At 42.6% G+C, this 57,671-nt stretch carries 40 protein-coding genes; 15 read left to right on the top strand and 25 right to left on the bottom strand.

Annotated features, from left to right (window positions below; genetic code table 11):
* Window positions 1-135 precede the first annotated feature (135 nt).
* The 4 genes from HGG78_RS08235 to HGG78_RS08220 all read right to left on the bottom strand — a co-directional run bounded on the left by HGG78_RS08235 (window position 136) and on the right by HGG78_RS08220 (window position 2,562).
* On the bottom strand, window positions 136-1,005 hold the full coding sequence (locus HGG78_RS08235) for an NAD(P)-dependent oxidoreductase (protein ID WP_172532592.1): 870 nt from the start codon (window positions 1,003-1,005) through the stop codon (window positions 136-138).
* Window positions 1,006-1,188: 183 nt separating this feature from the next.
* Window positions 1,189-1,905, bottom strand: a complete 717-nt coding sequence (locus HGG78_RS08230) for a YebC/PmpR family DNA-binding transcriptional regulator (protein ID WP_053308940.1) — start codon at window positions 1,903-1,905, stop codon at window positions 1,189-1,191.
* Between the two features lie 89 nt (window positions 1,906-1,994).
* The gene (locus HGG78_RS08225) at window positions 1,995-2,204 is read right to left on the bottom strand and encodes a DUF3283 family protein (protein ID WP_053308939.1); all 210 of its coding nucleotides are present in this window, start codon (window positions 2,202-2,204) and stop codon (window positions 1,995-1,997) included.
* A gap of 160 nt (window positions 2,205-2,364) precedes the next feature.
* Window positions 2,365-2,562: a PA3496 family putative envelope integrity protein gene (locus HGG78_RS08220; protein WP_053308938.1), complete on the bottom strand. Its 198-nt coding sequence runs from the start codon at window positions 2,560-2,562 to the stop codon at window positions 2,365-2,367.
* Between the two features lie 438 nt (window positions 2,563-3,000).
* Between HGG78_RS08220 and HGG78_RS08215 the strand changes: the two genes are divergently transcribed.
* The gene (locus HGG78_RS08215; RefSeq protein WP_254068170.1) at window positions 3,001-3,462 is read left to right on the top strand and encodes a transcriptional regulator; all 462 of its coding nucleotides are present in this window, start codon (window positions 3,001-3,003) and stop codon (window positions 3,460-3,462) included.
* A gap of 64 nt (window positions 3,463-3,526) precedes the next feature.
* Here the strand turns inward: HGG78_RS08215 and HGG78_RS08210 are convergent, their stop codons facing one another.
* Together HGG78_RS08210 and HGG78_RS08205 are read right to left on the bottom strand one after the other, a co-directional pair.
* A complete protein-coding gene (locus HGG78_RS08210; protein WP_172532591.1) occupies window positions 3,527-5,095 on the bottom strand; it encodes an alpha/beta hydrolase in 1,569 nt (522 codons plus the stop codon).
* Between the two features lie 373 nt (window positions 5,096-5,468).
* On the bottom strand, window positions 5,469-7,445 hold the full coding sequence (locus HGG78_RS08205; RefSeq protein WP_172532590.1) for a replication initiator protein RctB domain-containing protein: 1,977 nt from the start codon (window positions 7,443-7,445) through the stop codon (window positions 5,469-5,471).
* Between the two features lie 1,309 nt (window positions 7,446-8,754).
* Between HGG78_RS08205 and HGG78_RS08200 the strand changes: the two genes are divergently transcribed.
* Window positions 8,755-9,972, top strand: a complete 1,218-nt coding sequence (locus tag HGG78_RS08200; protein ID WP_053308935.1) for a ParA family protein — start codon at window positions 8,755-8,757, stop codon at window positions 9,970-9,972.
* 7 nt (window positions 9,973-9,979) lie between these two features.
* A complete protein-coding gene (locus HGG78_RS08195; RefSeq protein WP_172532589.1) occupies window positions 9,980-10,951 on the top strand; it encodes a ParB/RepB/Spo0J family partition protein in 972 nt (323 codons plus the stop codon).
* A 52-nt stretch (window positions 10,952-11,003) separates the two neighbouring features.
* On the opposite strand, the gene HGG78_RS08190 is transcribed toward HGG78_RS08195, so the two are convergent.
* Complete coding sequence (locus HGG78_RS08190) at window positions 11,004-12,038, bottom strand: polyamine ABC transporter substrate-binding protein (RefSeq protein WP_172532588.1); 1,035 nt, start codon at window positions 12,036-12,038, stop codon at window positions 11,004-11,006.
* A 176-nt stretch (window positions 12,039-12,214) separates the two neighbouring features.
* On the opposite strand from HGG78_RS08190, the gene HGG78_RS08185 reads away from it, so the two are divergent.
* On the top strand, window positions 12,215-14,281 hold the full coding sequence (locus HGG78_RS08185) for a GNAT family N-acetyltransferase (protein WP_172532587.1): 2,067 nt from the start codon (window positions 12,215-12,217) through the stop codon (window positions 14,279-14,281).
* A gap of 119 nt (window positions 14,282-14,400) precedes the next feature.
* Here HGG78_RS08185 and arfB read toward each other — a convergent pair whose 3' ends face one another.
* Window positions 14,401-14,814, bottom strand: a complete 414-nt coding sequence (arfB, locus tag HGG78_RS08180; RefSeq protein WP_053309053.1) for an alternative ribosome rescue aminoacyl-tRNA hydrolase ArfB — start codon at window positions 14,812-14,814, stop codon at window positions 14,401-14,403.
* A 250-nt stretch (window positions 14,815-15,064) separates the two neighbouring features.
* On the opposite strand from arfB, the gene hpf reads away from it, so the two are divergent.
* The 4 genes from hpf to HGG78_RS08160 all read left to right on the top strand — a co-directional run bounded on the left by hpf (window position 15,065) and on the right by HGG78_RS08160 (window position 17,380).
* Window positions 15,065-15,412, top strand: coding sequence for a ribosome hibernation-promoting factor, HPF/YfiA family (hpf, locus tag HGG78_RS08175; protein WP_172532586.1), 348 nt, complete (start codon window positions 15,065-15,067; stop codon window positions 15,410-15,412).
* Window positions 15,413-15,654: 242 nt separating this feature from the next.
* Entirely contained in the window at window positions 15,655-15,891 is a 237-nt protein-coding gene (locus HGG78_RS08170) for a hypothetical protein (protein WP_053308930.1), read from the top strand.
* A gap of 26 nt (window positions 15,892-15,917) precedes the next feature.
* Window positions 15,918-16,208: a hypothetical protein gene (locus HGG78_RS08165; RefSeq protein WP_171375445.1), complete on the top strand. Its 291-nt coding sequence runs from the start codon at window positions 15,918-15,920 to the stop codon at window positions 16,206-16,208.
* A 173-nt stretch (window positions 16,209-16,381) separates the two neighbouring features.
* Complete coding sequence (locus HGG78_RS08160; protein ID WP_053308928.1) at window positions 16,382-17,380, top strand: 2-hydroxyacid dehydrogenase; 999 nt, start codon at window positions 16,382-16,384, stop codon at window positions 17,378-17,380.
* A gap of 6 nt (window positions 17,381-17,386) precedes the next feature.
* On the opposite strand, the gene HGG78_RS08155 is transcribed toward HGG78_RS08160, so the two are convergent.
* Window positions 17,387-17,830 carry an Lrp/AsnC family transcriptional regulator gene (locus HGG78_RS08155; RefSeq protein ID WP_053308927.1) on the bottom strand — a complete coding sequence of 148 codons (444 nt, stop codon included), beginning with the start codon at window positions 17,828-17,830 and terminating at the stop codon, window positions 17,387-17,389.
* Between the two features lie 106 nt (window positions 17,831-17,936).
* On the opposite strand from HGG78_RS08155, the gene HGG78_RS08150 reads away from it, so the two are divergent.
* Window positions 17,937-18,521, top strand: coding sequence for a LysE family translocator (locus HGG78_RS08150; protein ID WP_171979849.1), 585 nt, complete (start codon window positions 17,937-17,939; stop codon window positions 18,519-18,521).
* Window positions 18,522-18,550: 29 nt separating this feature from the next.
* Here HGG78_RS08150 and HGG78_RS08145 read toward each other — a convergent pair whose 3' ends face one another.
* From HGG78_RS08145 to HGG78_RS08130, 4 genes are all read right to left on the bottom strand, one after another.
* Complete coding sequence (locus HGG78_RS08145; protein ID WP_053308925.1) at window positions 18,551-19,552, bottom strand: substrate-binding domain-containing protein; 1,002 nt, start codon at window positions 19,550-19,552, stop codon at window positions 18,551-18,553.
* A gap of 164 nt (window positions 19,553-19,716) precedes the next feature.
* The gene (locus HGG78_RS08140) at window positions 19,717-22,800 is read right to left on the bottom strand and encodes a beta-galactosidase (RefSeq protein WP_172532585.1); all 3,084 of its coding nucleotides are present in this window, start codon (window positions 22,798-22,800) and stop codon (window positions 19,717-19,719) included.
* 90 nt (window positions 22,801-22,890) lie between these two features.
* A complete protein-coding gene (locus HGG78_RS08135; RefSeq protein ID WP_172532584.1) occupies window positions 22,891-23,766 on the bottom strand; it encodes a MalM family protein in 876 nt (291 codons plus the stop codon).
* Between the two features lie 69 nt (window positions 23,767-23,835).
* Window positions 23,836-25,077 carry a carbohydrate porin gene (locus HGG78_RS08130; RefSeq protein ID WP_172532583.1) on the bottom strand — a complete coding sequence of 414 codons (1,242 nt, stop codon included), beginning with the start codon at window positions 25,075-25,077 and terminating at the stop codon, window positions 23,836-23,838.
* A gap of 835 nt (window positions 25,078-25,912) precedes the next feature.
* On the opposite strand from HGG78_RS08130, the gene HGG78_RS08125 reads away from it, so the two are divergent.
* Entirely contained in the window at window positions 25,913-28,033 is a 2,121-nt protein-coding gene (locus tag HGG78_RS08125; protein ID WP_172532582.1) for an alpha-galactosidase, read from the top strand.
* A 372-nt stretch (window positions 28,034-28,405) separates the two neighbouring features.
* Window positions 28,406-29,782, top strand: a complete 1,377-nt coding sequence (melB, locus tag HGG78_RS08120; RefSeq protein ID WP_053308919.1) for a melibiose:sodium transporter MelB — start codon at window positions 28,406-28,408, stop codon at window positions 29,780-29,782.
* Window positions 29,783-29,888: 106 nt separating this feature from the next.
* Here melB and HGG78_RS08115 read toward each other — a convergent pair whose 3' ends face one another.
* Window positions 29,889-31,550: a methyl-accepting chemotaxis protein gene (locus HGG78_RS08115; protein ID WP_172532581.1), complete on the bottom strand. Its 1,662-nt coding sequence runs from the start codon at window positions 31,548-31,550 to the stop codon at window positions 29,889-29,891.
* Window positions 31,551-31,778: 228 nt separating this feature from the next.
* On the opposite strand from HGG78_RS08115, the gene HGG78_RS08110 reads away from it, so the two are divergent.
* Window positions 31,779-32,135: a YibL family ribosome-associated protein gene (locus tag HGG78_RS08110; protein WP_053308917.1), complete on the top strand. Its 357-nt coding sequence runs from the start codon at window positions 31,779-31,781 to the stop codon at window positions 32,133-32,135.
* A gap of 73 nt (window positions 32,136-32,208) precedes the next feature.
* Here HGG78_RS08110 and malT read toward each other — a convergent pair whose 3' ends face one another.
* Window positions 32,209-34,917: an HTH-type transcriptional regulator MalT gene (malT, locus tag HGG78_RS08105; RefSeq protein ID WP_053308916.1), complete on the bottom strand. Its 2,709-nt coding sequence runs from the start codon at window positions 34,915-34,917 to the stop codon at window positions 32,209-32,211.
* 565 nt (window positions 34,918-35,482) lie between these two features.
* On the opposite strand from malT, the gene HGG78_RS08100 reads away from it, so the two are divergent.
* The 3 genes from HGG78_RS08100 to glgB all read left to right on the top strand — a co-directional run bounded on the left by HGG78_RS08100 (window position 35,483) and on the right by glgB (window position 42,607).
* The gene (locus HGG78_RS08100) at window positions 35,483-37,936 is read left to right on the top strand and encodes a glycogen/starch/alpha-glucan phosphorylase (protein ID WP_053308915.1); all 2,454 of its coding nucleotides are present in this window, start codon (window positions 35,483-35,485) and stop codon (window positions 37,934-37,936) included.
* 130 nt (window positions 37,937-38,066) lie between these two features.
* The gene (malQ, locus tag HGG78_RS08095) at window positions 38,067-40,244 is read left to right on the top strand and encodes a 4-alpha-glucanotransferase (protein ID WP_172532580.1); all 2,178 of its coding nucleotides are present in this window, start codon (window positions 38,067-38,069) and stop codon (window positions 40,242-40,244) included.
* Window positions 40,245-40,423: 179 nt separating this feature from the next.
* Entirely contained in the window at window positions 40,424-42,607 is a 2,184-nt protein-coding gene (glgB, locus tag HGG78_RS08090; RefSeq protein WP_172532579.1) for a 1,4-alpha-glucan branching protein GlgB, read from the top strand.
* Between the two features lie 205 nt (window positions 42,608-42,812).
* Here glgB and HGG78_RS08085 read toward each other — a convergent pair whose 3' ends face one another.
* The 10 genes from HGG78_RS08085 to HGG78_RS08040 all read right to left on the bottom strand — a co-directional run bounded on the left by HGG78_RS08085 (window position 42,813) and on the right by HGG78_RS08040 (window position 57,272).
* Window positions 42,813-44,819, bottom strand: a complete 2,007-nt coding sequence (locus HGG78_RS08085; RefSeq protein WP_172532578.1) for a heparinase II/III domain-containing protein — start codon at window positions 44,817-44,819, stop codon at window positions 42,813-42,815.
* Between the two features lie 17 nt (window positions 44,820-44,836).
* On the bottom strand, window positions 44,837-46,246 hold the full coding sequence (uxaC, locus tag HGG78_RS08080) for a glucuronate isomerase (RefSeq protein ID WP_172532577.1): 1,410 nt from the start codon (window positions 46,244-46,246) through the stop codon (window positions 44,837-44,839).
* 92 nt (window positions 46,247-46,338) lie between these two features.
* Window positions 46,339-47,505: an oligogalacturonate lyase family protein gene (locus HGG78_RS08075; protein ID WP_172532620.1), complete on the bottom strand. Its 1,167-nt coding sequence runs from the start codon at window positions 47,503-47,505 to the stop codon at window positions 46,339-46,341.
* 64 nt (window positions 47,506-47,569) lie between these two features.
* The gene (locus tag HGG78_RS08070) at window positions 47,570-49,339 is read right to left on the bottom strand and encodes a sodium:solute symporter family transporter (protein ID WP_172532576.1); all 1,770 of its coding nucleotides are present in this window, start codon (window positions 49,337-49,339) and stop codon (window positions 47,570-47,572) included.
* A gap of 372 nt (window positions 49,340-49,711) precedes the next feature.
* On the bottom strand, window positions 49,712-51,151 hold the full coding sequence (locus HGG78_RS08065) for an EmmdR/YeeO family multidrug/toxin efflux MATE transporter (RefSeq protein ID WP_338326131.1): 1,440 nt from the start codon (window positions 51,149-51,151) through the stop codon (window positions 49,712-49,714).
* Between the two features lie 43 nt (window positions 51,152-51,194).
* Window positions 51,195-52,829 (bottom strand): pectate lyase, encoded by a 1,635-nt coding sequence (locus HGG78_RS08060; RefSeq protein ID WP_172532574.1) that lies wholly within the window; start codon window positions 52,827-52,829, stop codon window positions 51,195-51,197.
* A gap of 182 nt (window positions 52,830-53,011) precedes the next feature.
* Window positions 53,012-54,295, bottom strand: coding sequence for an ABC transporter substrate-binding protein (locus tag HGG78_RS08055; protein WP_172532573.1), 1,284 nt, complete (start codon window positions 54,293-54,295; stop codon window positions 53,012-53,014).
* Window positions 54,296-54,316: 21 nt separating this feature from the next.
* The gene (locus HGG78_RS08050) at window positions 54,317-55,459 is read right to left on the bottom strand and encodes an ABC transporter ATP-binding protein (protein ID WP_172532572.1); all 1,143 of its coding nucleotides are present in this window, start codon (window positions 55,457-55,459) and stop codon (window positions 54,317-54,319) included.
* 17 nt (window positions 55,460-55,476) lie between these two features.
* The gene (locus HGG78_RS08045) at window positions 55,477-56,385 is read right to left on the bottom strand and encodes a carbohydrate ABC transporter permease (RefSeq protein WP_053308905.1); all 909 of its coding nucleotides are present in this window, start codon (window positions 56,383-56,385) and stop codon (window positions 55,477-55,479) included.
* Window positions 56,386-56,387: 2 nt separating this feature from the next.
* On the bottom strand, window positions 56,388-57,272 hold the full coding sequence (locus HGG78_RS08040) for a carbohydrate ABC transporter permease (protein WP_053308904.1): 885 nt from the start codon (window positions 57,270-57,272) through the stop codon (window positions 56,388-56,390).
* Between the last annotated feature and the right edge of the window lie 399 nt (window positions 57,273-57,671).

Below are 57,671 nucleotides of genomic sequence, written 5' to 3'. Positions count from 1 at the left end.
AGCATAGATAAACTATGTGATTGGAGTAAACGAACGTAGCAACACCGCTGCAACTTCAAGCAGGAAGGGTATATCAATGTGTTGTAAAAAAGCCCCTAAAGACCAATCAAAGGCTTTTTATTTGTGCTGAAAGTTTTAAGCGTGCTGTTTTATCGCTTTAATGAGCACTGAAGTATCCATTCTTCCATCACCTTGAGCGGATAGAGATTGATAAGCTTGGATCGTATTCTCTGTCATTGGTAGTTTCACTCCTTGGCGCTGTGCTTCATCAAGGCAAAAACCTAAGTCTTTAATCATCCAATCAATGGCGAATCCATAATCAAATTTGCCCATTGACATATTCACCGCACGATTTTCCATCTGCCATGAGCCTGCCGCACCATTTTTTAAGCAATCCACTAAAGTAGCAATATCTAACCCAGACTTTTCCGCCAAAATAAGTCCTTCAGACAAACCATTTAATACCCCTGCAATGCATATCTGATTGACCATTTTTGCGCGCTGACCTTGCCCTACTCTCCCCATCAGTACCGATGATTTACCATAAGCGGCAAAAATAGGTTGCAGCGTATCGAAGAGAGCCTGGTCTCCACCGCACATAATTGTCAATACACCATTTTCAGCGCCAGCTTGTCCACCAGATACCGGAGCATCCATAAAACGAATGCCAGCGGCTACTGATGCCTTTTCTAGCTCTTCAGCAAGCAAGGCCGATGTGGTGGTGTGATCAACCAAAATCGAGCCAGGCTTCATTGCTGCAATCGCACCTGATGGGCTGGTCGTCATACTGCGAACGTCGTCGTCATTACCCACGCAAGTCAGCACAATATCGGCATCTTTAACACAATCGCTTACATTATCAGCAAGCTTGCCTTGGTATTTTTCAACCCACTGCTGCGCTTTGGAATGTGTGCGGTTATAAACCGTGACATCAAACCCCGTAGCTTGCAGATGCCCCGCCATAGGAAAACCCATGACCCCTAGACCAATAAAACTCACTTTCATTGTTTTCTCCTTATATTAGCAACGCGTCTGCCCTAGTTTCGGGATTGCATGCATTATGTCTATGACAATAACCTTCTCGTTATACCTGTTTTTAGTAGGGATAAGGACGAGAAACACACATGCTTTACACGGCAAAGATAAAAAAACCGAGCTAGTAGCTCGGTTTATATGGTTTTGATGAAATTACAACTCAGCGTTATGGTAAACCTGCTGAACGTCATCACAATCATCTAGCATATCTAAGAACTTCTGGAACTTCTCAGCATCATCACCGGTAACTGGAGTATGGGTTTGAGGTACAAAAGTAATCTCTTCCACATCCAAAGTGATATCAGGAAATTGCGTGTTCAAAGATGTTTTTACTTTGAAGAATTCAGTGTGTGGCGCGAATACCGTGATAACACCATCTTCAAGTTCTACATCCGTTACGTCAACATCATCCATCATCAGTGCTTCAAGGATAGAATCTTCATCATCACCTTTAAACTGAAATACCGCTTGATGATCGAACATGTGCGCAACAGTACCTGGAGTACCGATTTTTGCACCAGTCTTAACAAAGCATTGGCGAACATCTTGGAAAGTACGGTTACCGTTGTCAGTCAAGCAATCAACAATAACGCTTGAACCACCAGGGCCAAAACCTTCGTAACGAGCTGGTTGGTAATCTTCACCGCCACCGCCAGCAGCTTTGTCTAGCGCTTTATCGATAACGTGAGCTGGTACTTGGTCTTTTTTCGCCTTGGTGATCAGGTGACGCAAAGACAAATTCATGTCTGGGTCTGAACCACCATTTTTCGCACACATGTAAATTTCTTTACCGTATTTGGAATAAACTTTAATTTTTGCGCCTTGAGTTTTCGCCATTGAGGCTTTGCGCACTTCAAAACTTCTTCCCATCGGGATGATCTCTCTAATTCAATTTTATGCGAGGGATTTTAGCAAAAAGTGGGATCATTTCAATTCACCACTTAGCAAAGACATGAACGCTACGCAACGCCCATCACTCTTTTGTATTTGTTCACCGACTGCAAAAACCACTCTTTCTCTGTCTCACTGGCAATCTTTGATTGCTGTTTCGTGATTTCCTCTGGCCCAGCTTTACCCTGCTTAAGTTTCCAAATTAAAAATGAGGCTTGCTTATCAAGTTCCACTTTATTTTTTTCATCAGCAGGCAGTAAAGAAAGGTTGAAGGACATGAGTTAGCCTAGATCAGTAAATACGTGGCACGAAATATAGCATAGGAAATGGGAAAATTAAGAATAGAAATGTGCGTTTTGTCGGTATGAAATCAAGAAAAACGAAAATACAAAGGGTGGTACCAAGACCACCCTTGTGAATTTAATCGTGGGGCACACGTTAGTGAAGTATACCTAGCTCCTTTGCTTCCTCAATGGTTAAACCACTTTCGCGAATCTCTCTCAATGCTTCAATGCGGCGACGAGCTTCGGCTGATTTAAGGTTTTTAACCGGTTTTTGAGTTTCTACTTCTTCCGTGAAGTCCCACTTACTTGCAATATCTGTCATTTCGTCATGGTTAATAGAATTAATGGACATTGTTACCTCCGAACAAACCATGTAAGGGACACGTAATCTTTAGCAAAGGGACCGATTGTTGTTAAGAACATTTAGTTCATAATGTGATTGGCGCTAGGGTTTCTGGAATCTAATTAATAAATCCCTCACTTATCCTTTGCTCAACTATCAGTGTAGAAGTACATTTAAGAAATTACCCTAAAAAATGTGTTCTGATCCAGCTCTCATTTTGGCTCTCCAGCCCCTATTCAACCTAACTCTCAAGCCATTTCCCCATATAGATAAATACTCAAAACTAAACCAAACTATACCTAAGCAACTTGAAGTTACCGGTAGGCGGCAAGTGATTGGGGTGAGCAACCGTAACCAACACCGCTGCAACTTCAAATAGGAAAGAGATATACAAAGAAGTTTTGTTTACAGATGGATAGTCAATCTAAGCGATTGGAAGGAGTGATTATGTCAAGGTTATTGATTTGGTTACATGCAATGGAAACGCTTCATCAGCAACGAAACGATACTCAATGGCAAGCGCTTAAACAGTTACTTATCGATGTACCAAGGAGTGTATTTGGGCCAGATCTCAATGACAATCAAAGTAAAGCAATTGCTTACTTTTTGGATGGTTGTCTACGTTTATTTCAACACCAGCAAACCAATCAACCAGATGCTGCCTTTCAATATTTACAGTTTGCTTACGCCAAACTACAGCAGACAAGTGCCGATCCGTTAACCGACTTAATTATCAAAGATTGGTGCATGAAACGGCTGCAACATATTATCGTTCTTTCTCTCGAATTTTGCCAGCAGCAGGATCAAACTCAATGGCACGCCATCGCTTCAGGCTTAATTGATGCGCATGTAAGCTTTATGGCGTCCCTTTCATGGAATGAGGATCAATTTATCTACATTAAAAACTAATAGTAAACAATGCCCCCTTACAACCGCTTTATTGGCTATAAGGGCGCGAACTTGTTACCTTATATTAGTTCATATCAGCAACATACTTAAAATCTTGAGTATTTAAGCATGTAGTATCTAAACTAAGCATATCTTCAGGCTCATTGATCGAGCTAAGAACCAAACTTTTCAGACAAGGAGCCCAATCTTGAGCATCTGTCAAAATACCATGAGAGCCTTGGTCGTAAGTTAAACTGAGCATGTTCGTGAACTTGTTAGCAGACACATCAGCGAGTGCTGGTGGTGTAATACCATCGTTGGCACCATTCAGAATGAGTACCGGATAATTTACAGATTCCATAGACGCATAGAAGCTACTATCAACAGGCTCGATGTTAATTGCCTGACATGCTTCTAGAGTCAAGCCAAAATGAGTACTGCCATCTACTGCTTTTTGCACTGCAGAGCCCCACTTTTCTCGACTCTCGTGATGACTCGTGTAGTACTTTGGTTTAACAGGTTCTTCAGCACAAATATTTGCTAACCCCATTGCAGCAAACTGACTAGGATATGAAGGATCATAGGAATTAGCTCGAAGAGTAATTAGAGTATCTAGGAGAAACTCAATATTTGCCTTAGGCTGTTTAATAAATTCAACTGGGTTTAATTGCCCCTCAAAAGGTTTATTATCATCACGCAGCATACTTATCGTAGTCAGATAATTTAGAAAAATATCATAGTATTTGTCGTCTATTTCAGTAAGCTTAGTATTTAGTGCTGATTTAAATGTCGCTTCATCACAATATCCAACACTACGACGGCACACTTCAAGAATCCTGTCTAGTGCTTCATAGTTTGACCACGGCATATCCTGAACACCGTTCATTTCAATAGGAAAGACGCCATCTAATACCATCATTTGAATTGCACTGGAGCTCTGATAGCCAGCTTTGATCTGCTTTTGCTCTTCACGAGCCATAGTCATGGCAAGACGCGTACCATATGAAACACCATAAAGTTTCCATCCATCTTCAATTTCCTCAATTTCTTCCAGTTTTTTTTCTAGCAGCAGTAAATCGAGGGCATTGTTTACATTTGTATACTGGTTTAAGTCCACACCGTCATTGACATATTTGTTCTTACAACCTCTAATTTGCTGCGCAGTACCTGAGTCTTCAAAGTCGCAGCTTAAAGAAGGAGTAGAGTACCCCGTCCCACGCTGATCAACAAAGTAGATATCATGATTCTCGGACAATACAGATAATTCACTATTGCTGTATTCAGCCCAATCAATTGACATCCCTCCAGGCCCGCCATTGAGATGTATAAAAGATCCTTTTTTGATACCTTGAGAGGCCGTTTTAGCAACCGCAACTGTAATTTTTTTACCATCTGGTTGTGAGTAGTCTTCTGGAACTTGCAAAAACCAGCATTTCTCAACGGTATTTGGCTGAACATAACTATTGCCAACTAGTTGCATCTGGTTACATTGCACTGGTTGTAGAGACACTGAGTGTGTCGATAGCGTAGATAAATTCGGGAAAGCATTGCTGCTCAACGCATTACTGCTCACCGCTGAGTTGCTTTTTCCATCCTCTCCTCCACACCCTGCAATCACTGCGCTAATAGTTAGTAATAATAATTTGCTTTTCATTGATGAAATGACCCTAAAAAAAATAGAGCCAGATTGTATTACTGCTTATTTCGGTAATATACGAAAAGAACCTCCCTAATTATGCGCGTTTTAACTAGGAGTCAGAAAAAGATCACGAGAAACCAATCAAAGGAGGATACTCAAAGACAGTATGTTATTAAGATAATTTACCTTGATCATGTTTCCACATATGGAATTTTTGGCAAAAAAAAGCGAGTTCAAAAGAACTCGCGAATCTATTCAGAATGTAGCAATATGAGCCAATCTATCAATCAGATAGGAAAAAGGTTGTCTATTCGTTTTCAAGCATAGTTAATGCCACCAATAGTAATGTCAATTACCTGTCAGAATTGTGTTGTTAATCTGTTTGTTACTAAATGCCAATCGCGACTTCATCAAGTGCACGAAACACCGATTCATCTAGGTGACCATCATAAACTTGTTTGCAGACTTTACGGCGTACAGCTAGGCCTGAAATTAAACGTTCTATCGATAAGTGCTTATTCTCGTTTTGAGTATTGTATAGCTCGATCAATTTGCTCAATGTTTCATATGGGATTATTTCACCGCTTACTCGTAACCAATCAAGCTTATCTATAAGCTCTATACACTCTTCTTTAATCGATGAAGGTGAGTGACCAGTCATTGCTGATAGCGCTGTTATACTGCGTTCTAGAGCCTCTGGAGAGGTATATTTAGATAGGGTTATCGTGATTTCGTCAGCATTGATCTCAACAAGGTGTTTTCTCTGCTTCACACGACGTCCCAATTTGCCTTTCGGTGACGGTGCTTTGCGTTGAATTGGCTCAAACTCTCCATCAATAATCTCAGCCAGTTCTTCAAGTTTCTGCTTGGATACAATTTCATTGCGCAAAGGATTAGGCAGTGTCGGAGCCATATTACGTTTACCAGCGTTAGTTGTACGTGCGCGTGAATAACGTAAAACTTCTTCAACATCGCACTTAATATCAACTTGGTAGTCCGTGATCTTATTTTTTTCCGTTATTGCCGTTACCGTTAAATGATAACCCCACAGATTAACGATAAAGATCTCATCGTTACCTTTCCCTTCTGATAGCCGTTTCAATTCACGGATCAGATCCATTGAGAAACGACGCCATTCAATGTTACGGCCCAATTTTTGGTTGAGCTCGCTAAGTAGCATGCTGTCTGTGTGGCGACGAGACATCCTACTCCGAAAATAGGAGTACAATTGAAACACTAAGGTATGTTGTTTCAAGATCTCTGGTGGAAATAGGAAGAAATAATCACGAGTGAGCAGCTCTTCGTAGAATGACGGCTCCCAGACTAAAATATAGAGATTGGGCTTGATCCGGATCTCGCCATCAGCGCCCTCGGTTGGCGCTTCTTCTGAGGCGGTGATCGTTCTAGCAATAAAACGGAATCGATCACTCTTAAAACCTTCCGGCATATTTTCACTTAGCCAACGACCAGTCAATTCGTGCAGTTGAAAATCGGTAAATTCAATACGATCAATACTATCGCGAATTGAATCACGAGCAGGCCCACTGTCCTTTTTTCCACGTAACGACAAAATATCCGTAATGTAGAGCGGTGTTTTATTTGGAGTATGGGTGGTATTAAGTTGGTAATCTTCTTGGTGATGATCATGGTATTGCACGGTTAGCGTAAACAGCGCAAATAATGTCATTAAATCATCGACCGTCATGATATTTTTCGACGAGCGGGTTTCAATAATCGCCCGCGTCCCAGAAATTGAAACCATTGATTTTTGGTAACTTTTACGAGTTCTAGGCGGAGCTAATGCTTGATCAATGATCCCAGCCCAGTTGGTTGGAGAAACGACAAATTGATCCGCCTCATCTTTCATAGCTGGTGGAATGTTTAACCCGTGTTCATTGAGCAAACGTTTATTTACTTGAGTTTGAGCTAATGCTTTCGACCGTTTACGTTTTTCGGTTTGTTTTACTGATTCAGTGACTAAACTCGTTGATCCTAGGACTGAGATCAATTGATTAGGGTTGACGAATTTATGTAACATCGTCTTACCAGCTAGTCCTTCCTCGAATTTAACAGGGATCTGTTTAAATAAACCGATGCTTACTGCGGCACGTAAACGTTGCTGAATCGCAGCTCTGGTTAGTTGACCATCTGTTGCTTCGATTAATTCGGTTGTGGATACTAAACCGTCTTGACTCCGAAAGCCTCGTAAGGAGATAAGATTAAGAAGTTCAACAATACTTTTCGTTACGCCTTTGAAGTGTTGGTATTGCTCAACCCAATCTACGGCTGCCTCAGATATTTCAAAAAGATGACCATCTTTATGACTTCTTGGTGCTTTGATCAGTATTTTTTCGTCTGAGTTCATTATTGGATCCGTATCACACTGGCCGTAATATCGCTATAGTTCCAACAGAGTAAAGAAAAAGAGATCATAAATAAAGAAAAATTTATTGCTTTTAAACAACTGATCTTTTTGATTATTCTGATCTATATTGATTATATGATCTAATGATCAGGAGATGTTTTTTACTGTAATGTACTGTTTTTTAATGATAAAAAAAAAACACCCTCCGAAGCATGATCATCGTGGTTATGAAAACATGATCAATGCTTAGGTGAAAGCATGATCAATATTTCGTTGAACGATGATCATTGCAGTCCTGAATCAATGATCAACGTATTCTTAAAAGCATGATCATCATACATCCACAACTTATCCACAGTAATGAAGTAAAAGTTATCTATTTTTCAATCATAAGTCGAAATTGAACTAACCTTTGGCTACGGAACAATGATCATGAAAAGTATTCTTTCGTTAATTTTGGATACGGTTTGTACGATTTCATCTCAAAATAACAATGTCATGCTTTGCTGTTGGTGTTATTGGGTTGCAAGCATATTGCAGCAAGCATGATCAAGGCCTGAATTGAATGTTCTTCACTTCGTTTCTGTTTTTCTACATGTCGTATCAACAGAAGAGAAATACGCTCGCACTTGATTCCATCTACAATCCCCGTAATTTAAATGAGATTTTACATGCTTCCGTAGATATTCTGTACTTGATCATTGATCCGTAAAAGATCAGGTTCTATTGCGGGAGCTTAATCAACTTGAATGCGATAGATTACTCTTGATCATTGTTCCTAAGTGTCCATTTTTATCAAGAAGCATGATCATCAAATAATCCTTGATCATGCTTCCACCATTTTATAGTGATCAAAAGCTATTTCTCACCGAGCACGATCGATTTAGTGCGAACTTGATTGATGATTTTTATTACTATTTTCTCACTATGTCGAATGAAAATGACACTAGCCGTAAATTACAGAGATTCTATAATCGTTCCGAGGGTTATTTTTTAAAGGAGCTATAACTTTTTCATATTTTTATTATCGATGGAATTTACATTATCCCATTCTGGTTTATGTTTTACATTTTCCAATCAATGTGAGTTTACATTGTAAATAAGTGACAACGTAATACTTTCAATCTTTCCAAGTTTGTTGAGATAATGCTGTGCATTTTGCGTTTATAAATTGGCCACTAACATTAAATACCTAATTTATTTTCTATTTAATGTGACATTACTCTAAAAGTGAATGTTCACCTTTTTATTGTGTATTGTATTTTTTGCTGTACAATTCTTACTTAAGTACCTATTACGGAATTTGGCAATGAAAAGAGAACAAACGATAGATAATCTCTACCAACTCGCAGAATTGACGCAACAAGTTCAAGCTGACCGTATTGAAATTGTTTTAGAAGAGCGAAGTGATGACCACTTTCCTCCAATGTCTAAAGCACTAATGGAAACACGTTCTGGTTTAACTCGTCGTAAGTTGGATGAAGCAATTACTAAATTGGAACAAGCCGGTCATCAATTTACTAAGAATAATGCCAATCATTATTCTATTTCTCTTGCTGAAGCGCACATGCTAATGGACGCTGCAGGTGTGCCTAAATTCCATCAACGTAAAAAACATGGTGACCACAAACCCTGGATTATTAATGTTCAAAACCAAAAGGGTGGCACTGGGAAATCGATGACGGCGGTACATTTAGCCGCTTGTCTAGCGCTGAATTTGGATAAACGCTACCGTATTTGTTTAATCGACTTGGACCCTCAAGGTTCTTTGCGCCTATTTTTAAATCCGCAAATAAGTCTATCTGAACACAGTAATATCTACTCGGCAGTTGATATTATGCTCGATAATGTACCTGAAGGGACGGAAGTCGATTCTGCGTTTTTACATAAAAATGTCATGCTGCCAACGCAGTATCCAAACTTGAAAACCATTTCAGCTTTCCCCGAAGATGCGATGTTTAATGCGGAAGCTTGGCAATATCTTTCTCAAAATCAATCGCTTGATATTGTGCGTCTTTTAAAAGAAAAGTTGATAGACAAAATAGCCGATGATTTTGACATGATCATGATTGATACCGGCCCACACGTAGACCCGCTAGTGTGGAATGCGATGTATGCCTCTAACGCGTTATTGATTCCATGTGCTGCAAAGCGCTTGGATTGGGCATCAACAGTCAATTTCTTCCAGCATCTGCCAACGGTGTATGAAATGTTTCCAGAAGATTGGAAAGGGCTCGAATTTGTACGTCTGATGCCGACTATGTTTGAAGATGATAACAAAAAGCAAGTGTCGGTTTTAACTGAGATGAACTACTTATTAGGCGATCAAGTCATGATGGCGACGATTCCTCGTAGCCGTGCATTCGAAACTTGTGCTGACACCTACAGCACCGTATTTGATCTCACCACCAGTGATTTTGAAGGTGGTAAAAAGACGCTAGCAACGGCACAAGATGCTGTGCAGAAAAGTGCATTAGAGCTTGAGCGCGTACTGCATAGTCATTGGTCATCACTTAATCAGGGGTAAATAAAACATGGCAATTAAAACGTCTGATCTGAATGCAAAACTGTTTGGTAAAGCGAATAAACGACGTGCAACCACCCCGCAAGAGGCACAAACAGCAGCTAAGGAGCAAGCTCAAGTTATCGAACTCGCAGTAGCTGGTGAAGAATTGGTAACGTTTGAGTTAGTACGTATTCCGGCTGATCAAGTGGCGGATAAAACGGTCGTTTTTTCACAAAATGCACGTGAGCAATCTTTCTTAAATGAACACGCTCTGTCTGATGTTCTCACCACATTACGTGAACGTGGTCAGCAATACCCAGCTGTAGGGCGTAAAACGGCTGATGGTAAGATAGAAGTCTTAGACGGTAGCCGTCGTCGAATGTCATGTATCTTGGCCGATAAAGAGTTTCTGGTTTACGTTGCTGATGATATTAACGCCGAACACGCTAAATTTCTTTCTGATGTGGCGAACGCACATAAACCGCTTTCTTTATATGAAAAAGGCAAAGAAATGCAGGCGAAGCTCGATAACCAAGAAGCTGAAGATCAAAAAGCCTTAGCGAAAATGTTTCAATGCAGTGAAGCATTAGTCAGCGGTGCTTTGAAGGCAGCCGCTTTACCTTTGGAACTTTTACAGGCCTATCCTAATGTTGTTGAATTAGGTCGTCCGACTATAGTAAAACTGCATAAGCAGTTCCATGAGCTAGACGCTGACCAACAAGCGAAATTATTAGCAAAGTGTCAATCTAAAGAAGGTTTTGTATGGCAGCGCAGCAGCGCGCAAGGTGTGGCTAGGTTGACCAAAGAAGTAACTGAAACCATTGAGTCATGGATCCAAGAGTTAGTGCCACCTAAGCGTGCTGCGGCCACCAAAACTGACCTTGTCAAAGGCCGTGCAAGTTATAGTCGCAATGGCAGTAATTTGGCACTGAATTTAAAGAAAGTTGATGACGCTACGATGCAAGAAATCTTAGATTTTATTCAAAGTAAACTCGATTAACTTTCTGCTGTTCTATAATCAAGCCCGCAATTGCGGGCTTTGTCGTTTATGTTTATTGGTTTCTTAGACGTTGCCAATATTTCTCATAAATAGCGAGTGTTTCAGGGCCAACATCGTTAATGAATTCCCCTTTTGCCATATCCGATTCTGAAGGGAAAATGGTTGGGTTATCACGCAGTTCTGCGGGTAGTAATGCACGGCCACTTTGTGTCGCTGAGGCGTAACCTAAGCTATTGACTATTTCTGCTTGGTTTTCGGCTTGGTACATAAAGTTGATGAATTTATGGGCTAATGCCTTATTTTTACTGCCTGAAGGAATGGTGAAATTATCCATCCACAGCACAGCGCCTTCTTCTGGCATAACAAACTTCAGCTCAGGCATTTCCACTTGCCCTTGGTAAGCGTTACCATTCCACTGCATACCTAAAGCGGCTTCACCTGAAACATAAGGGACATGCGGTGCATCAGAGTTATACAACAAAACGTTATCTTTAAGTGCTTCTAGTGACTGATATGCTTTTTCAATCTCTTGTTCATTCTTAGTATTGATGCTAAAGCCATTTAAAATGAGCGCCATACCGAATACGTCACGAATATCGTCAATTAACATAACTTGTTGGTTATATTGTTTGTCCCAGAGATCTGCCCAGCGAGTCACTCCTTCAGTAATCAGTGTTTCGTTATAGCTAATGCCGGTAATTCCCCAGATATAGGGTAGGGAATAGCGGTTTTTTGGATCGTGTGCTTGTCCTAGCAATGAAGGCATTGCATCTTTCATATTCGGGATTTGTGCGTGATCTAATTCAGCAAGTAAGCCTTCACGTCCCATTTTTTCGATAAAATACGCGGACGCAAATACCACATCGTAACCGCCACCTTTAAGTAATTTGAGCTTGGTATACATCGACTCATTATTCTCAAAAGTTGAGTAGTTGATGGTGACATTTTGTTGCTCTTCAAATTGTTCTAGTGCTTTTTCAGGCAGATAACCGCCCCATGCGTAAACATTTAGCGTTTGTGTATTTGCGCTTACTTGAGAAGCAGTGAGCATTGCTGATAAAACCAATCCTTTGATGAAAGTATTCATTGCATTTTCATTCCTCTTGAGTCCAGAACCATACTGGAGTTGAGCGAATAATTAGTTAAAAAGTGCTCGGATTAAAGCAAAACAAATTTGTCGTAAAGAAAAATATTTTTATGCATTCTTATGGTGCCTTTTGCCTGTGCTAACATTGGCTGATTAATCGTAGCTATGGCATAAAAATGAAAGCAATCAATGACTACTTAAAGCAACTTATCGAATTGGCAAACCTGACCGAGTGGCGTTTTGGTGTTGTGGTGCGCGGTGATGATTTCTTTCAGAATCAAGTCTGCGATACGCTGTTAACCACTGGTAATCCTACACCTTGTTTTCAAGTAGGAGGGGAGGCTCGAGATGCCACTCGTTCCGTTGCCTTTAATAAAGGACAGCAGCTACTAGGGCAAGAGTGCCAACGGCTAATTTATGATCTCAGTGATGGATTTGATGCCAATAGTTTTAGTGCCGCACTTGGTGCATTAAAAAGGGCGGGCATTTTGCTTGTGATGGGAGATAAGGCCAATCGGTATTCCCCTGCGCAGCACTGGCTGAATACGGCATTAGAGCAGTTATTAGTACTTGATCAATCTCATCCTTTGCCGCCATTGCCCAATATTTCACTGATTACTGAACAATCACCTCTTGCTGCTTTTTCGCAGCAGAAAGAAGCCATCGCTGGTATTATTCGCGTTATTGAAGGCCACCGTAAGCGTCCTTTGGTGATTACGGCTGACCGCGGGCGTGGAAAAAGTAGTGCATTAGGTATCGCTGCTGCGGAGCTGATGAAAATGCGGAATATTAATATCATCATCACCGCACCGACAATTAACGCGGTTAAGCCTGTATTTGAACATGCGCTGTTGAATCTACCCGATTCAAGTCGCAGCGCCAATGCGCTTCATTTTCAGCATTCATCTCTACAATTTGTAGCGCCAGATGAACTGTTAAAACTCAAACCTCAGTGTGATTTGCTACTGGTCGATGAAGCGGCTGCTCTGCCGCTTGCCTTGTTACAGCAGATGGTCGAGCTGTATCATCGCGCGGTATTTTCTACAACGATTCACGGCTATGAAGGGTGTGGTCGAGGTTTCACTCTCAAGTTTCAATCTTGGCTCAATAAACACAGGCCAGGCGTCAAGTCATTCCATATTGATCAGCCGATTCGTTGGAAAGAAGGAGACCCACTCGAACAGTGGCAATATCAAACTTTTCTACTCAATTACGACTTACCAACGTTGGCGATACCATCTTCTTTTAGTCTTAGCCACGTAACTTTGGAGTTGATACCCAAACAGCAGATGCTCAATGAGCCAAGATTGCTGCATGAGGTTTTTTCGTTGCTGGTCAATGCACACTACCAAACTTCACCCAATGATTTATTCCATTTACTAGCTGATGACAACATGCAGCTTTATGTTTCGATGTTAGGTAAGCGTTGTCTTGGCTGCATTTTAACGGTAGAAGAAGGTCAATTAGATGAGCCTTTAATTCGTTCTATTCAGCAAGGACAACGTCGTCCTAAGGGGCATCTTGTACCTATATCGCTTGCTAACCAAGTGGGTATTGCCGAAGCGGCTTTTCAATCTTGTACGCGAATTATGCGAATAGCCGTTCATCCAGATTGGCAACGAAAAGGCGTTGGTGCGCAGTTGCTTACTCTGCTGAGCAAAAAGGTGACTAGCGATTATCTTGCAACAAGTTTTGGCGCGACAAGTGAGCTCATTCATTTTTGGTCATCACAACACTTTGTTCCTGTGAAAATTGGCACACAGCGCGATCAAGCCAGCGGTTGTTATTCCTTACTCATGGTTCAGGATTCAAGTCTTTCTTGGATCGCAATAGCGACACAACGTTTTAAGCGCCATTTCTTATATTCGCTAATGGATACATTACAAAATATCGAACCTGAATTGGTGCGAACTTTACTTAAGCAGATGGCTAACAACCGTGAGACATTCAACTCAGTTCCAGTTGAGGTGGTTCCGTATCGTCTACTGTCTGATTACAGTGCCGGCGGTTCAGATTTTGAAAGTGTCAGCGTTTGGATTCAGCAAGAACTCCATTGCCTCAATTCTGAATTCGCATTTTCCATTTCGGATGTATTGGTAAAAAAATGTTTGCAGAATAAAAGTTGGTCGGCTTGTGCCAATGAACTTGGATTGTCTGGGCGTAAGCAAATTGAACAAGCCATTCGCCATGATCTGAGTTTTATTTTGGATAATTTACACTGTAAAACTGCTGAATCCGATTAATAATGAAGCTGGGATTTACAGTGTAAATAGAAGGTGTTCGCTGTTTTTTGAATGTCACTCAAGGTCATCAATAGCAAGTTGTTAAGAGAGGTATTGTTAATTGATCTTCTGTGACTCTTTTAAAAGTCGATTTTACCGCGCAAAGACTTATTTGCGCCATTTCTTTTCTTCGCCTCAATCCGTCGACGTTGAGAACCTTTAGTCGGTTTTGTTGCGGTGCGTTTCTTTACGACCACCATTGCTGAAAGAATCAGTTCTTTGAGGCGGTTGAGTGCATCTTCTCTGTTTTGCTCTTGGGTTCGATAAGACTGAGCTTTGATAACGATGACACCTTCTTTGGTAATTCTTGAGTCAGATAAGGCGAGTAGTTTTTGCTTGTAAAGATCGGGTAGGGTAGAGCGATGAATATCAAATCGTAAATGTATCGCACTAGAAACCTTATTAACATTCTGCCCGCCGCTACCCATGGCGCGAATTGCTGAAAGTTCAATTTCCCAACTAGCGAGTTCGACGGTGTTAGATATCTTGAGCATAAATCCAGAGTAAGAAGTGATTTCAGTCGTCATTCTAATGGAGTTGCTAGTGGTTTACCATCTCACCTATGAATGAATCGATCTAGCAAGACCACTGAGAGTTTATTTTTGCGCTAGACGTATTCAAGGGGACGAGACAATATTATTTGATAACACAGAGCTTAATCACACATGTGAGAATCTATAGTTGGTCAAAGTGGATAGAGTTTGATAGGTTAAGAAGACATAGTGATTGGAAAGGTATAATTATATGAAAGTAAACGTTCAAACACATCATGTATCAATTAATGAAGACTCACGTAAAGAAATTGAAAGTAAATTTGAGAAAATTTCATCTCACTTTCCTCAATTGATCAGCTGCGACATTATTATCACCAAAGAACACGGGCTGCATGAGGTGGAAATCTTCACCAATTATGAGGGCGTGCGCGTTTCAGCTAAATCGACAAACGACGTTATGTATCCGGCTATTGCTGCGGCGTTGAAGAAACTTGAAGCTGGTTTAAGCAATCGCAAAGGGCAATTGAGAGCCGATATTCATGCTAAACCAACGGGCATGAGACCTGAGATAGATACTGACCTTATCTCAGAAGAGTAATCTTATTTTCATATCATCAAACAGATTCTTGAAGCCAGCCGCATCGTGCTGGCTTTTTTATACTCAATGCCTAGGATGGTGCAGAATGCGTAAACCAACAGGTTGTTCGACCGATTATTGCTTTAACTTTAATGCAATCAATATTTCCATATCATAAGTTTGAACCTCGGTTATAGATCACATTCATCGTGCCAATAAAACCGATATCTTACACATTGTTTATTTGTTTTAAGGTTGGTTGTATGGATATTCGATTTTGTGAAAAATGTGGTGAAGCAACACCACACAAAGAGATCATTAAACAGAAGCCTTCGAAGTATGGAAAAAGTAGAAAGGAGCAGTTTAAAGCATTTTTAGAAGGGTTCTTTTCGGGAACTGCAAGCCCAGCATTGGCATCATTAGAACTTATTGACCGATATGTTGTTTGTGATAAGTGTGGGCATAAAGTACTCGAAAATCACGGTGAAGAATTTCAATGATACGATAACTACAAGGATATTATTTGATGACCAAATTTCAGTTTTTTTGCAAACCAGGCTCTGAACGTAAAGAATTTACTTATCTCGATATGAGTAGTGAGACATTCTCGGATGAAAAAGCGCAACTATTACAATTAGATTTTGAAGTTGAAGATGATGTCATTTACGCGAGTACAGCAGAAGAAGCTGTTGAAAAGTTTCGTTCAAATTATCTTTATGCTTTAGAAGAGTACAACAATGCACATCCATCGAGTGCCTTTATCACTTTGGTGATTGAAAGCTACAAGGAGGTGCGTCGTCGATTTGCTGTACGTTAACTAGTTTGCATTTCACAGCTACTTATTTTCAATCTTTCTCATTGGTTCGATACTTATTTTGTCTAAAAGAGCGTTTCGCGGAGCATATCACTATCAATCATTGCTTCAATCAGTGATATGCTGATTGTTAGAAAAAGTAAAAGAATACAAAGCTCACTCAATGAGGAACAATAATGATCAACATTGCCTTTTTTAGCACGAAGTCTTATGACCAAGCTGCATTCGAACAAGCTAAAAATAACCACCAGGTCAATTATCACTTTTACGACTTTTTACTTACTGAAAAAACAGCCAAAATGGCCAAAGGTTGTGAAGTGGTGTGTGCGTTCGTTAATGATGATTTATCACGTACGGTTCTAGAACAACTTGCAGTGCGTGGTGTTAAGATGATCGCTATGCGTTGCGCAGGGTTTAATAATGTCGACTTGGATGCAGCAAAAGAGTTCGGTATTACTGTGGCTCGTGTACCTGCTTACTCACCAGAATCGATTGCTGAACACACGGTGGGATTAATGATGACATTAAACCGCCGTTTCCATAAAGCGTATCAGCGCACCCGCGAAGCGAATTTCTCACTGGAAGGTTTGGTTGGTTTTAACTTTCATGGTCGTACCGCCGGTATCATCGGCACTGGGAAAATAGGTCTGGCAACGATTCGGATCTTGAGAGGGCTTGGTATGAACGTGTTGTGTTCTGACCCTTATCCAAGCGAAGTAGCAAAAGAGCTTGGAGCCACTTACTGTGAATTAGAGACGCTTATTCGTCAATCTGATGTCATCTCCTTACATTGTCCAATGACAAAAGAGAATTACCATCTTTTGGATGCGGCTTCCTTTGGGAAAATGAAAGATGGGGTGATGATCATCAACACCAGTCGTGGTGAGTTGTTAGATTCAGTTGCCGCTATTGAAGCGCTTAAGCAAGGGCGTATTGGTGCGCTTGGTTTAGACGTTTATGAGAGCGAGAAGGAACTATTCTTCCAAGATAAATCAAATGACGTGATTGTGGATGATGTATTTCGACGTTTGTCTGCGTGTCACAATGTTATTTTTACCGGTCACCAAGCTTTCTTGACTACCGATGCACTGCAGAGCATTGCCGAAACCACACTGTCCAATATAGATAGCTTTGCACAACAAAAAAGCAATCCAAACTTCTTAGATTTTACTTGATAAACGTCATTGCCTTTCATCTTTCGGAGAATCCATCACCACCATCGTGCTGATGGATTTTACCGTTAAACACTCACCAAGTACGTCTGCGTGAAAGCGTTTATAAGCACCGAGATCTTTTGTTTCAACGCGGAGAAGGTATTCGTTCATCCCCGTGATGTTGTGGCATTCCACCACTTCTTTCGCAAAACGTACATGTTCTTCGAAACTAAGTTGTGCTTTTTTCGTGTGACTGTTTAAACCAATCGCTACGTAAGCTACAAAACCGACATCAAGCTGTGTTTTATCCAATATCGCACGATAGCTTTTAATTACCTTTTTCCGTTCTAGATCTTGAACTCGTCGCAGAGTTGCTGAGGGAGATAACCCTACTCGCTCGGCTAGTTCAACATTAGATACTCGGCCATCAATTTTTAGTTCTTGCAATATTCTTTCGTCAAATCGGTCCATGGGTATTTTTTATTGTCCATTTTTATTGTTTAAAACAAATATAAGCACAATATTGCTAGTTGATACCATTATTATTTTCTTATCGTTTATCAATAGAGAGAAAAAAATGGATTACACACAGTGGGGGCCATTGATTGGGTTTGCCTTTGTCTCAACATTTTCACCGGGGCCGAACAACATTATGCTCATGACATCAGGAGCCAATGTCGGTTTTGTACGTACCATTCCCCATATGTTGGGTATAACCTTTGGTTTTAGCCTCATGTTGTTGTTAGTTGGTGTTGGGCTAACAGAGTTGTTCCAACGCTATTCACTGTTACAACAAGGCTTGCAAATCACTTGCATGGCATATTTAGTTTATTTGGCCATAAAAATTGCTTTAAGTAACCCGGCACAAAATGCTGAGCACTATCAGCCGATGTCATTTGTAGCCGCAGTACTGTTTCAATGGGTTAATCCTAAAGGGTGGTCGATGGCATTAACCGCTGTGAGTGTTTATAACCAGAGTGCTAGTTGGGCGCAGTTGTTACTTATTTCACTGGTGTTTGCACTGGTAAACATTCCATCGGTTAGTGTATGGACAGCCGCTGGCAAACAACTGAGTTATTGGATGAATCATCCAAGCTATGTACGTTGGTTTAATGGTGCTATGGGGGCTTTACTGCTGTTTTCCGTAGTATCTATGTTATAGAGCGTTACTATTAATCAATATCTGTCAGGTTAAATGCTACTCACAGAGGAACGTCTCACCAAAATTGGCATAAACAACTTGTGATCATGGTGCTCAGTTTGTTCATTACTTGCTAGTTCCAATGAAAGTTTCACCGCTTGCTTAGCCATCACTTGAATTGGATAGCGAATCGTAGTGAGGCGAGGATAGATATAGCGAGCGATATGCCCATCGTCGAACCCAATTACCGACATGCTCTCGGGAATACGGATACCATTTTCTTGTAATAAGGTGAGGCAACCAGCAGCCATGTAGTCATTGTAGGTGGCGATCGCGGTAATCGGTGTATTCTTGGCCATTAGGTTAACCATCGCTTGCTCTCCACCAAGCTCATCGGGTTCACCGTATTCGATGTACTCTTCAATGGGTTCAATGCCATTGTCACGCAAGGCATCTAAATAGCCAGTTTTGCGGTCGTGCGCATCTTCAATATCGTGGCTTGAGCAAATGTATGCGATATGTTTATGGCCATTTCGAATCAAATACTCTGTCGCCATGTAAGATCCTTTGTGGTTGTCGAGCGCGATACAACGGGAAGCTATTTCCGGTACGATTCGGTTGATTAATACCATGCCGGGAATTTCTTGAGCTAACTTAGTCAGTTCTTCGTCGCTCATGCCTTTGCTGTGCACGACTAATGATTCACAACGGCTGTTAATGAGTAAGTTAATGGCGTTGCGCTCTTTGAGGGCATCATGGTAACCACTGCCAATTAATAACTGTTTACCTTGCTCACTTGCTATTGTGTCAATTGCTTTGACCATGGTGCCAAAGAAAGGAGCAGAGACATCATTCACCAAAACGCCTATTGCATTAGAGGATTTACTAACTAAAGCGCGTGCATTGGCGTTGGGGCGATAGCCTAGCTTCTCCATTGCCGCTTTGACCGCGATAATGGCTGATTCACTGGTATGTGGAGCGTTGTTGAGTACGCGTGAAGTAGTTGCAATGGATACGCCTGCTTCTTTTGCAACGTCTTTAATGGTCGCCATAGAGCCTCTTTTCTTCTGATTGTGGTTAATTAGACAGTGGATGAGTGAATAACACAAATGCTAAAGATCGTTTAACTCGATTGTTGCAGGTTTTATTTAACCATTTGATAAAAAAGCCCTCAACATGATTGAGGGCTAAGTTAACAGAAGCGATAGGGTAAGCGCTAGGCGTGAGGTTTTAACGTGACTGTATATCGGTACGTTTTCTCTAGTAGCTGAAACTCTTTATGAACACTTGGGCTCCAAGAGTCATCGCCACCAACCCCCATATGTTGGTGATCAATACGGACATACACTTTATCTTCTGTTTTCAATTCATTGGTGTGTTTGGCCTGCGCTAATTGCTCCAAGCTATATTGGCTAACACTAAATGCCAAATCGCCCATGAACGTCAGGTCGCCGACAGCTAGCCATTTTGTGCCGCTGCGTAGACCATTATCGGTTGGAAAAATATAGGATGTATGCATCGACTCTAGGGGTTGAGTATGTAAGCCAAAGCGGGCGGCCGACAAGCGGTCAGGGTAGTTCTCGAATGGGCCTAAACCTAGCCAAGTGACTTCCTCCGCCAATGGTAATTCCAACTCTAAACCGATACGTGGCATCGGAGGAAGATGGTCTGCCAATTTTACGCTGACATCCAAACTCATGCAGCCTTGGTTATCGAGTGTGTAAGTCCAAACGGTTAGCGCTTGAATTGCCTCATTATAGCGATAAGCAAAGGTTGAGGTGACTTGAATGGCTTGGTTTAGTGTTTCACTGACGCAACTGATACACTCACGCTGCCATTGGCCAATACCCGCTAGTTGCCAACGACACACCCAAGCATTTGGGTCTATGTTGTCCACTTCGCTAACGCCAATATCATTATCTAATGGTGCGCGGAAAAAGTTATCTTCGGGTGATCGCAGTATTTGCGGCTGTCCATCTACTCGCCAATCAGTGAGTAAGCCGGTCTGTGTATCCCATTGCCATTGATGTTTTGCATCACGACTGTTTACCAAAATCTGAGAGCCTTGTTCGCTGAGTTCTGGCGCTGGTTGAAGATTCACCTCAGGCAGTGATAAAGCACAAGTATTGACTAATGCAAACTGCTCGGTAGCGATAGTATGACCCGCAGGCGCCCAAGCGGTTGGATTCACTAAACAAACATCCGTATTGAGATGATAGAGTGCATCGGCTTTTGGTTGGAAATTCCATTCAATTATTATGTGTTGCTGGCTGTCAGCCTCAATAGCGAGCGCTAACTGACCGGTTTGAATGGCTACACCATTTTCTAACAGAGACCAGTTTAGCTGTTCGTTATCGGTAGCACGGAACAAGTTCTCGTTAGTGATGGTTAAGTGGCAGTGCTGCTCATGTTGTTTATTGAGCACAACGGTGATCATCCGTTGACAGAATTTGGCTTCTTCCAGTGTTGGGTGTGGGGTGCGATCTGGGAAGATCAAACCGTTGATGCAGAACTGACGGTCATTGATTTCATCACCAAAGTCACCACCGTAAGCCCAGAAGTGTTGGCCGTTTTCATCCCATTGGCTCAAGCCTTGATCGACCCAATCCCAAATAAAGCCGCCTTGTAGGCGAGGGTAATCGCGGAACGCATCCCAGTAGTCATTAAAGCTACCTAGACTGTTGCCCATTGCGTGTGCGTATTCACACAAAATCAAAGGACGAGTTTCGTTTGGTAACGACACCCATTTCTTGATTGCCCATTTAGGCACGGCTTCGTCTTCGATGACCGTATTCACACGCGCGTACATTGGCGCAATGATGTCTGTCGCTGTCGTGTTTGAACCGCCACCTTCGTACTGCACTGGGCGAGAAGGATCGTAGTTTTTAGACCAAGCGTACATCGCATTATGGTTGCTGCCGTGACCAGACTCGTTACCTAAAGACCAGATGATGATCGAAGGGTGGTTCTTATCACGCATCACCATTTGTGTATAGCGGCTCATGTAAGCGTGTGCCCACTGTGGATCGGCTGACAAACGGTTCATTGGCACCATACCATGTGTTTCAATGTTGGCTTCATCACATACATACAAACCGTATTGATCACACAATTCATACCAACGAGGATGGTTAGGATAATGCGCAGTACGAACCGCATTGAAGTTGTATTGCTTCATCAAGCAGATATCACGGATCATGTCTTCTTCGGTCATCACATGACCAAGCTCTGGGTGATGTTCGTGACGGTTCACGCCGCGGATCAGCAAAGGCTTGCCGTTGAGCTTCAATTGGCCATCGGTGATTTCGACTTTACGGAAGCCCACTGGGTACGCTTCGCTTTCTAAGTGCGTGCCGTTTTCATCCAACAGTGAGACGACTAAGCGGTAGAGGTTCGGTGTTTCCGCCGTCCATTTCTTTGGCTCGCGTAGGTGCAACGTTTGGAATACCACGTCATCCCAGGTGCCACGTTCATCAATGCGTCGGTTGTGTGGACGATCGATGCGAGGCTCTGTCACGGCTTGTTCACCATCAAACAATTGCACCTGTACTTGGCAAGTCTCTGGCGCTGAAATCTGCGTTACGATCGAGAGGCTCGCATCACGATAACAGGCATCGAGATCGGGGGTGATGAACACATCTTCAATGCATAATTTGGGTTTAGACAGTAAAGTCACGTCGCGGAAAATACCGCTCAGCCACCACATATCTTGGTCTTCCAAATAACTACCATCGCTCCAGCGAATTACCATTACCGCTAAGCTGTTGTCACCGGCATGGAGATAGGGTGATAAGTCAAATTCAGCGGGTAGTCGGCTGTCTTGGCTATAACCAACCCAATGACCGTTACACCATAAATAAAAGGCAGAGTTCACACCGTCGAAGATAATGCGCTGAGTCTCGTTGAGAGACGCTTCGCTCAGAGTCAGGCGAGTACGGTAGCATCCGGTTGGATTATCTGCGGGCACATAAGGTGGATTGACTTCAAACGGGTATTTGATGTTAGCGTAAATTGGTTTGTCGTACCCTTGAAGTTGCCAGTTCGATGGCACGGTGATCTCATCCCAGGCGCCATCATCAAAGTTGGCTGTAATGAAATCACCGTCGACTTGTTCTGGGGCATCAAACAGTTTGAACTTCCATTGACCATTGAGCGAGTGAAGCTGGGCATTGCTTGCTTGACGCGCATGTTCAATATCACGGTAGCTCGCCAGTGGACTGTGCGCTTTAAGACAGTGAATATTAACCGACTGAGGGTTCTCCCAGTCTCTTCGTTGGATAATGTCTGAAAATGCTTTCATGGTATTCCTACTTAACTTTTTGTTTCTAATCTTGTTTCGCTACGGAATTTGAGTCCGTAGCAAGGGTGTCTTTGGTTTTGTTGTGAAGCGTTATTTCGCTAATTGTTTCACGAGATAATCTTTTGCTTGGGTAAAGCCTTGCTCAGCAGCTTGGTTGGCAATCGCCGCGGCTTGTTTTACGTCGTTGTCTTTGAGTGCTGCATCGATTTGAGATTGGTACAAATCCCATTCGTCTTGTGCTTCAGGTGATGCGGCAGGAGTTAACTCTGCCTTTGAGCCGTCGTTGGTTTGCGTGCCTAATTCCGCCAAAAGCGTTAATACCACGTTGTTGTCGGAGGCACTAGCTGTGACATCAATGACGCCAAAGGGTTGGAATTCTGCTGTGAGCGGAAGCTGTTTACTGCCAATGACGTTTTGCGTTTCTGCGTAGACTTCTTCCGGGTGCTTGCGAGTCAATTCCGTGCCAAGCAATGTCGAATCTGAAGCGATGACTACATATTTCGCGCCATTAAGTTGTGGGTTCACCGTGATCACTTGTTCAGCACGCTCTAAGCCGCGCATGCCAGTTGTGTGGTAGTTAAAGTCTTTCGCTGAGTAATCGGATAGAAGTTGCCATTTCGCGTCGTAAATCAGAACGTTCGCAGCAAATAGCGCATTGTTATCAACATAAGAGCGAACGAGCAGCGAGAATGGTGTGTCAGAAGTGATTTGGTAGCTCATCACTGGGAGCGGTTTGGATGAAGCAGAATCTGAAGAAAGTAAAACCGCATTGCTCAAGCTTGGCAGGTTGGCATCCATAACCACCTGCTGGTGGAAAGGAATCGATAGGGCAGTCAGAGGTAAAGCATCTAACGTTGAGCAACACTGTGGTTGGCTCAAATCGGTATTGAAGGTTTGCTCTGGTAATCCACTGCACGCGCCAAGAGACAGAGCCATGAATAGAGTTGCTAGCGATTTTAGTTTCATCTGCGTTGTCCTTTGTGGGGTGAGCGTATTACTCACCCCGTTGGGTTCATAAATAGTAGCGGGTTTGGATTACCACCATGTTTCGACGTTAAAGCCGAAGGTGATTTCGTCGACGTTTTGTCCACCATTGCTGCGAGCATGGCCGTAGACTTCGCCGCCACGGTTCCACTCATCGGTTTTCTCTGAGTAGGTCGCGAACAAGCGCAGTGATGGACGAGCCCAAACGCCTTTGCCTGCTTGGAACATTTGCGCCACCGTCACTTTATACATGTCGTTGGTGCCAGCGCCGTTTTGTGCTTCTACTGATTCGTAGCCAACTTCAAGTGCGGTTGCCATGTATTCTGTCCAGCTGTACTGAGGGCGAGCGCCCACGCTGAACCATTTCTCACCTTCGTTGTTATCCAGGTTTTTGTCTTGGTAAGCGATGGAGTACATCACTTGGAAATCTTCATTCACGTTAAGATCGCCAGAGTTGAAAATACGCCAGCTGTAACCATCGTGATCAACGCCTGTGTTGTATTTACGGTTTGAGCCGCCTTCAGCACTCATCAAACCGCCCGCAAGCGCATCCGTACCGTATTGGAAAGCTAAAGTGTTTGAACCATAGTTCCAAGCTTGACGATAAAGTGCAGAAAGCATGGCGCCAGAAGTGGTGATGTCACTTTCGTCATAGCTAGAGTTTTGCGTGAACACGTAGTTCAAACCGACCGTAAGATCCGCACTGTCGCTCAGTTCAATACCGCTTAAACGTGCGTCGATGTTGTGTAAGCTGCGGCCATCTGCGCTAGAGTTTGGGGCCATCCATGCGATGTGGCCTTTAGCAAAGCCAAGATCCCAGTTTTCAATACCGATACCTGTGCTCGATGTGTCCCAGTATTTAATGTCGATCATGTGCACTTCATGACGGCGGTAAAAACGTTCGCCTGCCCAAACAGTGGCATCCGCTTGGCCTTCAAACAGGCCATGACCCGCTGACCACATTTGGATCAAGCTAACGTCACCCCAGCTTTCGCCGCTACCAAGGTAAAGCGTGGTATCAAAGTACGCGTCGCCTTGTTGCCAAACATCGGCTTTCAAGCCAGCTTCCCACCAGTTCAGTTCGTTACCCAAACGGTAGTTACCGTAACCTTGACCAGCACGAATCACATCGTTGCGTTCGCCTTTGCCACCATTGTGTTCATCGTTATCGGTGTAAATGTTGCCCCACTTGGCGTAGCCAAAGTAAGTGATGTTCTCCACTGCAGCCATACCAACAAGCGGTGCTAGGGCGAGGGTTAACCCAAGTGCTTTTACAAGCGTCTTTTGTTTCATGAAGTGTCTCCATTCTTTTCATTGATTTATTTTTTATTGGTTTGAGTCCTAACTCGCTGCGTAGTGTAAATAAAGAATGGAAACGTTTTCATGATGGGGTTGGCATTTTTGTCGTAATGAGGGGTTTATTACTGTTTTGTGTGATTTTTATCTCTTAAATTGAAGTTTTGAGCGCAGTTTTAGATTGATTTCTAATGGTATAGTTTGGAATCGTTTACTTCAGTTGGGCGGTGTTTGGGGTGGAGAATTGCAGTTGATGTTATTTAAATTACTGATTTAAATTGTTTTTTTTCAAAGTGAGGGGGTTGTTACGAATAAGAGGAAAGAGAGCCCAATTGAAATCAACTGGGCATATGAGACAAGGAAGAATATACAACAAGTTGTTCGCGGGCATACTGCACACGAGCATTTGTTGTATCGTCAAACTGGGATTTTGAGTTAGGACCCAAGATAGACACTTCATAAAGAATCTCGAAGCCACAAGAATACGGTTATCGGTTAACCACTTCAAGAGGTGAGGAGCTCAACTGAGCGGTCTGTAACCTTATTTATAATTTTGTTGTTGTAAGGTAATGAATTGAATCGTGAAAAATTCTTTATAAATCAGTTTGGTATTCGAGTTCACGTGTAGTGCTTTAAAGAACTCAGTAACCAAATAATCTGGGGTTTTTTGAGCTGATCGCTGCGTAATATAAGAAGGAATAAGGCTTGGCGGGAGATTGCACAAGTTTGAAAAATTAACTGTAAACGTTTCCATGATTTTGGTGTGGCTCACAGATTATTTTGTTTTTTTCATTATGATGCAGCGTAATTTCCAGTTTCAAGGTAAGACAAGATGACGGACAAAACACTGATTGAGATAACCGGTCAGCAAACTCAATTGATTGTAGAGTTGGGCGAATATGCAGAGATTCTGCATTGGGGACAAAAAGTAAGTGGTGACCTTAGTGGTTTCCGCATGGCTTTACATCGTCCCGTGCCATACGGTCGTTTGGACAGCGACGTATCCATTACTCTACACCCAGAGCTTGGTCGTGGCGTTTTCAGTAGCCCGGGTGTGGAAGGGCATCGCGATGGTCAAGATTGGGCTCCAGTGTTTGTCATCTCCCATATTGAACAAAATCAAGACAGTATTGTGATTGAGAGCGAAGATGCGATCGCAGGGCTTCGTTTACAAAGCGAGCTTAAGCTTGATAGCAATGATGTGGTGAAAACGCGTCATACGCTCACCAACAAGAAAGCAGGCGTTTATCATGTGAACCGTCTTGCCAATACGTTGCCGTTGCCAGCACGTGCGAATGAGTTGATGACTTATTACGGTCGCTGGGTGCACGAATTTCAAACCGCTCGTCAACCCTTATTGCAAGGTGGTTATCAACAAGAAAACCGTCGAGGCCGAACTTCTCACGAGCATTATCCCGCTTTGGTTGCGGGTACTCAGCATTTTGATGAAATGCAAGGGGATGTATGGGGATTTCATTTTGCTTGGAGTGGTAATCATCGATTGCGGGTAGATGTAAAAGCGGATGGTCGTCGTTATATGCAAGCTGAAGTCATTTATTTACCTGGTGAAATCGCATTGCAGCAAGGTGAGAGTCTAACCACGCCTTGGCTTTATGCCAGTTATAGCCATGCTGGTTTGAACGGTATGAGCCACCAGTTTCATTCGCATGTCCGTCACGCTATTCTGCCTTCGGATTTTATGCAAAAGCCACGACCTATTCATTTAAACACATGGGAAGGGATCTATTTTGATCATGATCCTGACTATATTATGTCGATGGCATCAGAAGCTGCTGCGATGGGAGTAGAGCGCTTCATTATCGATGATGGTTGGTTTAAAGGACGTAATGGCGATAAAGCAGGCTTAGGCGATTGGTTTTTAGACCGAGAGAAATACCCAAATGGTTTAGAGCCTGTTATTGCACACGTCAACAAATTAGGCATGGAGTTTGGCCTGTGGTTTGAGCCTGAAATGATAAACAAAGATTCAGATCTTTATCGTGCTCACCCTAACTGGTTATTAGCCGTTGACGGTTATGAGCAGCCAACCGGACGTAACCAGTATGTCATTGATTTACAAAATGATGAGGCGTTTAATTTCTTATTTGAAAGGCTCGATCATTTTTTGAATACTTACAATATTGCCTATATAAAATGGGATATGAATCGTGAGATTGTACAGCCAGCTCATTTAGGTAAGGCCGCAGCATCTCTTCAAGTCGAGCGTTATTACCAGTTGGTTGATAAGGTGCGCGCTAAACATCCTCAAGTTGATATTGAGTCTTGCGCTGCTGGTGGGGGACGCATTGATTTTGAAATACTCAAACGAACTCAGCGTTTTTGGGCATCAGATAATAACGATGCTTTAGAACGTCAAACGATTCAACGTGGCATGAGCTATTTTTTCCCACCTGAAGTCATGGGCAGTCACATTGGTGCGAGTCATTGTCACTCGACACGTCGTCGCCATAGTATTGAATTTCGTGGTTTGACGGCTTTGTTTGGTCACATGGGAATTGAGTTAGATCCGGTCAAAGAAGAGCTGTTAGAAAAGCAAGGTTTTGAACGATATGTTCGGTTGCATAAGATGTTGCGTCAATTGCTGCATACAGGGCGAACTTGGCGGATTCCAGCCGACGATAAAGCACACCAAATACATGCTGTTGTTTCTCAAGATCAATCGGAAGCGGTCGTCATGATGGCACAGCTTACTATGCCAACCCATTCACTCAGTGGTCACTTACGTGTTCCGGGATTGGATAGTAATGCGTTATATCGCATATCGGTACTGGATAAACCTGAGAACTATGATGATATTGTCAACTATCAACCACCTTGGACGGAGTCTGGCTGCGAATTGTCAGGTGCTTGGTGCGCTGAAGTTGGTTTAACCATGCCAATTCTAGATGCCGAAACGGCCTTATTGATTAAATTCGAACGTATTAGTGATTAACTATTGCCTATTCTAATGTGAAGTTTTAGGGGAAAATTTACCACCTATTGATAACTTCAATTATGTTGGATATACCAATACGCTCCTCTTATTAAATCCGCATTGATATTTCTATCCGTGCGGATTTAATCATTTTGTGGAATCGTTACCACTTTGTAATCCCTTTTATTTAAAACCATTTGTTTAAGTAAATAGCGGCATAGGTCCCATTTTTTAATTTTCATTGTAAACGTTTCCAGTTGAGTGTGTTTGATCACAGTACCGATTGTTTGGGATAGGTAGTATTCCTATCGGACTTACAAATAAATCAATAAAAGGTATGTGTTGCGGTTTCTAGTTAGGGGAAGCGGTAATACGCCTAAAGGAAAAATTATGTCTGATAAAATTACTCTACAAACGAAGTTATCGTATGGCCTTGGTGCTTTGGGCAAAGATTTTGCCTGTGCACCAATCTATATTTTTTTAATGTTTTACTTTACCGATGTGGCTGGTTTATCTGCTGCGTTCGTTGGTACTATTTTTTTAGCTGCGCGTATTGTTGATGCTATTACCGATCCTATGATGGGCGTGATTGTGGATAATACACGCTCTAAGTTCGGCAAATTCCGTCCATGGATTGTGATTGGCACACTTTTAAATGCTGTTGTGTTAGTTGGTCTTTTCAGTACTCACATGTTTGAAGGGACAGCACTATACGTCTACGCAGCGGCAGCTTATATACTGTGGGGGCTAACTTACACCATTATGGATATTCCTTATTGGTCAATGATCCCAGCTCTGTCTAGCTCTCGCCAAGAACGTGAAAAACTTGTGGTATGGCCACGCCTTTTCGCAAGTTTAGCTTGGTTTGTGACCGGTACATACGGCCTACATATTGTTGGCAAGCTGGGTAATGGCGATCAAGGTCAAGGCTTCTTTAATGTTGCGATGCTCATCGCTGTATTATTCGTCATGAGTGCCTTTTTGATTGCTCGCAACGTCAAAGAAAAGCAGGCACCGGCCAATGCAAAACCTGCTGAAAGATTTAGCTTTAAAGATGTGTTGGTAATTATTGGTAAAAACGATCAACTAAAAGCGTTGATTGGCACTGTATTGTCATTCCAAATTGCTAACTTATTGGTGGGCGGCTTTGCCATTTACTATTTCTCTTACGCACTGGGTAATGCAGAGCTATTTCCGATTTACATGATGGTGGCTGGTGCTGCCGAAATTGCTGGTGTCTTCTTATTCCCACGTATTGCAGCCGCGTTACCTCGAAAAAATCTATGGTTGATGGCGTGTGGTTTCCCTATTTTGTCATGCTTGGTGCTATTACTAATGGCACTTATTGCCCCTGGTAATGCAATGTTAATTGGTTTGGCAGGTGCTGCGATTAAGTTTGGTGTTGGCATCGCTAATGCTCTTCAAACAGTTATGCTGGCAGATGTTGTTGATTACGGTGAATACAAAACTGGTCGTCGTAGTGAGAGTGTTATTTTTTCAGTACAAACCATGTTGGTGAAATTTGCTGGTGCTGCAGGTGGTTTCATTGTGGGTGTTGGTCTATCTGTAGTTGGTTATGTGCCAAACGTTGAGCAGTCAGAGAGTACAATCATGGGGCTGCAATTTATGATGGTTGGCTTACCAGCAATTATGATGGCAGTCAGCGGTTTTGTTTATCAACGTTACTACCGACTTCACGAAGGTTTCAACCAGGAAGAAGAAAAGGAAATTGAAGCGCAATCTGAACACGTTGCTGCATCAGCGTAAGAATGTTTCCTCTATTATGTAAGCGATGCTGCTATCGTTTATAGAACTGCAAATAAAAACCCCCGATGCTTGTACTAACATCGGGGGTTTACAGTGTAAAGTGTGATTAAACTTTAAAGCGAACCAACAAATTATAGAGCTCATGAGCTCGCCCATTCAGCGTTTGGCTACCGTGACGGTTCTCGTTAGCTAAATCGGCTGATTGACTACTTTGATCGGAAATGACCACAATACGCTCAGAAATTTCTTGCCCTACAATGCTCTGTTCTTCCGTTGCTGTTGCAATCAACGAGTTCATGTCCATGATTGTGCCAATTGAATCTTGGATTTTTTTCAGGGCATCTGAAGCTGCATTGGCTTCTTGAACCGTCGTTACGCTGCGGCTTTGGCTGGAATCCATTGCTTTTACGGCGGCATCCGATGCTTTTTTCAATTGCTCGATCATTTGATGGATGTCACCAGTACTTTCTTGAGTTCGGCTAGCTAATTTACGTACTTCATCGGCAACTACCGCAAAACCGCGCCCTTGTTCACCAGCACGAGCCGCCTCTATTGCAGCATTGAGTGCTAATAAATTGGTTTGTTCCGCAATATCTTGGATTACAGTAAGTGAAGACGAGATATTTTTCACATCACCTTCGAGTTTCGAAATAACGCTACTGGCTTCGGCTACTTCTTCTGCTAATGCCTGAACTGAATGGGCTGCTGATTCAACAATCCGATGGGCATCTAATGCATTGTCATCGGCATCTTTTGCTGATTGCGCTGCTTGACTTGCATTACTTGAAATCTCTGTTGCAGTGGTGGTCATTTCTGTCATTGCCGTGGCAACTTGCTCAGTCTCTTGGCGCTGACCTGCGGCGATAGTATCAACCTGTGTGGCGCGTTTGGTCATATTGTCGGTTTCATCGACGACCTGCTGACCGACTTGATTGACGCGTTTAATAATGTCTTGCAAGCTAGTAACAAACGCATTGAAGTTATCGCTTAATTTAGCAAATTCCGGTGCGTTGAATTTTTCCATTCTTGCTGTTAAATCAGCGTCGCCACTGGCAAATGAGCGAATAGAAGCATCAAATAACTCCAAAGGTCGCATTATGCTGCGGTTCAAAATAACCGCAAACACACCAACAATCGCGACAATAAAAAGACTGAACGTTGCAATAGTGAGCAAGCTTTTATCGAGCTGTTCAGAGGAGCGGGCGGCCATTTCATCCATCACGGCATCAACATCATCGGTGTAGAAACCTGTACCAATCATTAAATCCCACTGAGATAAATAAACGGAATAGCTCAATTTAGGTAAAGGTGTTGATTCACCAGGTTTGGGAAAGTAATAGGTAGTGAAGGCATCTTTTTTAGCATTTTTCAGTAGGTCTTGTACTAGGTAGTTGCCATGAGAATCTTGTAGGCTCCAAAAATTCTCACCAACTCCTTTATCACTTTTACCCAGTAGTAGCCGATCACCTTTTGAGTTATAACCGAAAAGATAACCACTGCTACCAAAAGATATTTCTCGTAACACAAGCATTGCTTCTTCAAGAGAGGCGTTGCGTTGCGTTAATGGAGACAGAGCGGTTTCAGCAATTTGTAGATAAGATTTTAGTTCTGCGCGTTTCATATCCATCATGCTGCTGCGCGTTTCGGTTATCTGCTCGTTATTTAGCTTTTGAGTTTCGGAAAAGCTAAGGTACATCATACTCAATGAGATAATGAGCAGTGGAACAATAGACAGCACGTAGAGTCGTTGGCGAATCGTAAGGCTCATGGGGCACTTCCTGTGATAAATAAGGTTGTATTGAGTACTACCACTAACGTTTATATTGTTGTTTTTGTAAATTACAGAATAGTTTAAGTTTTGTACTTTTGCCGACTAATAACCTCAAAAAGAGAGATGTTATCCATTGTTTTTTTTTATCAATGAATCTCGTGTATGGAGTTACATTTCCTTGTGATATACTCCCGCCCCGTTTTACCTTCCAAGAGCCAAATAGCCATGAGCATGAAAAATGAAATCCAACAACTAAACAACCGTTTAGACACTTGCCGTCATAAACTTGAAGCGGCTAAAGCTCGTGGTGACCAAGCAATGATCAGTAAATTTACCGATGAAGTTGAGCAGTTGACGAAGAAAATGGCTCAAGTGAAGCACAAAGACAACTACACAATGAATAAAGAACGTAAGAGCTTGCTTGATATGCCGTTCTCTCGCGAAATTACCAAAGCAGAACAAGCAGATTTAGGTAAATTGAAAAAATCAGTTAAGGGTTTGGTTGTGGTTCATCCATTGACAAAAATGGGTAAAGAATTACGTATTGAAGTGATGACGGGTTTTGCACCGAAGCCTTTTTAAGGTCGAATTTTTTCATTCGGGCAGTGCATCTATAGAATAGAAAAAGAGCCAGTTTTTACTGGCTCTTTTTGATCTAGTAACCCATTAATTGCAGAAGGTTTTCCGCTGTGCTGATAGCTTCTTTACGGTTGGCAATATTGAGTTTTTGGTACAAGTTGCGAATATGCGTTTTGATGGTCGTTCCCGCAACATCGAGCTCCTGTGCGATTTGTTCATTACTAAAACCAGAGTAGATAAGCCCGAGAACTTGCCATTCGCGTTGGGTAAGTGGACTGGTGCGAACTAACTCAGGGATGTTAGGGTGGTTGACTAATTTTTCAACGAACTCTTCGTCAAAATGAACAGAACGACTGCGTTGTGTAGTCGAGATTTCTTTCATTAACTGCTGAGCTCGATGACGTTCTAAGTCTCCTAGTTCTGAGCGAGAAGCGAGTTTCTCTAGTAGGTGGCCAATCTTTGCGCCATCAATCAAAAAGTTGCCGATCATGCCAGTTTGGTTGGTTAACTTAAGCGCTTCTTTTAACTTCTCTTTGGCCAGTTCATCATCATGTAATGTGGTGGCAAGAACGGCTTCAACGATTAAGTTTCGATTCGTATCGGTAAGAAGCTGATAAGTCGTCGCTTCACTTTGTAAGAAGGCGATCGTTTGAGCAGCTTCATCGAGCAGACCTAGGTGGATCTGACAGCGAGCAATGTTGCGCCATTGCAATTGTGAGAAGTGGTTGCAGGCTTTCTCTGGTCGAATAGTGGTATCTAGCCACTGTTGCATCGCTTCATTATCCCCACGAGCTTGCCAGAATAGAATCAGAGACAAGGACGCGTTGGCTGTCCAGTCAACGTGGTAGGTCGACTGTTTAAGCAGATGCTGGATCTGCTCGATAAACTTCCCTGCTTTATCGAGTTCACCGCGTCCAATGGCAATTCGCGCGAGCATTGAATAGCTATGTAAGTGCTTACTTGGCGAATGATTGCCAAGCACACGTAGTCCTTTATAAGCGCACTCTTCAGCTTCATCTAATCGATTCCAACACCATAATATTTGTGCTCGTACGCGCAGCAAGAATTCATGTAGTGGAACTTGCTGCAGTTGTTGCTCTTCTATTAGCTTAAAGGCCACATCCTGGACTTCAAAGGCTGCTTGAACATAACCTTGAGCTATCAAAATTTCGCTTTGTTGCAATAAAGCCCAAAGAACTTGGTGGAATACTTGATATTGGCGACCAAGCTTTTCTGTCTGTTGCATCATTGACAAAGCACGGCTGAGTTGACCCAGCACATGATTCACTTCACCAACTACTGACGTAGCCACAATGCGGCTTCGATAAACGGTATGGTCCAACTGGCTTAATGACAGCTCTGCAAGTTCTAATGCTTTTTCTGGTTCATTTTGGTTAATGGCGACTTGTGCACGCAGGGCATTAAATTCACCTTGTTCTTTGGTGGTGAGTTTAACATTGAGTGCGTTCATTTCTTTGTCGGCTTTGGCCAGCAGATCTCCAACATCGTTGTAGCGATGTTGGCTTTGGGCGAGCCAAGCTTGCAACATACACAGTTTCGGTTCGCTGTAGAGTTGAGTGGGTGAGAGTTGATTAATTGCCTCTTCCAAAGTTGCGAGCTCACCTTGGTTAAACATTTTCCAACCGTATTGTGTCAAAATAGCGGCTAAGAGGTCTGCATCATTGGCTAAACGTGCATGCCTCAGTGCTTGATGTGGAGTTGATTCGGCTAGCCAAGCGTGTGCTGCTGCGCGATGCAGTTCCTGTTCTTGCTGGGGAATTCGCGCTAAGCGCTCATGAGCGAGAAATTCTGCGAACAAATTATGGAAGCGATACCAGTTATGTTCCCCTTCCAATGGGTAAATAAAGAGACCATAGCGGTTTAAGGACTCAATCATACTCAATGCATCGTCACGCTTGGTAAGCGCGGTTACTAAGACATCATTGAAATGATCCAGTACTGAACACTGCATCAAAAATTGACGTGTTTCTTTATCAAGCAGATCAAACACTTCCTCAACTAAGTAATCCCAAAGATGTGCGTGATTAAATTGCGAGACGGATTCAGCCGTTTGAGCCAATGTGCGTTTTTGATGCTGAGCTTGCAAGGCAATCAGTTGCAAAGCGGATGGCCAGCCTTCGACATAAGTTCGCAGATTATTTGCGGTGTCGTCATCGACGCCATCGACGACGCGTTGATTGAAAAAGCGTGTGGTTTCTTCGGTATCAAAAGCAAGCAGTCTATTACCTATTTCGATCATCAAGTCGCGAACCCGCAGGTTTGCTGTTCCTAAAGGTGGGGTTGCGCGGCTAGTGACCACCAGGGTGAGGTTGTCAGGCATGTGTTTTAGGAAAAAACGCATTGCTTCATGAATTTCATCATCAGAGATTAAGTGGTAATCATCGAGCACCACATAACACTCTTTATTAAAAGCTGACATTTCGGCAAAGACTTCACTAAATAGTGAATGAAGTGACGAAAACTGACGTCGCTCTGCTAACTTCTGTGCATTGGGGCAACTGTGATGGGTTGCTTTATTAATCGCCTGCAACAGGTAGTTCATAAAGCGAAAAGCATCGTTATCGCTTTCATCAATGCTATACCAGCCAACGTTAGGTTTATCAGAGAGCCATTGTGCAGCCATAGTGGTTTTGCCGTACCCCGCAGGTGAACGAAATAGAACCAGTTTGTAGCAAGGCGCTTGGGCCAGCAGTTCGAGTACTCTTGGGCGAACGATGGCGTTGTGTAAGCGCCCAGGGCGAGTCAGTTTCGAAGGAATCCACATATTCCATATCCCATTGGTAATGGTTACTTTATCAAAAGTACAATTGCGCACTTTATCATTTAGTGTTTGGTAAAAAGTCGTACAGTTAAACATTTTATATGGATAGTACTTGATGTTGAGTGGCGTGTTTATTGATCCATAACGAGATTTCTGTTGGATTCACACTTACCACTCATCTACGCCCTAGTTTTGTGTTCTGTGTCACTAAATCTTCTCAATTATGTGCTAAACAGAAAGTTGGTATGTACATCACTCAATGTAATTAGTGAGGTCGAGTCATTTTTTTGGGATATCTATCTCATTATGAGTAATTGTTTATACCGCAAGAAATTTTAGTTTTTAGCAATGAAGTTAAAGATATTGGTTAAGTGATGTGATCAGAATCACTCGTTATTCGAAGGATATCTCAACTAATGAGAGATGGATCACCGACACGATTGTGCTCCCCCCTCTACGCCCTGACTCCTCCTCCTAAATGTGCCTGTGAGTAGGAGGATGCCGAGCCTTTGATGGTGATGCACGATATGGCACAGATGGATTAAAACGGATAAGTGAGATTTCCCTGATGAAACCTACGCAACAGAAAAAGTTCGATAAAGCTTCTTTCCAAAAGAACGTGGTAAAACACCTTACTGCAACTTATGCAACCAGCATTGAGCATGCCAGTAGCCGTACTTGGTACTTGGCGATGGGTCGTGCACTCGCAGAATTAACAACGTTTGACTTACTTGAAACTGAGCAAGATGAGCGAATCGTCAACGCGAAAAGTTTGAATTACCTTTCTCTTGAGTTCTTGATTGGACGTTTAACAGGTAACAACCTGATCAGCATGGGTCTGTATGAACAAATTACAGAAGCAATGACTGAGCTAGGTCAAAACTTAACGGATCTTCTTGAAGAAGAGCGTGACCCATCATTAGGTAACGGTGGTTTAGGTCGTCTAGCAGCGTGTTTCATGGATTCGTGTGCTGCTCAAGAATACCCAACTGTGGGCTACGGTCTGCACTATGAATATGGTTTGTTTAAGCAGTCTTTCAAAGAAGGTCATCAGCAAGAAGCGCCTGACGCATGGCGTGGTGTTGAAGGTTACCCTTGGGAGATCGCTCGTCCAGATATCGCGCAAGAGATCGGTTTTTATGGTCACGTTGAAGTGGTTAATGAAAACGGTATCGAGAAGCGTCGTTGGGTTCCTGGTATGTATGTACAAGGTATGCCATGGGATTTACCAATTGTGGGTTACGAAAGTGATACGGTTTACCCTCTACGTTTGTGGGAATGTCGTGCGATTGCGCCTTTCTCACTAGAAAGTTTCAACAATGGTAACTACTTCGAAGCGCAGCATGCGTTAATCGATGCAGGCAACATCACCAAAGTTTTGTACCCAAATGATAACCATGAAAAAGGTAAAACACTGCGTTTGATGCAGCAGTACTTCCACAGTGCAGCGTCAGTACGTGATATTTTGCGCCGTCATGAAGCCGCCGGTCATGCAATTGCCGATCTACCTAAGTACGAAACCATTCAGTTAAACGATACGCATCCGACTATCGCTATTCCAGAATTGATGCGTATCTTGATCGATGAAAAAGGCATGGGTTGGGATGAAGCATGGGCGATCAGCTCTAAAACGTTCGCTTACACCAACCACACCTTGCTACCTGAAGCATTGGAAACGTGGAGTGAATCTTTGATTCAACGCTTGTTGCCTCGTCATATGGAAATCATTTACGAGATCAACCACCGCTTCCTACAAGAAGTTCGTGCTAAATGGCCTGGCGATGTTGCTAAACAGCAAAAACTGTCGATCATCCAAGATGGTTTCCACCGTATGGTTCGCATGGCAAACCTTTGTGTGGTTGGCTCTTACGCGGTAAATGGTGTGGCAGCACTTCACTCAGAATTGGTGAAGCGTGATTTGTTCCCTGAGTTCAACGAGCTGTACCCAACTCGTCTGCACAATGTGACCAATGGTATTACACCACGCCGTTGGTTGAAGTTCTGTAACCCTGGTTTATCCGCACTGATTACTGAAAAAATTGGTTCAGATTGGCCAGCACATCTTGATCAACTTGAAGCGATTGCTCAGTACGCTGATGATGCCAAATTCCAAAAAGAATTTATGGCAGTGAAGAAGCAGAACAAACAACGCTTAGCTGATTGGGTTAAAGAGAACATGGATATCGAACTTGATACCAATGCAATCTTTGATGTGCAAATCAAACGTCTACACGAGTACAAGCGTCAACACCTTAACATGCTGCACATCTTGTCTCTGTATCACCGTTTGATCAATGACCCAACGTTTGATATGGCACCACGTGTGGTCTTCTTTGCAGCGAAAGCGGCGCCGGGTTACCACTTAGCGAAAGAGATCATTTACGGCCTTAACAAGATTGCAGAGAAAGTGAATAACGACCCTCGTATTGGTAACAAATTGAAAGTGGTCTTCATCCCTGATTACCGCGTGAGCATGGCTGAAATCATCATCCCAGCCGCTGACGTATCAGAGCAAATTTCAACTGCCGGTAAAGAAGCTTCTGGTACTGGTAACATGAAAATGGCGCTAAACGGTGCATTGACTATCGGTACGATGGATGGGGCGAACGTAGAAATTCGCGAAGAAGTGGGCGATGACAATATCTACATCTTCGGTTTAGAAGTCGATGAAGTGGAAGCGGTGAAAGCGCGTGGTTACAACCCATACGATTACTACAACGCTGATCCTTTGCTGAAAGCATCACTGGACCTGCTATTAGGTGAAGAGTTCACCCCAGGTGCGCCAGGCAAACTGCGTGCTACTTTTGATAGCTTGCTTGATGGTGGTGACCCGTACCTAGTGTTAGCAGACTTTGCTTCTTACGTAAAAGCGCATGAAGCGATGGATAAGCAGTACCGTGATCAAGCTGGTTGGGCTAAGAAAGCGATTCTGAATACCGCATTAGTGGGCAAATTCAGCTCAGACCGCAGTATCAGAGATTACGTCAACAACATCTGGAAATTAGAAGCAGTTAAGCGTTAATTCTTAACTTAGCCAAGGCATTCGTGCCTTGGCTCTTTGCTTCTTTTGCAAATAAAAGTACTCATTTACAAAACACTACTATTAAAACCCTACAGTTTTGAAGGGTAAAGCAGTCCCTTCGGAGAGAGCGATGAAAGAACTAAACGCATTAAAACAAGTCGCTGAAATGGCGAAATTAGCCGACAGCTATGTGAGCGCGTGGGGCGACGAAGCGAAAGTGGAAGATGAAACCCTTATTCGCTTATTGGCGTCTTTAGGCTATGACACAACCAATGATGAAACCTTGCTGAAATCAGCAGAGAAAAAACACAAAAAAGATGTATTAGACCCAGTTCTCGTTGTTCGCGAGGGTGAGGCAGTGGAAATTCCACTGTACTTAGGTATTAGCGCACGTGAAAGTGAATTTAACTGGCGCTTAGAAACCGAGCAAGGAGAGGTACTTGAAGGCTATCTTCAGTCACAAATCGTTCGTGATGATCGTGCCGAGGGTGGCCCTCTAGTGTTCACATTGCCAAATGATTTGGCATGGGGTTATCACAAATTATTGGTGACGCGTAAACGTCGTAAAGCACCTTATGAGCTGACTTTGATTGTGACACCACAAGCGTGTTACAAACAAGATCCAATTAGTCAGGGCAAAAAAATGTGGGGTCCAAGCGTTCAGCTTTATACTCTGCGTACGCAACACAACTGGGGTATTGGTGATTTTGGCGACTTGAAACAGTTGGTGTCAGATATTGCCTCTCGTGGTGGTGATTTTGTCGGTCTAAACCCAATTCATTCACTGTTCCCTGCAAACCCTGAAGGTGCAAGTCCATACAGCCCCTCTTCTCGTCGCTGGTTAAATATCCTCTATATTGACGTAAGCTCTGTTCCTGAATTCGCCTTAAGCGCAGACGCGCAGCAAAAAGTGGGCAGTGCAGACTTCCAGCAACGTTTACAAAAAGTTCGTGAAGCGCACTGGGTGAATTACACTGAAGTGGCTGAACTAAAAATGAGTGTTTTGCCATTACTATTTACCGAATTCAAAAAGCGTCATTTAGATAAAGGTAGTGATCGCGCTCAAGCGTTTCTGAATTTTGTTGAAGAAGGTGGTGATAGTCTACTTCACCAGGCGACTTTTGATGCGCTTCATGTTGAATTACATGGCCAAGATTCTAGTGTTTGGGGTTGGCCTGTCTTCCCTGAGAAATACCGCCGTTTTGAAAACAGCGCGGTTCAGAAATTCATTACAGATAACCAAGACCAAGTACATTTGTACATGTATTTACAATGGATTGCTGACAGCCAAATCAATGAAGCTCAAGCCTTGGCGGAAGAAAAAGGCATGGCAGTGGGTCTATATCGTGACCTTGCTGTTGGTGTGGCTGACTCGGGCGCTGAGACATGGGCCGATGAAGGCAACCTAGTGCTTGACGCTAGTATTGGCGCGCCGCCAGATATTCTAGGCCCGCTAGGACAAAACTGGGGCTTACCACCACTAAACCCACAAGTGCTTGAAGCAACGGCTTACGATGCGTTCATCAAACTGTTGCGTGCTAACATGAAGCACTGTGGCGCATTGCGGATTGATCATGTACTTGGTTTGCTGCGCTTATGGTGGATTCCAAAAGGTGAGAATGCAACCAAAGGGGCGTATATCTACTACCCAGTGAAAGATATGCTCGCTATTTTGGCTTTAGAATCTCATCGCCATCAATGCAGTGTTATCGGTGAAGATTTAGGTACTGTTCCTGATGAAATCGTTGATATTTTGGCTGATGCTGGCGTTCATTCTTATAAAGTCTTTTTCTTTGAAACGGCTGAAGATGGCGGCTTTATTTCACCGAAACATTACGCGGCTCAATCGATGTCGGCCTTATGTACTCACGATATGCCTACTTTGCGTGGTTTCTGGCACTGTGATGACCTGAAAATGGGCAGTGAAATTGGTCTTTATCCTGATGAAGAACAATTGAACGTTCTGTTTGATGACCGTTTAAAATGCAAACAAGGGATCTTAGATTCAGTCGCATGGCATGGTTACCTACCAGAAGGGATTGGCCTTGATGCGAGCCTAGTGCCAATGGATTCATATTTGAGTGAGGCATTACAACTTCACGTTGCCGCTGGTTCATCCACTTTGCTCAGCGTTCAGCTAGAAGATTGGCTCGAGATGGATAAACCGGTCAACATTCCTGGTACTGTTGACGAGTACCCGAACTGGAGACGTAAATTGTCGATGAACCTTGATGAGCTCTTTGGGCGTGAAAATGTTAATCGTATTGCTAATCGCTTGACTGAAGTTCGTGCAAGTGTGAGTAAATAAAGACTCACTAAGCCTCATTGTATTGGCTTAGTGTCATGTTTCTTTGTGATTGCACACAGAATTTTAGCGTAAGTCACTCAATGTAATCATGGAGTTCGGTACACTGTACTCCGCTAGTATGCCCGCCGGTTAGCGGGCATTTTTTTACTTTGAAAGAAAGTTAGGTTAGGAGTAGGGATATGAAAATAAAAAAGCTTTCAAAACAAAAGCAGGTATATAGCCAACTTTCTCATGCAGCATTTGCTGATCCGTTTTCATTTTTAGGCCCTTATCTGGCTCAGGATCAAGGGGCGTTACGTGTATGGATGCCGGGTGCAGATAAAGTCGAGTTGGTGATAGAAAATCAACCTCGAATTGAGCTCGAACGTGAGGAAGAATCTGGTTTTGTATTGAAATCTGACAGGGATTTACGTTTTACTCACTACCAATTGGCCATCGATTGGGCTGGCACTGAGCAGTTGATCGACGACCCGTATCAATACCATAGCTTGTACGCAGAATATGATGATCTTCATACACCGAAGTCGATGTACCATCATATGGGGTCGCAATTTATTACGCTTGAGCGTGACGGTAAACAGGTCTCAGGTACGCGTTTCTTGGTTTATGCTCCACATGCACAAGCGTGCAGTTTGATTGGTGCATTTAACGACTGGGATGGTCGTCGCCACCCAATGCAGCGTCTTGATTACGGTATCTGGGGCATTTTTATGCCTGATTTAGCCGAGGGTACCCAATACAAATTCGAACTTAAAGGTCCACATGGTGAAGGGTTGCCACACAAGGCGGATCCTTGGGGCTTTTATGCCGAGCAATACCCTTCTTTTGCCTCTGTGACGTACGATCATAGCCGCTATCAATGGCAAGATGGCGCATGGCAGACTCGACCTGTATCAGAAAAGCGTAAACAAGCGTTGTCATTTTATGAGTTGCATGTCGGTTCTTGGCGTCGTAATGAACAAGGTGAGTTCCTAAATTATCGAGAACTTGCCGAGCAATTAGTGCCTTACTTAGTTGACTTGGGTTATACCCACGTCGAATTAATGCCAGTTTCTGAGCATCCATTTTACGGCTCATGGGGTTATCAACCGGTAGGTTTATTTGCGCCAACCAGCCGCTTTGGTACGCCGGATGATTTCAAATATTTTGTTGAACAATGTCACCTAGCCGGTATTGGCGTTGTGCTAGATTGGGTTCCTGCTCATTTCCCAGCAGACAGCCACGGTCTGGCCAATTTTGATGGTACACCACTGTTTCATGATCCAGACCCTCGTCGTGGTTGGCATCAAGATTGGAATTCGTATATTTACGACCTTGGCCGTGAACATGTACGCCGTTTTCTTGTTTCCAACGCTTTGTATTGGTTTGAGCAATTCCATATAGACGGTATCCGCGTCGATGCTGTTGCTTCAATGCTCTACCTCGACTACTCGCGTAGCCATGACCAGTGGATTCCCAATGTAGACGGTGGTCGCGAAAACTACGATGCGATTGCTACCTTAAAATGGATGAATGAGGAAGTGTATAAACACTTCCCCAATGCGATGACCATTGCTGAAGAGTCTACGGCTTTTCCAGGAGTTTCTGCACCGACCTTTATGGGCGGTTTAGGCTTTGGTTTTAAATGGAATATGGGCTGGATGCACGACAGCTTATCCTATATCCAACAAGATCCTGTCCATCGCAAGTATCATCATGACACCATTACCTTCCCGCTTGTCTACGCGCACAGTGAAAACTATGTATTGTCTTTGTCACACGACGAAGTGGTGTATGGAAAAGGTTCTATCCACAATAAAATGCCCGGTGATGAGTGGCAGCAAACGGCGAACTTACGAGCGTATATGGGCTACATGTATGGTCAGCCGGGTAAAAAGCTCAACTTTATGGGCGCGGAAATTGGCCAAACCGCAGAGTGGAATCACGACGATCAGCTGCAATGGTTCTTACTACAATTTGAACGTCATCAGGGAGTGCAAAATTTAACGCGTGATCTGAACACCGTCTACCAACAACAGAAAGCGCTATTTGAATTAGACAGTGAACCGCGTGGTTTTGAGTGGCGTCTTCAAGATGCAGCCGACGCCAGTATTTTGGCTCATGAGCGGATTAGTGAAGCGGGTGAACGTGTGCTGATTATCACCAACTTTACTCCCGTACCTCATGAAGAATTTCAGCTAGGGATGCCTGTTGATGGTGAGTATCAATTGCTACTCAATACCGATGATGAGAAGTACGGCGGCAGTGGTTTTGAGGTGCTGTCCTCTGCGAAAACGGAGGCGGTTGAAAGTGAAGGTTTGCCTCAATCGCTGCTTTTACGCATCCCGCCGTTGGCGACCATTTTCTACAAATTGAACGCTTAAATTGGTTCAATACCTAAATCACTTGAAGTTGCCGCTAGATGTCAAGTGAGTTCATTCCCGTCAGCATAGATAAACTATCTTATTGGGGGGAGCGAATGTAGCCAACACCGCTGTAGCTTCAAGTAAAAAGGGTATATTTACCGTGTAAAAAAGGGATTGAATTCAATCCCTTTTTTTATGGAGAGTCATCACTGGCTGATGAACATTATGATTGTTCTAGTTTTACGGATGAGTTTTTAAAATCAATGTTGACGGTAAATCGTTCTTTAGATTTACGGAAAGTGATGGTCAACATTTGCTGCTTCCATTCACAATTTAGTAGTTGGTAGTGGTCATTGAAGTCATGAAGAGTGACGCATCTGAGTTGTTGTAGATTGCCTCTGATCAATAAATAAGAAAGATCACTTGTCGCTGGGTTATCCGGCGCAAGTCCTGTCAATATTGAGTGGCCGCCGTCAATATGGTGATGCTGCGTATAGGTTGTACTGCCAGCGATACGATAATTGACTCGAGTGATTGCGTCATCAATCTCCGCCTTTTTACAACTATGCATGCGTGCTAAAGGCCCCTGCAATGGGTTTGTTGTTTCACTAAAACGGCAAGGTAATCCGTTGAATGTACCGCGTGTATGCCAAGTGAGATCTAAGTTTTGTTGATGTGGATTTTTGACCTGATTAATTTCGATGGCCAGATCGCCAAGCCATAAAATGCTTCGTCTAAATTGAATGTCTCTATAGGATTCTTCATCCCACTGCTTGATAGTATGGCTATCAACGGTTGCAGCAGGCTTCCGCCAATCTACACAGGTATCGATGTATTGGTAGTTATCATGTTCAATATAATTGATGACTTCAGGGTTGGCTGGCGTTTGATTCTTTTGATTGACGACCAGAGTATTATGACTAGCGCTGTTTTTATAATACCCATAATGCAATTCTGCACCATAACCTGTAGTGCCTAAATCGGGCAGAATTTCTTTACCATCTTTGATCAAAATAAGCCCTAGGCGATCGTAATGGTCGTGCTCACCACCGTAAGGAGAATGCTTTAATAGCAGCATATTCTTATGGTTAGCATCCTCGAACAGCGTAATACCGGATTGTGGTGCATGGATAGGATTGCTGGCAATGGGTTCAACGTCAGGGAGGGTTTCAACGCCATAAAGCAGTGCGTCAATATTGTCTCTATCTTGTGACTTATAGATGCTGGTTAAGGCTGATGCAAACAATGGTTGTTTAAACTCACTGTATGCATATTCAAACAAATGGGTGTGGTTGAGTTTTTCTTGTCCCGCGATACAGTCATTGAGTTTTGGGAAATCACCCGTATTGAGAATGAGCTTTAACGGGAATGAAAGCATAGTTAGAAAGGCGGGGTGATCCGCTAATGAATAGCGAGTACCACGCGCCAGTTTTTCGAAAGCCATTAAGGCTTGCAATGCATAATAATGGTAGTGGATCGACCCTTCAAACCATAGACCTTCGCCACCAACACCGTGATCGAGTTGGTATTTCAAGCCATACGGTGTGTTGCATGCAAAATCGATATATTGCTCGTCATGGAGGATCAAGCCTATCACGCCAACCGTCGCATTAATTTTCATTTCATGGTTATGCAGTTGAGGTGTGCGGTGTTGCATCAAAAACTCAGCACCTTCACGCAATAAACGGGTTTCAATGTACTCACGCTGAGCTGGGCTTAATGCTTCACGGATAAAGTCATAACCGAGTGCAAAATCAAGATTACAGTTAGCTTCACACAAAGTTTGGGCGTTAGCTTTACCTGGTCCGTTATAAGGAATACCGCCGTGTTCCTCATAGGTTGGATAATACTTGGCGTATTCCATTAATAGAGCAGCAACTTTATCAAAGTATTCCTGCTTACCGGTAATTTGCCACAGCAACCCCAACTGATTACACGCTTTCGCATTTAAGCCATTGAGACCACGCCACCATGCACCATCATACGGTTCACCGGTAAACACCTTTCCATCAACGGGGCAGCAATGCTGGGTTGGTTTTTGGCGATCCCATGTGAGTCTAACGCCATGCTCTGGGCAAAAATAATATAAATTCCAGGTTGCACGGTTATCGGGCGGGACTAATGTGTCGGAATAAAGAACGATTTCATTTTCTTTTTCTAATTGCTGGATAAATGTTGAGCTTGCTCTTTGACGAATGGTTTCAATCTGCTGAGAGTTAAATTGCAACATAGTGACTTACCTAAAATTTAAAAGTGGAAATAGCGTTTGGCATTTAAAAAGCAAATATTTTCAATTGATTGTTTTAATAGTTCAGGGTCGTTAGGTATTTCACCGCTATTGACCCATTTTGCTAATAAGTTACACAACACGCGGCGGAAATATTCGTGTCTGGACATTGAAAATAAGTTTCTGGAATCGGTCAGCATCCCGACAAAGGCACCTAATGCACCTAAATTTGCCAGAGCGCTCATTTGATTGATCATGCCTTGCTTGTGATCGTTAAACCACCATGCTGCGCCAAGCTGAACCTTGCCGGCACTGGTGACGGAGTCTTGAAATGCGCCAATTAAACATGCAATAGACCACGTATCTTTCGGGTTCAAATTATAAAGAACTGTCTGTGGTAATTGATTGGTTTGGTCTAGTTTATCAAGCAGTAAGGCAAGTGGAGTGACCACTTCGGCATCATGCATGATGCTAAAACCAGTTCCAGCCCCAATCTGTTGCAAGCGGCGTTGGTTTACGTTGGGCTGAACACCGATATGAACTTGCATTGTCCATTGACGCTGGTGGTATTGTTGGCCGAGAAACTGGAAAGTCGCGCTTTGCCATTGCTGCTGTTCTGCATCACTAAGGTGTTGCAGCGATAGCATTTTTTGGAAGATAAACTCAATTTGTGTATCGTCATACTCGGCGTAGTTGACGATGTTAATGCCAATATCTGACAGGCGGCAACCAGCTTGATGAAAATAGTCGATCCTCTGGATTAACGCAGCTTGAAAATCACTAAGCTGGTGGATTGCAATACCAGTGCTATGACTGAGTTTTTTGAGCATATCGCCAAAAATGGTCGGTTGGCTGACATTAACTAATGCGTCAGTTCTAAAGGTTGGCAGCACTTTGACAGCAAAGTCAGACTCAGCCAATGCGTGGTGATAGTGTAAATCGCTTAGAGGATCATCAGTTGTACAGAGTGTGTCAACCTTGTTTTTTATCAAGATATTGCGAGCTGATAATACACCGCTAGCTAATAGGTCATTGCAGTGCTGCCATATCACTGGGCAGTTTTTGGGATTGATCAGGCAATCTAAATCAAAATAGCGCTTAAGTTCTAAATGGCACCATTGATATAACGGGCTGCCGATTAAGTACGGCATCACCTCGCACCATTTTTCAAACTTCTCATATTCAGAGGCATCACCGGTAATAAAGTGTTCCTCAATGCCAACGCTTCGCATGGCACGCCATAAATAGTGATCGTATTTTAGCCAAGCTTCCGCAATGCTTTGGTAACTGCGATCAAGCCAAATATCTTTTGCTTCAAGGTGATTATGGTAATCAATGATCGGTAAATCAGAAGCGTAGTTGTGGTAAAGATCGTTTGCTAAATCGCACTCAAGTAAAAATGCATCAGTAATATAAGAGCTTGGTATCATGGGCTTTTCACATCATTACGGGGCAAGATAAGGCAAAGCACGCTGTCTTTGCCTTGGGGTGAAAACTGTCAGTGGTTGCTTTCAGTGAAGGTTTAATTGACTAACTCTTTAGGTATCTCTGTTAGATAAAGAGCCGGAACTCCTTCAAAATCACTGGTAAATAGCACGCTGCTGTCATCTGGAGTAAACGATGGGTGTGGGTGAGTGATTTGTCTATCGCCGTCGAGCACTTGCCAAGATGTATTGTGCTTGGCTAATTTCGCGTAGGTTTTAGTTTTGGTATTCAAAATATACAGGAATGGGTCGTTTTCGATGTTATAGCCAGAATCATCGGCAACATCAACCGGAGTATCACAGCCATCACCAACCATTAAAGAACCGTCAAAGTTGCTCATTAAGTGAGAACAAGGCGGCATAACCATTACTTCTTCATTTTCTAAAGTTACTGGGTCAGCTTTGTAAATAACACGCTCGGCTTGCCCCTTGAAGTATGAGACATAAGCCATTGCACTACCATCAGGAATCCAGAACTCGTGAGTGCAGGACTCGCCAGGAGCGTGGCTCTTGATTTTGCGTACATTACTGCCGTCTTCATTGACTAGCCACATACGTGCATCGACTAAGTCATGTGGACCTTCATGACAGAAACCAATGGTTGTATCATCAAATGGGCGGTAAATAGGATGACCAAGCCATGCATCTTCTTGGTGAACTACTTCAAGCTCACCGGTAGCGATGTCAACTTTAATTAGACGGCAGGTTGGGTTGGTATGGTAAAAATCATGGAATTTTTTCCAGTCGGTCAGTGGTTTCCAGCAGCTTTTTAAAATTTCAATACCTACCAGCTTGGTGCAGTCGCTATTCGCTACCCAAGTACCATAGCCTTTCCACTCTTTATCTACGGTGTAAATAATGGTTTCTTCGAGTGTATCGAGGTCAACCTTCATCAGGTTGAGTTCATTTTTCACATAGAAGAATGAGCGTTCATCGGTTGAAATAAATCCGCCGAAAGTATTATCGCCTTTACCTTCTGTGAGTTGCTTTGCCGTTTGGGTTTTGAAATCAAGCAGGTAGTAGTTGCGATTTTGATCAAAGTCACCAGCAAATAGCAGTTTACTTCCATCTTGAGTAAAGCACTTTTGGTAGAAATAATTACGGTGACACGTGATGTCTTTTGGTGTTAAACGGGTGGTTACTGCTTGCGTATCACTGTCAACAAATTGTTCAAACTCAAGCTGGATAATATCGCCTTTGGCCATTTTTTCTCTCTCCGGGATAAGACTACCAACCGTATTAGGGCTGGCAGTCAGTAAATCAGTAGGGTTAGTTTGTTGATGTGATAACTTTGTTACCATTCGAATCTAATCGAGCGCTTTTCTTCAGTGCATAGCCGATAGCAAAGATAGATGCTGCACAGCCAAGGAAGAGTATACGTCCCCACAGTGGGTTTGGAATCAATATCATCAGTGTCAGTCCCGCAGCCATGTACATTACTAGTGTGCCTAGCTTGTTACGTTGCATACGGTCAACGATATCTTGACCATCTTCAGAGACACATTCGGTTTCAACATCTTTAAAGAACTGTTCACAAACTTCTTTATTGGCATCTTGCTCTTCTTTGTAGAACAAGGTCGTTGCCCAGAAGAAGCCAGCGGTAAAGATTAAGTGTGCTGCAATGGTAATCGTTGTGCGGAACTCAGAAATTTCACGACCCGTTAGCTGATCAATTCCGAACCATCCAGCGACAACTTGAGGGGTAAATACATTGACGATTGACCAAGAAACAAGTGCGCCAAATAGTACTGTTGCCCATGGTGCCCATTTTGGCGTTTTGCGAATAATCATACCAAAACACAGTGGTACTAGGATTGGGCCTTGTAGCAGTGTCGATACTTGCATCATCAGGTCAAAAAGGCTCACTTCTTTAAGAGAGGTGAAGAACTGAGCGGTTAGAATAACCAGTAAGCCGTTCACCACACACACAGCTTGACCTGCGCGAAGTTGCTCTTTATCAGATGCTTTACCTTTACGAATAATAGTTGAGTAGAAACTACGGACAAAAATACCAGAGTTACGGTTTAGTGCTGAATCCATGGAAGACATTGTTGCTGCAAACAAACCGGCCATTAATAAGCCTACAGTACCTATTGGCATGTATTCACGAGCAAAAACTAAGTATACAGCATCACTCGCTTTAGCGCCTAGTGCTGGGTATTCAGATGCAGCATCAGGGTACATAATTGCCGTCGCCCATGGTGGGATGAACCAAATGATTGCGCCTGCTAGCATCATAAAACCAGCCATTAGTGCAGCTTTACTAGCATTGTTCGAATCTTTTGCATTTAAGAAACGGTAAGAGTCTTGCATATTATTGATACTTTGTAGCTGTTTAACCACAAAGAACAGGAACGAACAGACAATCAACACAGGGTAGTTCATATCAGGGCCAACAAAGAAACCTGATGGGAACTCAGTGATAATTTCACCAGGTCCACCGACAACAACTAACGCAACAATTGCACATGCAATGGAGATAATGGCAATCACCAGCGTTTGGATAAAGTCAGAGGCGACAACACCCCAAGCACCACTTAGTAGTGAAATAAGCAGAACCGCAATACCTGTCACCCAAATGGTGGTCATGATATCTGCATTAAATACGGCTGAAGCGAAAACGCTTAACCCGTTTAGCCAAACGCCACCATTAATAATACTTAAAGGGATAATCACCCAAGTAAAAAATTGTTCGTTGGTGCTGTTAAAACGTCGACGAATACCTTCTGTCGGCGTATCAACACGCATTTGGCGGAAGCGGCGAGCAAAGTATAAGTAGGCAAAAACATAAGCAAGAATGTTACCAATAAAAACGCCCAAGACAGCAAAGCCATCATTGAAGGCTTTACCTGCAGCACCAGTAAAAGTCCAGGCTGAAAATTGTGTCATGAAAGCCGTTGCACCGACCATCCACCAGAGCATTTTACCGCCCCCACGAAAGTAGTCGCTGGTGCTATTGCTTGCCATTTTTTTGAATATCAGGCTGATTGCTACCATAAGAGCAAAGTAACCCGCTATTACAAGATAATCGTATTCCATCGTTGAACCTCGATAAGCTGTTTTGATTTTTATGTATTATAAATAATTTTTATGTAGATTATTGTGATTAAAATCGAAACGTTGGTTCATTTTTAATTTTTAAAGTAAAAATGGTGATCTGGATCAAGTTTTGAGGCAACGGATGTGAAATGTGTATGATGATGCATATCACAATGAATTGCTGAGATAGGAAGCTATGTTGGAAAGTTTAGCATTCGTAGAGCAATAGATAACTTTATCCAACAAGAAAGTTGATAGTCATTTCTTGCTAGTCAACGTCAGCCATGTGAGCTCATAGGGGAATACAATTCAGTGATCAGTAAAGTAAGAAGCATGCTTGGTCAATTTTATCACTGGTATGCTTCTTCCTTTTTAATTTTCGGTTTTTATTTTTGGTTCTTGGGTTGATAGATAAATTGCGAGCCATTTGCGGCTGATCATTCGATAAAAATAGCAACCAGCACGTACCCACCAATCAACATACATACCGATCCATAAGCCATAAATACCGTAATTAAAGACGATACCCAACAAGTACCCTAGCATAATACGGCAGCCCCACATGCTCGCTATTGCAACCCACATGCTGTATTTGACGTCTTTTGCACCTTTAAAAGCTGTAGGCAGAACAAAAGAAGCCGCCCAAAGAGGCATCATGATTGCGTTGAGATAAATAAGGTTGACCACCATGTCTATGACGGCGGTTTCGGAGGTGTAGATACTTGCTATCCAATGAGCAACTGGCGCACTCAATATGGCTAGCAAGGTCAGCAGTATGGTTGAAATCAAAAAAATTAGCTTCATTTCTAAAGTCGCAACGTTGAGCTTGTTTTGTCCAAGTCTGCGACTGATGAGTACTGTTGAAGCCATTGCTAATGCATTACCGGGAATATTAATAAACAATATAGCCGAAAATGTGATGACATTGCCGGCCATTGCGACAGTACCCATGCCCGCCACCATCATTTGCATAATGAGTTTACCCACATTAAACATTAATGATTCAACACTAGCTGGGATCCCGATCCGTAGGATTTCTATTAACGTAACTCGCTTAAATGGACGATAGTAGTCGGCTAAATTGACACTCATCGATGAATTTCGTGTCAGGGTGATAAGAATGATTACGGCGCCGACGTATCTCGCCAGTGTAATACCGATGCCGGCACCAAATAAGCCCAACCCATGAAAATCTATTATAGAGATACCGTAAGTGAGCGGATAGCTGAAAAGAATGTTAAGTAAGTTCATGAAGATGTTGCAGTAAGCGGGTTGTCGCGAATTCCCAACTGCTCTTAAAATGCCGCTTCCTGTTAGCGTGATAGCAAGGGCAGGATAGCTGCAAGCAATAGTCTTTAAGTACAGAGCTGATAATTCAATAACATGTGGGTCTGCACCATAGGCGACAATATCCAAGAGTGGATCGGCAAAACAATAAATAGCAAGGCACGCTAATACACTGATCAATAAAGAAAGGTTCATTACCTGGCTTGCGCCATCGACAGCCTGAGTACGATGACGCTTACCGAATGCTTGAGAAATCAGTACTGACCCACCCAAAGCAATAGCGGTTAATATGGCTAATACGATATAGGTAACACTATCGCTGATCCCTACTGCTGCGGTTTCATTTTGACCAATGCGACTGACCAAAATAGTACTGACGATGCCCATCAGTACAACACAGGTGAGTTCGACAATAATTGGCCAAGTAAACGGCAATATACTTTTTAAGATCAAAATCTGTGTTCGTTGTCGAAATCGTATAAATGATGATATGACCCGTTCATTATAATTTAAAGGATTTAACACATTGCACTCCACGTGGCAGGAGTTTTGACATTTCTTTTTCGATCTATTTGCATAATTGGCTATAGAGAACCTCATAGTCATACACTGTTTTTAACTCGCCATTGATGAACTGTTCACCGTGTAAATAGCCACCTGTCGAAATGGCGGTTGGAATCTGGTCATAGAGATCAAGGTGGGCAGCTTCAAGAGCAATCAATGCATATGGGGTGGGATCATCTAGTCTGACATAGCGATGTAAAGCGCTCTTGCAGAATAAATCATCAACATAGTGGTCATTGACTAAATGTGTTGCAATATCGTCGGCAAGGCTAAGTAGGCGATCATCTGAACTATGGTGGTGTAGTTCTAATATTGCAATCAACAAGTAAGCGGAACTTATCGCACACTGGCTAGCAACATGCACTGGCTTTAGCGTATTTGGATCTAACTCTCCTAATGAAAAGCGTGCAAACATCCGACAAGTGAGTTGTCGTATATCGATGTTTGTGCTGGCAATGCTTGCTCTTATAAGAGGAAGTAAATACGCTGGATCAGTTGCTTGGCGTGAAAGTGTTGTACCTTTCTCACCGTAGTAGCCGTCTCTTAAAAATTGGTAATCAGTCATGTCTTGGGCGTCATTCCACATCGGAATGATTTCGTTTTTTTCTTCATCCCAAGCGTAGTGGAAATAGGCGTTGATACCTTCAATGGCCCATTGTGCCATCTGTTCATCATTAATCATACGAGCACAGTGTAAAATCGCAAGAGGGTTATCGACAACCACTGGCCAACTATCACGAAACAGCACATTGGCTTCCAAAGCAATATCACCAAATTCAGGACCAAATTGGCGTTTAGCACGATCACCAAACCAAGAATAGGTGATTCGATCATCTTGAGGAACTGGCTCTCGTTGCAGTGGTGATGAAAACTGATAAACCGGCATTTTTGTGATGGGATGACGCGCAAGAACAAATTGCTGATACAGATGCTTAGCCCATTTGATCGCATCGGTATCGCCCGTGTATTTATAATAATGACAAGCAGCGTAAATTAAGTCGGTCGATGCATTGACAAAGGTTAGACCGATGGTTTCAGGTAGTTTTGGCCATTGTGCTGGGTCGACCACTGCTTGAGGGGTATGCTGTTTGAATATATCACTGGCGAATTGTTTACCGTATTGTCCGTGTCGACTTAAATCTAGCTTTTGCCAATCAGAGACATGCGCTGCCCAAAAACCTTGTAAAAATCGTTCGGTTTTATCCGGCGAGACTTGATGCAATAAATCATAAAAAGGGAAGTGGTGTTTTAGCTCATGGACGCACTCCTTACTCGCTGGACCTTCAATTTCACCACTGTCTTGGTTAATAAAGCGATGGCCTCCCCAATGAAATAAGCCGCTAGCTGGGTCAACATAATGCTCTAGGAAATACTGGGTAACGTCAAAAGCCTGTTTAGCATAACGCTCATTTTTTGTAATTATAGTGAGGGCGACTAAGCCACGCAGGAAATTTTGTTGGCTTGCAAAATTACTCATTGGAACTTGTTTATTGTCAGGATAGGTCCAGTTGATGGGCTTATGTGTCTGCCGATCGACACCATCGGCCAATAATGAGGTTTTTGAAGCTTTGGCGTAATCGAATAAGTTCTGGTAGTAATCGGTTAGCAAAGGCAAAAAGGATGGACGAATTTGAGACATATTAAGGCTCCAACATTAATCAAATTGAATCAATTTATGGCGAAATTACTGGTTATGAAGGAAAACGGTTAGACATATTGAAATATGAATTCAGCATAAATTCACTGTGCAATATAAATACTTCGGTTGGTGTAGAAACAACAACTCCCCCTATGCCTTAGAACATAGGGGGAGCTCAGCTATTATTTAGCGATACGAGCTAATACGCGGTTACCACGACGCAAGAAGTTTTTTGCGGCTTCTTCTGGGGTTGACTGACCATAGTCTAAATGTTGCATCTCTTCACTGAACAGTTCCATGAGCTGTGCATTATCGGTATACGCTGTTGGAGTTACGGTTTGAGGTAACTGCTGAGCTTGCTGATAACCGAGGAATGACAAACTGTCCTTTTTAATGTGGTCAGTGCTTTGTAGTTGATCTAAGCCAACTTTGCTTAGCGGAATTCCACGAACTAAGCCCAGCGCTTCTACGCCATCAGGATCGTTAAGTAAGAAGTTCACCAATTTTGCCGCTTCTTCGGGGTGTTTTGTATTACGGCCAATAGAGAACATCATTGAAGGACGAGCCAGCAATCCCGCATCGGTTGCGCTTGGTAGCATTGGATATGCCCCCAATTCTAGATACATTGGCGGTTGCAGGTTATTGGCGTATTTTTCTACAGCAGTATCCCACATGTAAATACCACCAAATCGACCATCAATCCATGGACGCATTTCATATAAGTTGCCTTTACCAAATGAGGCAAATTCTTTTGTTGAAGGGAAGACATTATTCTTCACCTGATCAGAATAAAGTTGGAAGAATTCGGTCATCTCTTGTTGAGTGAAATTCAGCATATTGGTGTCGTGGCTAATGATATCTTTACCATATTTTTGAATGAACAATGAACGATTCATTGCGAATACATCCCGAGCTTCAATCACCAATGGGTAGTAGCCACTCCCCAATTTTTCTTTGAATATTTGGCCTGCAGCCATCAATTCATCCCAAGTCTTCGGATAAGCAACGCCAGCTTTTGCCCAAGTATCTTGGTTATAGTAGAACACACGAGATGTCATGCTTACAGGCAGCCCGTTCACTTTACCTTGTACTGTCGTCATGTTGATCGCTTGTGCAGGGAACTGGTTTATTTGTAGTGCATCGAACCTCTGATTCATATCATAGAAGCCCATACCATCTCTTGAAAAAATCGGTAGCCAGTTCCAGTTGGTTTGCATTACATCCGGCTCAGTGTTGCCAGCGATTTGAGTGGTTAAACGAGAGAGGTGTCCATCCCAACCAGTATATTCCCCTTTTACAACAATATCAGGGTATTTTTCTTGGAATTTTTCTAATGCATTTAGTGTTGCTTGGTGACGAGCGTTACCACCCCACCAAGACATACGAAGTTCAGTTTGTGCGAATGCACTGGCAGCCATAGACCCAAGTGATAGTGTTATAAGGGTTGTAATTAACTTCTTGTTCATTTTTATAGCCTCCAAGCTAATTTATTTTTGTAGGGAGATGTTCATTTCTGTATCTTTGTCAAAGATATGGATTTTCTTCATGTCAACCAAGAAGGTGACGTCTTTTTTCAATTCCATATTAAGTTTTGCTTTTACATCATCAATCGGCACGCGGCAGGTAAATTCGGTTTTACCCACTCGGAAATAGACAAACACTTCATGTCCCATGTTTTCCATACGGATAACATCACCTTTAAGCGTTTGAATACCGTCGAGATCTTGATCGGTTAACGCTAACGTAATGCTGTCTGGACGGATGCCTAACACAGTGTTCTTGTAACCGTGAGTGCGGATATTGGTTGCTTTTTGGTCAGATAAATAGAGTTGTTGGCCTTCAATATTGATAGAAATTCTTTCGCCATCATCTTCAAGTACAACATCACGCAAGTTCATTTCAGGGGCACCGATAAAGCCTGCGACAAACATATTAACCGGGTTGTTGTAAAGCTCTTCGGGGGTATCCACTTGCATGATCTCGCCTAGTTTCATGACGCAGATCCTGTCACCCATGGTCATTGCTTCTGTTTGATCGTGAGTCACATAAACGGCTGTTGCTGGACGATTTTCTGCTTTCAAATGTTTATGGAGATCAGAAATGCGTACTCGCATTGAAGCGCGAAGCTTGGCATCCAAATTCGATAGTGGTTCATCAAACAAGAACACCTCTGGTTTTTTGACGATGGCACGACCTACGGCAACACGTTGTGCTTGACCACCTGATAGTTGACGAGGTAGACGGTCTAGTAGGTCTTCAATCTCTAGCACTTGAGCGGCCTCATTGACGCGTTGTTCAATTTCATCTTTTGGTAATTTTTGCAATTTCAAACCAAAGCCTAAGTTCTCTTTTACCGTCATGTGTGGGTATAGAGCATAGTTTTGAAACACCATCGCAATACCGCGATCTTTGGGAGCTAAGTTGTTGACGGTTTTACCGCCGATCGTGACTTCTCCACCTGTGATCGTCTCTAGACCTGCGAGCATGCGAAGAGTGGTTGATTTAGCACAACCAGACGGACCAACAATTACCAAGAACTCACCATCTCGAATCGTTAAATCGATATCTTTCACCGCTTTGAAACCATTCGAATATACTTTTTCTAATTTGTTGAATTTTACTTCTGCCATTGTTTTTACTCCGAAAATTAACCTTTAATGCCGCTGCTAGTGACGCCTTCAACAAAGTACTTTTGAGACATGAAGAAAACGATGATAGATGGAATGATTGCAATGGAGGCCATCGCTAATATCTCGTTCCATTTTGCTCCCTCTGTTACGTCTATAGACATTTTCAGAGCCAAAGCAATGGGATATTTCTCTACGCTGGACACATAGATAAGTGGGCCGAGGAAATCATTGACTGACCACATGAACTGGAATAAAGCAACGGAAATGATGGCAGGGCGAATAACTGGCACCACAACGTACCAAAGTACTTGCAATGAGTTACAGCCATCGATCATTGCCGCTTCTTCCATATCTGTTGGAACCCCCCTAAGGAATTGCACCAACATGAAAACAAAGAAGCCTTGAGTTGCGAAAGCCAGCGGTAGGTAAAGTGGTAAATAACTATCCAATAAGCCCATTTCGCGGAACATTAGGTATTGAGGTATTAACAATACAGATTGAGGAAGTAGTACAGTCGCAATTAATGTGGCGAACCAGAACTTTTTCCATGGAATATCGAATCGAGCAAAAGCATAAGCTACGATAGTGGACGATACGACGGTAAAGAATACTTTTGGTAATACGTAATAAAATGTATTGAGGATATAGTGACCAAATGTAAATTCAGTCCCTGTTTTCCAACCATTAATGAAACCTTCTAAGCTCCATTCATTGGGTATCAAGCTCATTGATGAGAAAATCTCATGGTTAGGTTTCATGGCTGCAGTGAACATCCAGAGCAATGGATAGAGCATCATGATGCCGACAACAATCAGTATTGTGTAGCGTATAAACGCATTGATCTTTTCTCGACGAATTGTTCGATTGTTTTCTAAGTTGTTGCTTGTGAGAGGCTGTTTATTAGTCTCAATTGTGGTTGAAGTCATCGCTATTTCCCTCCTTTATCACCTGAGTAGAACACCCAGTATTTTGATGAACGGAATGTAATTCCTGTAAAAATGGCAACAACAATAAATAGAGACCAAGCTAAGGTACTGCTATAGCCCATATCAAAGAATTTGAATGCCGTTTCATATATATAGAGAGAGATAAGGTACGTTGATTTCATTGGCCCACCTCCAGTTACTACATAAGGAGCAGTAAACTCTTGGAAAGCTTGTGTGGTTTGCATAATGAAGTTGAAGAAGATAACAGGTGTAATTAATGGAATTGTCACTTTAGTAAACATTTGCCATTTACTAGCACCGTCAATAAGAGCTGCTTCATATTGAGATTGTGGCACATTTTGTAACGCTGCTAAGAAAATAACCATAGCAGAACCAAATTGCCATGCACGTAATAATGTGATGGAAAACAGTGCGAAAGAAGGTTCGCCTAGCCAATTAATAGCATCAATGCCAATAAAGTTAAGTGCACCATTTAATACTCCGTCTACGGCAAATATTGCCCGCCATAATACGGCAATCGCAATACTGCTGCCCAAAATAGAAGGGATATAGTAAGCGGTACGGAATAGACCAATTGCTTTCAGTTTAAAGTTCAGAATGAAGGCAATAAACAGAGCAAATGCTAACTTCACAGGGATAGTCAAGAAAACGTACATGAATGTAACACTCATTGACTTCCAAAAAAGATCATCTTCAGTAAGCATGTACCGATAGTTCTCAATGCCAACAAACTCTGGTGTTGTCATCAAGTCATAGTTGGTAAAGCTCATCAAAAATGACGATATAAATGGAAAAGCGGTAAACAATATCAGCCCAATAATGTAGGGAGATAGGTACGCTAGTCCAAGCTTTCGACTTTCATACATTTTCTAATCCTCGTAAATGATAAATGCCAAGAAGTTGAATGCTTCGTTCCAAAAACACCCCTTAGCTTCCATCTATATTTAAGGCTGATTTTTGTATGCGATCCATAATGATTGTTGATATGTGTGATCAATGGTGTTTTTTTTGAAATATTTTTAATAAAAATATGAAACATCATTTCTATTTGTTTTATTTCTGTGTGTGAAATAAATGTGAGGTCAATTTTTATGATGTGAGTGAATTGAGAGTATTTGTAAGAATTCTTCTTTTTGAGAATTATGCGATTTTTATTGTTTTACTTATGTTGTTGTTTATTAAGTTGTTATTTTTTTAATTTTTATTGTGTGTGTTGTTCATTAGGTTGATTTTATGGATTATTTTAAATTCGATCACATAAATTT

It is taken from the genome of Vibrio aestuarianus (assembly GCF_012395185.1).
Lineage (GTDB): Bacteria > Pseudomonadota > Gammaproteobacteria > Enterobacterales > Vibrionaceae > Vibrio > Vibrio aestuarianus.
This window is presented reverse-complemented; position numbering and strand designations above follow the sequence as displayed.

Excerpts from the sequence above, each read along its gene's own strand:
- HGG78_RS08230 (WP_053308940.1), bottom strand. The coding sequence starts at position 1,905 with ATGGGAAGAAGTTTTGAAGTGCGCAAAGCCTCAATGGCGAAAACTCAA.
- HGG78_RS08185 (WP_172532587.1), top strand. The coding sequence starts at position 12,215 with ATGAAAGCAATCAATGACTACTTAAAGCAACTTATCGAATTGGCAAAC.
- HGG78_RS08060 (WP_172532574.1), bottom strand. The coding sequence starts at position 52,829 with ATGTCTCAAATTCGTCCATCCTTTTTGCCTTTGCTAACCGATTACTAC.
- HGG78_RS08210 (WP_172532591.1), bottom strand. The coding sequence starts at position 5,095 with ATGAAAAGCAAATTATTATTACTAACTATTAGCGCAGTGATTGCAGGG.
- HGG78_RS08050 (WP_172532572.1), bottom strand. The coding sequence starts at position 55,459 with ATGGCAGAAGTAAAATTCAACAAATTAGAAAAAGTATATTCGAATGGT.
- HGG78_RS08225 (WP_053308939.1), bottom strand. The coding sequence starts at position 2,204 with ATGTCCTTCAACCTTTCTTTACTGCCTGCTGATGAAAAAAATAAAGTG.
- uxaC (WP_172532577.1), bottom strand. The coding sequence starts at position 46,246 with ATGATACCAAGCTCTTATATTACTGATGCATTTTTACTTGAGTGCGAT.
- HGG78_RS08085 (WP_172532578.1), bottom strand. The coding sequence starts at position 44,819 with ATGTTGCAATTTAACTCTCAGCAGATTGAAACCATTCGTCAAAGAGCA.
- HGG78_RS08170 (WP_053308930.1), top strand. The coding sequence starts at position 15,655 with ATGGATATTCGATTTTGTGAAAAATGTGGTGAAGCAACACCACACAAA.
- HGG78_RS08055 (WP_172532573.1), bottom strand. The coding sequence starts at position 54,295 with ATGAACAAGAAGTTAATTACAACCCTTATAACACTATCACTTGGGTCT.
- HGG78_RS08235 (WP_172532592.1), bottom strand. The coding sequence starts at position 1,005 with ATGAAAGTGAGTTTTATTGGTCTAGGGGTCATGGGTTTTCCTATGGCG.
- HGG78_RS08155 (WP_053308927.1), bottom strand. The coding sequence starts at position 17,830 with ATGGACCGATTTGACGAAAGAATATTGCAAGAACTAAAAATTGATGGC.
- HGG78_RS08075 (WP_172532620.1), bottom strand. The coding sequence starts at position 47,505 with ATGGCCAAAGGCGATATTATCCAGCTTGAGTTTGAACAATTTGTTGAC.
- HGG78_RS08135 (WP_172532584.1), bottom strand. The coding sequence starts at position 23,766 with ATGAAACTAAAATCGCTAGCAACTCTATTCATGGCTCTGTCTCTTGGC.
- HGG78_RS08190 (WP_172532588.1), bottom strand. The coding sequence starts at position 12,038 with ATGAATACTTTCATCAAAGGATTGGTTTTATCAGCAATGCTCACTGCT.
- malQ (WP_172532580.1), top strand. The coding sequence starts at position 38,067 with ATGAAAGAACTAAACGCATTAAAACAAGTCGCTGAAATGGCGAAATTA.
- HGG78_RS08145 (WP_053308925.1), bottom strand. The coding sequence starts at position 19,552 with ATGGCGACCATTAAAGACGTTGCAAAAGAAGCAGGCGTATCCATTGCA.
- HGG78_RS08205 (WP_172532590.1), bottom strand. The coding sequence starts at position 7,445 with ATGAACTCAGACGAAAAAATACTGATCAAAGCACCAAGAAGTCATAAA.
- HGG78_RS08150 (WP_171979849.1), top strand. The coding sequence starts at position 17,937 with ATGGATTACACACAGTGGGGGCCATTGATTGGGTTTGCCTTTGTCTCA.
- HGG78_RS08100 (WP_053308915.1), top strand. The coding sequence starts at position 35,483 with ATGAAACCTACGCAACAGAAAAAGTTCGATAAAGCTTCTTTCCAAAAG.
- HGG78_RS08110 (WP_053308917.1), top strand. The coding sequence starts at position 31,779 with ATGAGCATGAAAAATGAAATCCAACAACTAAACAACCGTTTAGACACT.
- HGG78_RS08130 (WP_172532583.1), bottom strand. The coding sequence starts at position 25,077 with ATGAAACAAAAGACGCTTGTAAAAGCACTTGGGTTAACCCTCGCCCTA.
- malT (WP_053308916.1), bottom strand. The coding sequence starts at position 34,917 with ATGTGGATTCCTTCGAAACTGACTCGCCCTGGGCGCTTACACAACGCC.
- arfB (WP_053309053.1), bottom strand. The coding sequence starts at position 14,814 with ATGCTCAAGATATCTAACACCGTCGAACTCGCTAGTTGGGAAATTGAA.
- HGG78_RS08125 (WP_172532582.1), top strand. The coding sequence starts at position 25,913 with ATGACGGACAAAACACTGATTGAGATAACCGGTCAGCAAACTCAATTG.
- HGG78_RS08160 (WP_053308928.1), top strand. The coding sequence starts at position 16,382 with ATGATCAACATTGCCTTTTTTAGCACGAAGTCTTATGACCAAGCTGCA.
- HGG78_RS08195 (WP_172532589.1), top strand. The coding sequence starts at position 9,980 with ATGGCAATTAAAACGTCTGATCTGAATGCAAAACTGTTTGGTAAAGCG.
- glgB (WP_172532579.1), top strand. The coding sequence starts at position 40,424 with ATGAAAATAAAAAAGCTTTCAAAACAAAAGCAGGTATATAGCCAACTT.
- HGG78_RS08200 (WP_053308935.1), top strand. The coding sequence starts at position 8,755 with ATGAAAAGAGAACAAACGATAGATAATCTCTACCAACTCGCAGAATTG.
- HGG78_RS08140 (WP_172532585.1), bottom strand. The coding sequence starts at position 22,800 with ATGAAAGCATTTTCAGACATTATCCAACGAAGAGACTGGGAGAACCCT.
- HGG78_RS08070 (WP_172532576.1), bottom strand. The coding sequence starts at position 49,339 with ATGGAATACGATTATCTTGTAATAGCGGGTTACTTTGCTCTTATGGTA.
- HGG78_RS08040 (WP_053308904.1), bottom strand. The coding sequence starts at position 57,272 with ATGTATGAAAGTCGAAAGCTTGGACTAGCGTACCTATCTCCCTACATT.
- hpf (WP_172532586.1), top strand. The coding sequence starts at position 15,065 with ATGAAAGTAAACGTTCAAACACATCATGTATCAATTAATGAAGACTCA.
- HGG78_RS08115 (WP_172532581.1), bottom strand. The coding sequence starts at position 31,550 with ATGAGCCTTACGATTCGCCAACGACTCTACGTGCTGTCTATTGTTCCA.
- HGG78_RS08215 (WP_254068170.1), top strand. The coding sequence starts at position 3,001 with ATGTCAAGGTTATTGATTTGGTTACATGCAATGGAAACGCTTCATCAG.
- HGG78_RS08165 (WP_171375445.1), top strand. The coding sequence starts at position 15,918 with ATGACCAAATTTCAGTTTTTTTGCAAACCAGGCTCTGAACGTAAAGAA.
- melB (WP_053308919.1), top strand. The coding sequence starts at position 28,406 with ATGTCTGATAAAATTACTCTACAAACGAAGTTATCGTATGGCCTTGGT.
- HGG78_RS08220 (WP_053308938.1), bottom strand. The coding sequence starts at position 2,562 with ATGTCCATTAATTCTATTAACCATGACGAAATGACAGATATTGCAAGT.
- HGG78_RS08045 (WP_053308905.1), bottom strand. The coding sequence starts at position 56,385 with ATGACTTCAACCACAATTGAGACTAATAAACAGCCTCTCACAAGCAAC.